This is a genomic window from Aerococcus agrisoli, from assembly GCF_003797145.1.
Classification (GTDB): domain Bacteria; phylum Bacillota; class Bacilli; order Lactobacillales; family Aerococcaceae; genus Aerococcus; species Aerococcus agrisoli.
Map to the genome: position 1 here is coordinate 1 of NZ_RKMG01000003.1, position 57,671 is coordinate 57,671.

48 protein-coding genes (1 of these 48 running past the window's edge) are annotated in these 57,671 nt (G+C 40.7%); 40 read left to right on the top strand and 8 right to left on the bottom strand.

From position 1 onward, the window contains the following. Positions 1-263: 263 nt before the first annotated feature. Together EF384_RS01415 and EF384_RS01420 are read right to left on the bottom strand one after the other, a co-directional pair. Positions 264-1,160 carry a sensor histidine kinase gene (locus tag EF384_RS01415; RefSeq protein ID WP_123779209.1) on the bottom strand — a complete coding sequence of 299 codons (897 nt, stop codon included), beginning with the start codon at positions 1,158-1,160 and terminating at the stop codon, positions 264-266. A 16-nt stretch (positions 1,161-1,176) separates the two neighbouring features. Beyond that, positions 1,177-1,881, bottom strand: a complete 705-nt coding sequence (locus EF384_RS01420; protein ID WP_305000406.1) for a response regulator transcription factor — start codon at positions 1,879-1,881, stop codon at positions 1,177-1,179. A 248-nt stretch (positions 1,882-2,129) separates the two neighbouring features. Between EF384_RS01420 and EF384_RS01425 the strand changes: the two genes are divergently transcribed. The 3 genes from EF384_RS01425 to clpB all read left to right on the top strand — a co-directional run bounded on the left by EF384_RS01425 (position 2,130) and on the right by clpB (position 6,733). Then, on the top strand, positions 2,130-3,491 hold the full coding sequence (locus EF384_RS01425; RefSeq protein WP_123779210.1) for a Y-family DNA polymerase: 1,362 nt from the start codon (positions 2,130-2,132) through the stop codon (positions 3,489-3,491). Beyond that, on the top strand, positions 3,484-3,963 hold the full coding sequence (locus EF384_RS01430; protein WP_123779211.1) for a hypothetical protein: 480 nt from the start codon (positions 3,484-3,486) through the stop codon (positions 3,961-3,963). The genes EF384_RS01425 and EF384_RS01430 overlap by 8 nt, the downstream gene beginning before the upstream one ends. A 148-nt stretch (positions 3,964-4,111) precedes the next feature. Next, complete coding sequence (gene clpB, locus EF384_RS01435) at positions 4,112-6,733, top strand: ATP-dependent chaperone ClpB (RefSeq protein ID WP_123779212.1); 2,622 nt, start codon at positions 4,112-4,114, stop codon at positions 6,731-6,733. Between the two features lie 75 nt (positions 6,734-6,808). Here clpB and EF384_RS01440 read toward each other — a convergent pair whose 3' ends face one another. Further along, positions 6,809-7,138 (bottom strand): hypothetical protein, encoded by a 330-nt coding sequence (locus EF384_RS01440; protein ID WP_123779213.1) that lies wholly within the window; start codon positions 7,136-7,138, stop codon positions 6,809-6,811. Positions 7,139-7,344: 206 nt separating this feature from the next. Here EF384_RS01440 and EF384_RS01445 point away from each other — a divergent pair, with 206 nt between their 5' ends. The 12 genes from EF384_RS01445 (at position 7,345) to EF384_RS01500 (ending at position 20,127) form a co-directional block, all read left to right on the top strand. Continuing rightward, positions 7,345-8,796: a glycoside hydrolase family 1 protein gene (locus EF384_RS01445; protein ID WP_123779214.1), complete on the top strand. Its 1,452-nt coding sequence runs from the start codon at positions 7,345-7,347 to the stop codon at positions 8,794-8,796. Between the two features lie 689 nt (positions 8,797-9,485). Further along, on the top strand, positions 9,486-10,100 hold the full coding sequence (locus EF384_RS01450) for an NfeD family protein (RefSeq protein WP_123779215.1): 615 nt from the start codon (positions 9,486-9,488) through the stop codon (positions 10,098-10,100). Next, a complete protein-coding gene (gene floA / locus EF384_RS01455; RefSeq protein ID WP_123779216.1) occupies positions 10,090-11,088 on the top strand; it encodes a flotillin-like protein FloA in 999 nt (332 codons plus the stop codon). Before EF384_RS01450 ends, floA begins: the two co-directional genes overlap by 11 nt. Then, positions 11,088-11,819: a hypothetical protein gene (locus EF384_RS01460; RefSeq protein WP_123779217.1), complete on the top strand. Its 732-nt coding sequence runs from the start codon at positions 11,088-11,090 to the stop codon at positions 11,817-11,819. Before floA ends, EF384_RS01460 begins: the two co-directional genes overlap by 1 nt. A gap of 108 nt (positions 11,820-11,927) precedes the next feature. Continuing rightward, positions 11,928-12,683 carry a sugar phosphate isomerase/epimerase family protein gene (locus EF384_RS01465; protein WP_123779218.1) on the top strand — a complete coding sequence of 252 codons (756 nt, stop codon included), beginning with the start codon at positions 11,928-11,930 and terminating at the stop codon, positions 12,681-12,683. Between the two features lie 242 nt (positions 12,684-12,925). After that, positions 12,926-14,068 carry a tRNA guanosine(34) transglycosylase Tgt gene (gene tgt / locus EF384_RS01470; protein ID WP_123779219.1) on the top strand — a complete coding sequence of 381 codons (1,143 nt, stop codon included), beginning with the start codon at positions 12,926-12,928 and terminating at the stop codon, positions 14,066-14,068. Positions 14,069-14,240: 172 nt separating this feature from the next. Further along, positions 14,241-14,627, top strand: coding sequence for a preprotein translocase subunit YajC (gene yajC, locus EF384_RS01475; protein WP_123779220.1), 387 nt, complete (start codon positions 14,241-14,243; stop codon positions 14,625-14,627). 60 nt (positions 14,628-14,687) lie between these two features. Beyond that, positions 14,688-14,966: a post-transcriptional regulator gene (locus EF384_RS01480; RefSeq protein ID WP_233570000.1), complete on the top strand. Its 279-nt coding sequence runs from the start codon at positions 14,688-14,690 to the stop codon at positions 14,964-14,966. An 883-nt stretch (positions 14,967-15,849) separates the two neighbouring features. Next, the gene (locus EF384_RS01485) at positions 15,850-16,497 is read left to right on the top strand and encodes a metal-dependent transcriptional regulator (protein WP_123779222.1); all 648 of its coding nucleotides are present in this window, start codon (positions 15,850-15,852) and stop codon (positions 16,495-16,497) included. Positions 16,498-16,541: 44 nt separating this feature from the next. Then, complete coding sequence (gene dinB / locus EF384_RS01490) at positions 16,542-17,756, top strand: DNA polymerase IV (RefSeq protein ID WP_123779223.1); 1,215 nt, start codon at positions 16,542-16,544, stop codon at positions 17,754-17,756. A gap of 36 nt (positions 17,757-17,792) precedes the next feature. Further along, positions 17,793-19,112, top strand: coding sequence for a DRTGG domain-containing protein (locus tag EF384_RS01495; protein WP_123779224.1), 1,320 nt, complete (start codon positions 17,793-17,795; stop codon positions 19,110-19,112). A gap of 52 nt (positions 19,113-19,164) precedes the next feature. Beyond that, positions 19,165-20,127, top strand: a complete 963-nt coding sequence (locus EF384_RS01500; protein WP_123779225.1) for a DHH family phosphoesterase — start codon at positions 19,165-19,167, stop codon at positions 20,125-20,127. 149 nt (positions 20,128-20,276) lie between these two features. On the opposite strand, the gene zwf is transcribed toward EF384_RS01500, so the two are convergent. Further along, positions 20,277-21,743 (bottom strand): glucose-6-phosphate dehydrogenase, encoded by a 1,467-nt coding sequence (gene zwf / locus EF384_RS01505; RefSeq protein ID WP_233570001.1) that lies wholly within the window; start codon positions 21,741-21,743, stop codon positions 20,277-20,279. Positions 21,744-21,938: 195 nt separating this feature from the next. On the opposite strand from zwf, the gene EF384_RS01510 reads away from it, so the two are divergent. Continuing rightward, entirely contained in the window at positions 21,939-23,291 is a 1,353-nt protein-coding gene (locus EF384_RS01510; RefSeq protein ID WP_123779226.1) for a DEAD/DEAH box helicase, read from the top strand. A 150-nt stretch (positions 23,292-23,441) separates the two neighbouring features. On the opposite strand, the gene EF384_RS01515 is transcribed toward EF384_RS01510, so the two are convergent. Next, the gene (locus tag EF384_RS01515; protein ID WP_123779227.1) at positions 23,442-24,227 is read right to left on the bottom strand and encodes a DUF1189 family protein; all 786 of its coding nucleotides are present in this window, start codon (positions 24,225-24,227) and stop codon (positions 23,442-23,444) included. 230 nt (positions 24,228-24,457) lie between these two features. On the opposite strand from EF384_RS01515, the gene EF384_RS01520 reads away from it, so the two are divergent. Continuing rightward, positions 24,458-25,063 carry a superoxide dismutase gene (locus EF384_RS01520; RefSeq protein ID WP_123779228.1) on the top strand — a complete coding sequence of 202 codons (606 nt, stop codon included), beginning with the start codon at positions 24,458-24,460 and terminating at the stop codon, positions 25,061-25,063. 365 nt (positions 25,064-25,428) lie between these two features. Here the strand turns inward: EF384_RS01520 and EF384_RS01525 are convergent, their stop codons facing one another. Next, entirely contained in the window at positions 25,429-28,209 is a 2,781-nt protein-coding gene (locus tag EF384_RS01525) for a YfhO family protein (RefSeq protein ID WP_123779229.1), read from the bottom strand. A gap of 193 nt (positions 28,210-28,402) precedes the next feature. Here EF384_RS01525 and EF384_RS01530 point away from each other — a divergent pair, with 193 nt between their 5' ends. The 12 genes from EF384_RS01530 (at position 28,403) to cspD (ending at position 42,343) form a co-directional block, all read left to right on the top strand. Then, the gene (locus tag EF384_RS01530) at positions 28,403-30,559 is read left to right on the top strand and encodes a peptidoglycan D,D-transpeptidase FtsI family protein (RefSeq protein WP_233570002.1); all 2,157 of its coding nucleotides are present in this window, start codon (positions 28,403-28,405) and stop codon (positions 30,557-30,559) included. Between the two features lie 191 nt (positions 30,560-30,750). Continuing rightward, the gene (gene rpmG, locus EF384_RS01535; protein ID WP_123779230.1) at positions 30,751-30,903 is read left to right on the top strand and encodes a 50S ribosomal protein L33; all 153 of its coding nucleotides are present in this window, start codon (positions 30,751-30,753) and stop codon (positions 30,901-30,903) included. Between the two features lie 328 nt (positions 30,904-31,231). Then, positions 31,232-31,900 (top strand): rhomboid family intramembrane serine protease, encoded by a 669-nt coding sequence (locus tag EF384_RS01540; RefSeq protein WP_123779231.1) that lies wholly within the window; start codon positions 31,232-31,234, stop codon positions 31,898-31,900. Positions 31,901-31,916: 16 nt separating this feature from the next. Then, a complete protein-coding gene (locus EF384_RS01545) occupies positions 31,917-32,486 on the top strand; it encodes a 5-formyltetrahydrofolate cyclo-ligase (protein WP_123779232.1) in 570 nt (189 codons plus the stop codon). Between the two features lie 103 nt (positions 32,487-32,589). Further along, positions 32,590-33,558 (top strand): ROK family glucokinase, encoded by a 969-nt coding sequence (locus tag EF384_RS01550; RefSeq protein WP_123779233.1) that lies wholly within the window; start codon positions 32,590-32,592, stop codon positions 33,556-33,558. A 36-nt stretch (positions 33,559-33,594) separates the two neighbouring features. Then, on the top strand, positions 33,595-33,993 hold the full coding sequence (locus EF384_RS01555) for a rhodanese-like domain-containing protein (protein ID WP_123779234.1): 399 nt from the start codon (positions 33,595-33,597) through the stop codon (positions 33,991-33,993). A gap of 500 nt (positions 33,994-34,493) precedes the next feature. Further along, positions 34,494-37,133 carry a valine--tRNA ligase gene (locus tag EF384_RS01560; protein WP_123779235.1) on the top strand — a complete coding sequence of 880 codons (2,640 nt, stop codon included), beginning with the start codon at positions 34,494-34,496 and terminating at the stop codon, positions 37,131-37,133. 242 nt (positions 37,134-37,375) lie between these two features. Beyond that, a complete protein-coding gene (locus EF384_RS01565; protein WP_123779236.1) occupies positions 37,376-38,614 on the top strand; it encodes a bifunctional folylpolyglutamate synthase/dihydrofolate synthase in 1,239 nt (412 codons plus the stop codon). Next, positions 38,592-39,236: an HAD family hydrolase gene (locus EF384_RS01570; RefSeq protein WP_123779237.1), complete on the top strand. Its 645-nt coding sequence runs from the start codon at positions 38,592-38,594 to the stop codon at positions 39,234-39,236. The genes EF384_RS01565 and EF384_RS01570 overlap by 23 nt, the downstream gene beginning before the upstream one ends. 226 nt (positions 39,237-39,462) lie before the next feature. Beyond that, positions 39,463-41,139 carry a formate--tetrahydrofolate ligase gene (locus EF384_RS01575; RefSeq protein ID WP_123779238.1) on the top strand — a complete coding sequence of 559 codons (1,677 nt, stop codon included), beginning with the start codon at positions 39,463-39,465 and terminating at the stop codon, positions 41,137-41,139. A gap of 111 nt (positions 41,140-41,250) precedes the next feature. After that, complete coding sequence (gene radC, locus EF384_RS01580; RefSeq protein ID WP_123779239.1) at positions 41,251-41,952, top strand: RadC family protein; 702 nt, start codon at positions 41,251-41,253, stop codon at positions 41,950-41,952. Between the two features lie 190 nt (positions 41,953-42,142). Then, positions 42,143-42,343, top strand: a complete 201-nt coding sequence (cspD, locus tag EF384_RS01585; RefSeq protein ID WP_094517569.1) for a cold-shock protein CspD — start codon at positions 42,143-42,145, stop codon at positions 42,341-42,343. Between the two features lie 298 nt (positions 42,344-42,641). Here cspD and EF384_RS01590 read toward each other — a convergent pair whose 3' ends face one another. Together EF384_RS01590 and mnmM are read right to left on the bottom strand one after the other, a co-directional pair. Next, a complete protein-coding gene (locus EF384_RS01590; RefSeq protein ID WP_123779240.1) occupies positions 42,642-43,370 on the bottom strand; it encodes a hypothetical protein in 729 nt (242 codons plus the stop codon). A 2-nt stretch (positions 43,371-43,372) separates the two neighbouring features. Next, positions 43,373-43,936 (bottom strand): tRNA 5-(aminomethyl)-2-thiouridylate-methyltransferase MnmM, encoded by a 564-nt coding sequence (gene mnmM, locus EF384_RS01595; RefSeq protein WP_123779241.1) that lies wholly within the window; start codon positions 43,934-43,936, stop codon positions 43,373-43,375. Positions 43,937-44,129: 193 nt separating this feature from the next. On the opposite strand from mnmM, the gene EF384_RS01600 reads away from it, so the two are divergent. The 11 genes from EF384_RS01600 to aroB form a co-directional block, all read left to right on the top strand. Then, complete coding sequence (locus tag EF384_RS01600) at positions 44,130-46,547, top strand: muramidase family protein (protein ID WP_123779242.1); 2,418 nt, start codon at positions 44,130-44,132, stop codon at positions 46,545-46,547. Positions 46,548-47,429: 882 nt separating this feature from the next. Beyond that, on the top strand, positions 47,430-48,938 hold the full coding sequence (gene purF, locus EF384_RS01605) for an amidophosphoribosyltransferase (protein ID WP_233570003.1): 1,509 nt from the start codon (positions 47,430-47,432) through the stop codon (positions 48,936-48,938). Next, positions 48,931-49,971, top strand: coding sequence for a phosphoribosylformylglycinamidine cyclo-ligase (purM, locus tag EF384_RS01610; RefSeq protein ID WP_123779243.1), 1,041 nt, complete (start codon positions 48,931-48,933; stop codon positions 49,969-49,971). The genes purF and purM overlap by 8 nt, the downstream gene beginning before the upstream one ends. Further along, positions 49,971-50,540 (top strand): phosphoribosylglycinamide formyltransferase, encoded by a 570-nt coding sequence (gene purN / locus EF384_RS01615; protein ID WP_123779244.1) that lies wholly within the window; start codon positions 49,971-49,973, stop codon positions 50,538-50,540. Before purM ends, purN begins: the two co-directional genes overlap by 1 nt. A 19-nt stretch (positions 50,541-50,559) precedes the next feature. Beyond that, positions 50,560-52,146: a bifunctional phosphoribosylaminoimidazolecarboxamide formyltransferase/IMP cyclohydrolase gene (gene purH, locus EF384_RS01620; protein WP_123779245.1), complete on the top strand. Its 1,587-nt coding sequence runs from the start codon at positions 50,560-50,562 to the stop codon at positions 52,144-52,146. Positions 52,147-52,168: 22 nt separating this feature from the next. Then, positions 52,169-53,452: a phosphoribosylamine--glycine ligase gene (gene purD / locus EF384_RS01625; RefSeq protein ID WP_123779246.1), complete on the top strand. Its 1,284-nt coding sequence runs from the start codon at positions 52,169-52,171 to the stop codon at positions 53,450-53,452. Next, entirely contained in the window at positions 53,452-53,940 is a 489-nt protein-coding gene (gene purE, locus EF384_RS01630; protein ID WP_123779300.1) for a 5-(carboxyamino)imidazole ribonucleotide mutase, read from the top strand. The genes purD and purE overlap by 1 nt, the downstream gene beginning before the upstream one ends. Continuing rightward, on the top strand, positions 53,933-55,075 hold the full coding sequence (purK, locus tag EF384_RS01635) for a 5-(carboxyamino)imidazole ribonucleotide synthase (protein WP_123779247.1): 1,143 nt from the start codon (positions 53,933-53,935) through the stop codon (positions 55,073-55,075). The genes purE and purK overlap by 8 nt, the downstream gene beginning before the upstream one ends. Before the next feature lie 18 nt (positions 55,076-55,093). Next, complete coding sequence (locus EF384_RS01640) at positions 55,094-55,786, top strand: phosphoribosylaminoimidazolesuccinocarboxamide synthase (RefSeq protein WP_123779248.1); 693 nt, start codon at positions 55,094-55,096, stop codon at positions 55,784-55,786. 339 nt (positions 55,787-56,125) lie between these two features. Next, positions 56,126-57,073: a 3-deoxy-7-phosphoheptulonate synthase gene (gene aroF / locus EF384_RS01645; protein WP_123779249.1), complete on the top strand. Its 948-nt coding sequence runs from the start codon at positions 56,126-56,128 to the stop codon at positions 57,071-57,073. Positions 57,074-57,128: 55 nt separating this feature from the next. Beyond that, positions 57,129-57,671, top strand: partial view of a 3-dehydroquinate synthase gene (aroB, locus tag EF384_RS01650; RefSeq protein WP_123779250.1) — the start only. Its footprint extends 594 nt past the window's final position; only the first 543 of its 1,137 coding nucleotides appear in the window; its start codon is at positions 57,129-57,131; its stop codon lies off the right edge, out of view.

The window sequence follows — 57,671 nt, forward strand, 5'->3', positions numbered from 1 at the left end:
AAAAGTATGAATTGTTCAGGTATTTATCTCTTCCAGTGCTAGCTGCCCTGAACGCCCGCCGCGCTCACATCCTATAGTCGAGTTCGAACCTCCAGAAAGCCCTGCGCTTCAGACTATATTGCGCCACACTGTGTGTCACTGCTATAGTCTTCCACCGGTGGCTTTCTGAGCGTCGGTTCTCTCATCCTTATTTTATACAAAAATGTCGTAAATCCGTCACGTCGTGTTAGGATCTACGGCATTTTTTGTCGTACGCGTATGATTTATTTATCCTGTTGATGGAAATGGATGTCGAACTGGCTACCTTGGCCCACGGTTGATGCCACGGTCACGGGTTGTTGCAGGCGTTGGCTCGCCAATTGGACCAAATACAAACCTAAGCCGGATGATTTTTCATTCAATTGACCATTGAAACCGGCATAGCCCTTGTCGAAAATCTTCGGCAAGTCGCTGGCTTGGATGCCTTTGCCAGTATCCTTAATCGACAAGATTTGCTTGTCAGCATCAAAGCTAATCCAAATTTCCCCATTTACAGTATATTTCAGGGCATTATTTAAAATCTGTTCAATCATCAGGCTAGTCAAATTGGCTTCAGTCACCACTTGGACATGCAAGAGCTCGTAATGCAAAGTGACTTGTTGATGGATAAATTGCGTGCGATATTTCTTGATGAGGGGCCGAATCATTTCATCCAAGGCGACTTGACTAAAGGTCATGTCCCGGTCAGGATTGGTTAGCTTGAGATAATTTAGGGCCATGTTGGTGTAGTTTTCAATGGCAACCATTTCCTGTTTTAAGGCAGGAATCGCCTCACCGTCCGTGTTGTCGAGCAGGAGTTTGCTGGCGGTAATGGGCGTTTTCATTTGATGTACCCACATGATAAAGTACTCTTCCATATTACGACGCTGATTCACCGCAGTATTGTGCTCGGTCAGGCGTTGCGCTTTTAACAAATCATTCTCATGCTTTAGATCCAACTGGCGGTGACTGTAAATTGCCTTGGCTGCCAAATAGATGACAGATAGGATAAATAGGAGCCAGAAAATGATGCTATAGATGGCCATGGGTAGGTCAAATAATTGGAAAATGAGGGCAATCAGGATGAAAACCACAGCCATATAGACAATGGTAAAACCCTCTTTTTTGATGAAATTGCGCATGCTTGTCCTCCTTTAGCTAAGGATTATCCGCCGTCGCTTGCGGGTCCACAAGCCGGTAACCCATATTCTTCTTCGTTTCAATCAAGTCATCCAGACCGATAGACCGTAATTTTTTCCGGATGCGACTCATATTCACCGCCAAGGTATTGTCGTCGATAAATTGATCGTTTTGCCAACAAAAATCAAGGATACTGTGGCGCGTAACGACTTGCCCTGCATCACGAAAGAGGCTAATCAGAATCTGCAACTCCGTAAAAGTCAGATCAATCGTTTGCCCCTGATAGGTCAGCGCAGATTGCGTTGGCTGCAAGCGCACACCCGCAAAGGCAAACTGTTGGTCGGCAGATTGGTCCGCAAAATCATAAGTTCGTCGCAGCAAAGCTTGAATCTTGCTGATCGTCAGCTGCATATCAATCGGTTTGGTAATATAATCGTCCGCCCCCATCTGCATGGCCATAATCATATCCATGGGCTCCGAAACCGACGAAATGAAGATAATTGGCACCTTCGACTGACGCCGGATGCGGTCTGTCCAGTAAAAACCATTATAGGCCGGCAAATTCAAATCCATGAGAATCAGATGGGGCGCTTCCCGAACAACATCAGCCTCCACCTGGTCAAAGTCTGACACAATATAGGTTTGATACTGCCATTTTTCCAAATTCGCGGCTAATTCCCGCGCAATCACCATATCATCTTCCACCAGCATGACCTTCATCATTGTGCCACCATCCTTTCAATTTCATATCGTTTAGTATATATAAAATTAGTGTAGCATATCCCAGTCCGACTTTTAACGCTAAAAAAATAAACTTCATCAAGGGCGATAATACTCGCTTTTGCCGGCACTAGCAAAATTCTCATAAAAAAGGGCTTGAATTTACCGAACACACGTTCTATTATTATATAGAACATACGTTCGGTTTTTCGAACGCGTTTTGCAATCGGCCAAGAGAAGGAGGGCTAACGATGTTTGCAAATAATTTGTCATTCGACTACTCAAAAGAACCAAGTAGAGATATTTTATGTATCGACTGTAAGTCATTTTATGCGTCAGTGGAGGCTGTCGAACGTGGGTTAGATCCCTTAACGACCAAGCTAGTGGTCATGTCCTATTACGACGAAACAGGTGGTCAAAGCAGGGGTTCTGGGCTGATATTAGCCAGTTCCCCCGCTGCCAAAAAAGCCTATCACATATCCAACGTTACCCGTGCCCGCGATCTACCTTATCCTTACCCGAAAGATTTGGTAATCGCCCAACCCCGCATGCGCCTGTACATGGAAAAAAACCAGGAAATCAATAAAATCTACAAACGCTATGTCGACGAAGCCAACCATCACGTCTATAGCGTCGATGAAAGCTTTCTGGATATCACCGATTCCATGAAATTATTTAAAGCGTCGAGTGCCTACGAAATGGCCCAAAAAATTCAGCAAGAAGTCTACGAGGAAACCGGCATTTACACGACCATCGGCATTGGCGATAATCCTTTTCTAGCTAAGGTAGCGTTAGATGTTGGGGCGAAAAAGACGAGCGATATGATTGCCGAGTGGCGTTATGAAGATATACCCGACACTTTATGGCAGATTCCCGATATCACCGAGGTCTGGGGCATCGGTCACCGTACAGCCCGCCGTTTAAAAGGGATGGGCATTAATACCGTCTACGACCTTGCCCACACGTCCTATCCTGTTTTAAAAGATAAATTAGGGGTCATTGGTGGCCAATTATATGCCCACGCTTGGGGGATAGACCGGTCTTTTCTCGGAACCCCTTATGCCAGCAAAGACAAGTCCATCGGCAACAGCCAAGTCTTGCCCAGAGACTACACCAACCGTGACGAAATCGAAATCGTCGTCAAGGAAATGGCCGACCAAATTGGGACCAGACTCAGACGAGCTGGGGCACAAGCCCAAGTAATTGGTTTAGGCATTGGTTATTCGATGGATTATGTCGATGGTAATGGCAAAAGGGGTGTCCACAAGCAAATGAAAGTCACCGCAACCAATCAAAGTAAAGTCATCGCGCAAGTAGCCTTATATTTATTATCCTTGTTATATGACCATCAAGTAGTCCGCCATATCTCCTTATATAGTGGCAACTTGGTTTATCATCAAGCAGTTCAACTAGATTTATTCCAATCTTCAAATGAACAAGTGGAAAAAATCAAGGTGGACCATATTGTGGACCGTATCCGCAAAAAATACGGCTTTAAAAGTGTTGTCTATGCGTCCTCCTTACAAACAGGTGGTCGTGCCATTGAACGGTCTAGTTTAGTGGGTGGTCACGCAGGGGGTATGGCCGGAATTGAAGGTGAGGGTCATGGCTAAAAAATTTAATCGCATTGAACCTTGGGAAGTCCCCGCTGTCAAAGAACATCAACATATCTCGGTCTTGAAGCGCAGTCGGCATCCACGCACGCGTAAACATTTTGTGCCTTACAACGAATACGAGGACCGTCCTTTTGGCTTAAAATGGGCGACAGCCTATGCCATGGATGAATTGGTGAAAGGGATTCACGCTAATCATAAGGATGCAGCCAAAGTGTCGGTACCTTTACCTGAGATGACAAGGAATCAAATTGATGCTGTTTTACAAGAGGCGTGGTTGAAGCATTATCCAGTGTCGATTCAGTTATCTTTGAAGGATGATTTAGGTAGATATCTAGATCAAATCGACGGTTGGTTTCACGGCGAGGCAAATTATTTCTACTTTATGTTGGGGAGTAGGAAGGTTTTATGGGAGGATGTACGTCATATCCAATTGGTCAAAGAAAGCAAATGGTCAAACATTGACTTCTAATTTTTTACTTTTGACAAAAGTTGGCGTAAGCTTGATATGGCAAGATTTACGCTGTGAAAAAATATAAGTTAAAAGTAAAAAATATTGTTTGACCAATCCTGACCAAACTGTTATAATATATACATAAAGCAAAAAGGAGAGATGTGTTATGGCAAATATGGAAATGACTACAACCTTACAAGAGGCCATCGCAAATGCACAACAAATTGCAATTACCCGTAAACATCAAGAAATTGGGATTCCCCATATGTTTACAGCGCTAGTGCAACCTGGTAACTTTGCTTATGACTTTTATGAAGACTTAAACGTTCCAATGGCAGATTTAACAACAGAATTAAATAAAGAATTAGACGCAATTCCAGTCGTAGAAGGTGGCAATGTTCAATATGGACAAGGCGTATCGCGTGGTTTTGGTGAATTAATTCAAAAAGCACAAAAACGTGCAGAAAAAAATGGCGATGAATTTTTAGCAACAGAAATGGTTTTAGCCGCAATCTTTGACCTTTCTTATACAGAATTAGCGAAATGGTTCAAAGCCCACAATATTAAAGAAAAAGATGTCGTCGACAAAATCGCTGACTTGAGAAAAGGTGATCGTGTGACTTCTAAACAAGCAGAAGAAAATTATGAAGCCCTAGAAAAATATGGGGTGGACTTGGTTGAACAAGTTCGTGCAGGTAAAATGGATCCGATTATCGGACGTGACGAAGAAATTCGTGATGTCATTCGTATTTTATCTCGTAAATCAAAAAATAACCCAGTCTTAATTGGTGAACCAGGTGTTGGTAAAACCGCAATTGTTGAAGGTTTAGCGCAACGTATCGTCCGCAAAGACGTACCTGATAACTTACAAGATAAAACCATCTATTCATTAGATATGGGTTCTTTAATTTCCGGTGCTAAATATCGTGGTGAATTCGAAGAACGTTTGAAATCAGTATTGAATGAAGTGAAAAAGGCTGACGGCCGTATTATCCTCTTCATCGATGAAATCCACAATATCGTGGGTGCTGGTAAAACAGAAGGTTCTATGGATGCCGGTAACTTGTTGAAACCAATGTTGGCACGTGGTGAATTGCATTTAATCGGTGCAACAACCTTAGATGAATATCGTCAATATATGGAAAAAGACAAAGCACTAGAACGTCGTTTCCAACGTGTATTGGTGAAAGAACCAACTGTAGACGACACGATTTCTATCCTACGTGGCTTAAAAGAACGTTATGAATTGCACCATCAAGTAACCATTCATGACCAAGCCCTAGTAGCTGCGGCTGAATTGTCTGACCGTTATATCACAGACCGCTTCTTACCAGATAAAGCCTTAGACTTAATCGATGAAGCTAGTGCCGAAATTCGTGTACAAATGAACTCATTGCCAACTGAATTAGACCAAGAACGTCGTCGTTTGATCCAATTGGAAATTGAAGAAAAAGCCTTATCTGAAGAAACAGACGAAGCAAGTAAACGTCGTTTGGCTGAACTTCAAGAAGAATTAGCTGAAGTCCGTGAAAAAACCAACCAATTGACCATGCAATGGCAAGTGGAAAAAGGTGGCATGTCTGATATTAACGAAAAACGTCAAGCCATTGACGATGCAAAACATGCCTTAGAAGTAGCGGAAAATGACTACAATCTAGAAGAAGCTGCTAAGTTACAACATGCGGTCATTCCACAATTGGAACATGAATTAGCTGAAATGGAAAAAGCCTACCATGAACATGCAGACAATGCATCACAACGCTTGGTAGAAGAATCCGTTACAGAAGATTCAATCGCAGCCGTTGTATCACGTGTAACTGGTATTCCAGTAACCAAATTAGTGGAAACTGAACGTGAAAAATTACTTCACCTAGATGATACCTTACATATGCGTGTCGTTGGTCAAGATGAAGCCGTAGAAAGTGTTACAAATGCTGTATTACGTTCACGTGCGGGTATCCAAGACCCTAACCGTCCATTAGGTTCATTCCTATTCTTAGGACCTACTGGTGTTGGTAAGACTGAATTAGCAAAAGCCTTAGCTGAAGCTATGTTCGACTCTGAAAACAACATGGTTCGTTTAGACATGAGTGAATACATGGATAAAATCAACGTAACGCGTTTAATCGGTGCAGCCCCTGGTTACATTGGTTACGAAGAAGGCGGTCAATTGACTGAAGCCGTACGTCGTAATCCATACACAGTTGTCTTATTAGACGAAGTGGAAAAAGCCCATCCAGATGTATTCAATATCTTGTTACAAATCTTAGATGATGGTCGTTTAACTGACTCTCAAGGTCGTATTGTAGACTTCAAGAATACTATCATCATCATGACAAGTAACTTGGGTTCAGATGCCTTGTTAGACGGTACAGATGAAAATGGTCAAATCGATGACGAAGCACGCGAAGCTGTTCAAAATGCATTAAGAATGCACTTCAGACCAGAATTCTTGAACCGTATCGATGACACCATCCTATTCAGACCATTATCACAAGCTGATATGGGCGGTATCGTTCGCAAGATGTTAGCTCAATTGGGTGACCGTTTAGCTAGCCAAGAAATTGAAGTAACATTCAGCGATGAATTAGTTCAATGGATTGGTGATACAGCCTACGATCCACAATTTGGTGCACGTCCATTACGTCGTTTCATCACTAACCGTGTAGAAACCCCAGTAGCACGTGCCATCATTGCAGGCAAAATCAACAAACAACAACATGTGAATATCACGCTTGATGACAATCATGAAATCAAATTTGATGTCACTGACATGGTAGAAGCATAATAAGCAAAGGATAAAACCTTAAATAGAATAGACAAGCGAGTAATTCCTAAAAACAGGACTTGCTCGCTTTTTTTGTTATTTCCTCTTTTTATGAATGAACCAATCAATTATAGAATTGGCGATGAAACAGATAGCTAAGGTTGAGCCTAGAAATCCTAAGGAATATACCACGGCCGTGCGGGTATCAGTGGACCACATTTTTTCTTTAAAAAGGAAAAAGCATAAGGTAGCAGTAATGATAAATACGACTGCTTTTAAAAGAAAACCTTTGATGCTAAAAGTAAGGTTATCTTCATCAAGTTCATCATAATTATTCCCCAGTAAACCACTTAGCTCAATCTTATATACATTACGAAAAGAATGATCATCCTGAGTACCCTTATGGTTAATGTCCTTTTTGTTCATAAGCTTCGCCTCCTAAAAATGCGTTTATTATCTATTTTATCATATAAAATTAAGCTTTAGTTTGATGAAACTAAGTGAGAAGCTAGGGTGCTAATAAGTGAAAGTATTTTTTGTTGAAGTCATTCTTATAAAAGATTAGGATATATTTATGATAACGTTTACAAAATGGTAGCTATTTTTACATCAGATCAGGGGGTTCACGAAGAATGAGTAGAAAATTTCCAGATAATTTCATGTGGGGCGGCGCAATTGCAGCGAATCAAGTTGAAGGTGCGTGGAATGTTGATGGTAAGGGTTTGTCGGTAGCGGATATGGCTACCTATAAGCCTAATGTTGATAATCAGGACTATGCCAAGCATGTGAATATTACGAGCGAATTTATCGATAAAGCGAGAAAAGACACGAGTGACAAGGATTATCCAAAACGTAGGGGGATTGATTTTTACCATCACTACAAGGAGGATTTAGCCTTGTTTGCTGAGATGGGCTTTAAAACGTTGCGTTTGTCTATTGCTTGGAGCCGTATTTTTCCCACGGGAGAAGAAAGTGAACCCAATGAGTTAGGCTTACAATTCTACGAGAATGTTTTTAAAGAGATGAAACGCTTGAATATTGAACCGATTGTAACTTTGTCGCATTACGAAATGCCATTGACCTTAAGCAATAAATATAATGGATGGGTATCACGTACTGTTATTGATGATTTTGTGCGTTTTTCGACGGCTTGCTTTAATAGATATAAGGACTATGTGAAGTATTGGCTGACATTTAATGAAATCGACAGTATTCATCGCCATCCCTTTACGACAGCGGGTATTGTGAATGATAAATTAACGCCAGGAAAAGAAAAACAAGAGATTTACCAAGCTTTGCACCATCAGTTTGTAGCTTCAGCGATAGTGACGAAATTATGTCATGAAATTATTCAAGGTAGCCAAGTAGGTTGTATGATTACAAAATTAACCACGTATCCTTTGACGCCAAAACCGGAAGATGTTGAAGCAACGTTGAAGAAAAATTTGGAAAATTATTTCTACTCAGATGTTCAAGTTTTTGGTGAGTATCCAAAATTGATTTTGAGTCAACTTGAACGTCAAGGGATTCATATTCAAATGACTGAGGAAGAGTTGAAAGTATTGAAAGAACATACGGTGGACTTCATTTCCTTTAGTTACTATATGTCTATGACGGAATCGGTTGATCCGGATGCTGACCGGACACCTGGAAATACCATCGTTGGGGTGAAGAATCCATATTTACCAGCTACTGAATGGGGTTGGCAAATTGACCCTAAAGGCTTGAAAATTTCATTAATTGAGCTATACGACCGCTATAAGAAACCATTGATGATTGTGGAAAATGGTATGGGTGCCAAGGATGTTGTGGAAGATGGGCAAATTCACGACCCATACCGTATCAAATATTTCCAAGAGCATTTTGAACAAATGTGGGAAGCAATTGAGGAAGGTGTCGATTTATTCGGTTATACCTCTTGGGGTCCAATTGATTTGGTGAGTGCAAGTACATCACAAATGTCAAAAAGATATGGCTTCATCTATGTTGATCAAGATGATGAAGGCAATGGTAGTCTAGAAAGAATGCGTAAAGATTCCTTCTATTGGTATAAGGGTGTCATTGAAAATAATGCCATTGATTAATTGAAGGAATAATAAGGATAAACCCCTGTCGCGCAGCCGGCAGGGGTTTTTTCATACTTAAAATCTTTTATAAGTAAGATTGTATATATCCCAATATAAATAAACGCTATTTGGCTACTTGGAGGTGCTGTAGTTTCAAAAATGAGAAAAAATGGTTCACACAGAAGCTTTTGTGATTTCATTATTTGAAGTTGGTTCTTTCGAAGCATTTTAAGAATCATTTTTTCTCATAAAAAGTCACACAAGGCATTGAAAGAACCAAATAGCGTATTTTTTGAAGCGTATATATACATTGTTGGGGGTTAGGAAGATTATTCTTCAAATGACACGTCTATATCTTCCACTGGTGGCTTTCTGACCGTCGGCTCTCACATCCTATAAAGTTGAGCTCCAATTAGCATACCCAACTCCACTTCAGACTATATTGCGCCACACTGCGTGCGTCACTGCTATAGTCTTCCAGTGTTTGGGTCTAAGCGCTAATTGTCACATCCTATAAAGTTGAGCTCCAATTAGCATACCCAACTCCACTTCAGACTATATTGCGCCACACTGTGTGCGTCACTGCTATAGTCTTCCAGTGTTTGGGTCTAAGCGCTAATTGTCACATCCTATAAATAAACTCGTTTCGTAGTGTAAGCATTTTCTTGGTGTGTTAAAATAGTGTTAGAGAAACGGAGGTGGCATCGTTGGAAACGGTCATTTTTTCAATCGGTATTCTAGCACTTATTGCTGGGTTGATGACACGTCACTATATGATCGGTGGTATTGTGAGTGTGGCAGCCTTCTTGGGTTATTTTTCACTTTCAGAAACGGGGTCATGGTTATCCTTAATCATGTTTGCGGTGGGGACGATTTTGGTAATCGCGGAAATTTTCCTGCCGACTTATGGGATATTGGGTGTTTTAGGGCTTCTTTTTGGTGCAGGTGGCATGGTTGGTCAAAATGGTAGTTTTGCGGCCGGCTTGATTGATATTGTCATTGGTGCCTTGGTTGGTATCGTTACATTCTATATCTTGGTCAAGCTAGGTTATAAGATGCCCTTCAATGAGAAAATCGTGTTGCACAATGCCCTCAATAAAGAACGTGGTTTTCAGTCGCAGACAGTGGATATGCAAGCTTACATGGGACAAGCTGCGGTGACGATTACGCCGTTACGGCCCACCGGAAAAGCTACTTTTCCCAATGGTCAAATTTTAGAAGTTGTCAGCGACAATGAAATTATTGGTGCTGATGAATCGGTTACGGTTGTTACTATTCGCAATAATCAACTTTTCGTAAGGAGGAGTACACATGGACACTAACATTTCAGGACTCATCGGGCTTTTACTCTTGGCCTTTGTAATCATCATTTTATTGGTGCTATTCTTTACATTTGTGCCAGTTGGACTATGGGTTACGGCTTATTTCTCTGGTGTGCAGGTCGGCATCGGCGATTTAGTCGGAATGCGCCTACGTCGGGTAAATCCAATTCATATCGTCAAACCGTTAATTAAGGCGACGAAAGCTGGATTAACCATCAATTTAAATGATTTAGAAGCCCATTACCTAGCGGGTGGGGATATCAATATGGTGGTGGATGCATTGATTGCAGCCCAACGTGCCAATATTGATTTGGAATTTGAACAAGCAGCTGCCATCGACTTAGCTGGTCGTGATGTGTTTGAAGCTGTAAAAATGTCTGTAAACCCTAAGGTAATCGAAACGCCGATTGTCGCAGCCGTGGCTATGAACGGGATCGAGGTTCGCGCTAAGGCTAAGGTTACCGTGAGAGCGAACATTGAACGCCTTGTCGGGGGTGCTGGTGAATCAACCATCATCGCGCGTGTAGGTGAGGGGATTGTTACAACTGTAGGGTCTTCAGCGACCCACTCTATCGTCCTTGAAAATCCAGATGCGATCTCACAAACGATTTTACGTAAGGGGCTAGATTCAGGTACGGCCTTTGAAATTCTATCCATTGATATTGCGGACGTGGATGTTGGCCGTAACATCGGTGCTAAACTACAAGCGGAACAAGCAGAGGCGGACAAACGAATTGCCCAAGCCAAAGCCGAAGAACGTCGTGCCATGGCGGTTGCCCAAGAGCAAGAAAATATTGCCAAGACGCAAGAGATGCGCGCTAAAGTAGTGGAAGCGCAATCCTTAATTCCACAAGCTATTGCGGAAGCCTTTAGAACAGGTAAAATTGGGGTAATGGACTACTACAATATGCAAAATATTCAAGCTGATACGAAAATGCGTGAAAGTTTATCTGAAGGAGAATCTGATACAAAGACAGGTGAGCAATAATGGATATAACGCTCGTCTTTTTAATCATTGGGATCATTTGGGCCTTCATTGGCGACGGGAATAAAAAGCGTGCTGAAAAACGTGTGAAAGAATCAACACAGGTGAATCCAAATCGTAGTGAGTCGCCAGTACAAACGCGAACATCGAATCGTAAACGCTCGACCAATCCTTTTAATCAACTAGTTGATGAGTGGAAAGCACTTGTTGAAGAAGAGGTGGCCAAAGGGCGTGCGACCGGTAAGGTAAATAGACCTATGGATCTGAGTGAACCTAGAAATGCGGCTAAGACCAATCGTCCAGAACGCATAAGTAAGGCGACGAACACAAAAGTCGCGGATACCGCCCAAGTAACAGCTTTTGGTGAGGGCGAATCCTATGAAGACAGTATTGCTTCTCTGGAAGGCGAGTCACTTGAAGGTATGCCACTTGAAATCGGTATGAGTGACGAGGGTTACTTTGACCGTGAAATGGACAGAGTCGATCGCGATTTATCAAGTGCTTTGGAACAAATGGATGCCACATTTGAACAGGAATCCCAACAATTAAACAAGGAATTGGACAAATTGTTTGCCCACATGGACGAAGGCGGTCAGGCATTTGAATTGACCGCATCAACCAATACTAAGGCCAAATCAACGGCCGCCAAATTGGGCTTAACCAACAAAAGTGAAATCAAACGCGGTATATTATTGAAAGAAATATTAGACAAACCCTTGGCAAAACGCGGTTAACGTAAGCACCGCAACAAGAAAATAGCAAGCGCCTACGATTGGAGCCTAGGAACAACACCCTTGGGCTCCTTTTTTCGCAATCAACATACAGATAGGATGAGTGTATAAATGAACTGGGTATTAAACACAATTGCATATGGTGATTTGGTAAAAAATGATAATTTTGGTCAATTAGACATGCTGCAATCAATTCACGAAACTGGTTTTCAAACAGTTGAGCTTCGTAGCGAGTACTTTGATGGCAGTGAAGAAGAATTACGCGACCTCAAAACCACTAGCCGCGACCTGGGCTTGAAGGTATTTTTATCCATACCGGCACCTTTATTTGAAGCGGGTAAATTAAACGCCAAGCTAGATGAGTTCCTAGCTTTAGCACAAGCAGTGGGTGCTGTACAATTGAAAATCAATTTGGGTCGATATGACCCTGCAACTGTTGCCGATGACATGGTTGTTGTCAACGACAAGATTGCGACAACAGGTGTGGTTATCGTGTTGGAAAACGACAATACACCGGAAATGGGGTCTAGTGATTATTTCAAAGGCTTCCTTGAAACGTATGGCAATGACCAAGTTGGTATGTGCTTTGATGTAGGGAACTTCTTATTTTTCCAAGAAGATCCGGTTGAAGCTGTCAAAAACGTTTTGCCATATATTCACTATATGCATTTAAAACAAGTGGAAGAAGCAACACAAGCGTCATTAGCGGGATTATCAGTGGGGGATGTAGATATTACCAGCATTCTAAAATTGGTTGATCCAGCCATTCCGGTAGCCGTAGAGTGCCAATACTTAGCGAGTGATGTGGATGAAGTAGCCGAACAAGTCAAAACGGATTTAAGTAACACTGAAGCTAGTTTAGACTAATGCCTATCAGGTGGTAGGGTGCAATTCCTTTTGCTTTCCCACTTGCTTGCACGTTTGAAGCGTGGTAACATTGTTGAGTTGTCAATATTTATTTATACAATGAAGCAAGTTACGGAAGCTGAGGCATTCAGTTTCGGATATTCACGTATGGCGATAGCCATCGCCTACATCAAAATACGCGTGCAAAAGGTCAATGTGATCTTTTTGTAGGTGGTAATTATCACTAGAAGGAAGGTTCTGCAATGACGAGTAGTGCATTAAATTTTACGTTACACAAGAAAGAAAAGCATACTGGGGCACGTCTAGGTACAGTTGAAACCCCACATGGTTCAATTGAAACACCTGTGTTTATGCCTGTAGGTACGCTAGCAACGGTTAAGTCTGTCTCTCCAGAAGAGTTAACTGATATGAACGCACAAATCATTTTATCCAATACCTATCATCTATGGTTACGTCCAGGGGATGATTTGGTCAAAGAAGCCGGTGGTTTGCATAAGTTTATGAACTGGGACAAGCCAATTTTAACGGATTCAGGTGGATTCCAAGTTTTCTCATTGGCGGATACGCGTAAGATTGAAGAGGAAGGGGTAACTTTTAAATCTCATTTAGATGGGAAGAAGTTGTTCTTGTCTCCTGAAAAGGCGATTCAAATTGAGAATAATTTAGGTGCGGATATCATCATGTCTTTTGATGAGTGTCCAGATTTCAACCATGATTATGATTATGTGAAAAATTCAATCAACCGTACAACACACTGGGCTGAACGTGGTTTGAAGGCGCATGAACGTTCGAATGACCAAGCTTTATTCGGTATTTTACAGGGTGCTGGATACAAGGATTTACGTTTACAACATGCTAAAGACATGATTTCATTGGATTTCCCTGGTTACTCTATTGGTGGGTTATCTGTGGGTGAATCTAAGGAAGATATGTATGAAGTGTTGGATTATTTAACACCTGTAATGCCGGAAAATAAACCGCGTTACTTGATGGGTGTGGGTAGTCCGGATGCCTTGATTGAGGGTGTTATCCGTGGTGTCGACATGTTTGACTGTGTATTACCAACACGTATTGCGCGTAATGGTACTACAATGACTAGCCAAGGTCGTGTTGTCATTAAGAATGCACAATATGCACGTGACTTTACACCACTTGATCCAGAGTGCGATTGCTACACTTGTCGTAACTATTCAAGAGCATATATTCGTCATTTAATTAAAACAAACGAGACTTTTGGTATTCGTTTGACGTCTATTCATAACTTGCATTTCTTGATCAACTTGATGGAACAAATCAAGGAAGCTATCCGTGAAGACCGCCTGTTAGACTTTAGAGATGAATTCTTCTTACGTTATTACGGTGAAGTCAAAAAGTCTAATTTCTAGGCGAGAGGCCGTCCTTTTCACAAAAGATTTGAGCGGATGTGAAAGTGGCTACAATTTTCCATATTTCCAACCCGTATTTTATGCACAAATGGTCGGTTTTATGGTAGGATAGTGCTACAATTAAAAAGTTATGAAAATTACAAATTAGAGAATTTCAGGAGGTTTTTATTCAATGGGTACAGTATTATATATTATCGTTTTAGTTGGGTTGATGTATTTCATGTTAATCCGTCCACAACAAAAACGTCAAAAAGCAACTCAAGACATGATGGCTAGTATGGCTGTAGGTGATACTGCGGTTACTATTGGTGGTTTACATGGTGTGATTGCTGAAATCGACGAAGTGAAAAATACCATTACCTTAAACTGTGAAGGTGTTTTCTTGATCTTTGACCGTCGTGCGATTGCGCGTACGAGCAAAGCTGACCCAATGGATACTGCTGCAGTGAATGATATCATTAGCGATGCTGCTGAAGAGCAAGCACATGCTGAAGCTTCTTTAGTAGAAGATACTGATACTACTCATACAGGTGACCAAGCAGAGGACGATCAAAAATAATTGTCGGTCGGTTTTTGACTAGACATCAAAATGATTGAACCTTTCGTTACGGAGGCCAATATGAAAGTTTCGAACTTCGAGTTCCTCTGTCTTCGACCATGGTTCCTATCAAAATCTCACAGTCTCAAGAAGCAAGGGTATAATGGGATCGAATGGCAGGACATTGAGGAATATTATAGAGAGTTTGCATGGAAACGGGAAGCGCCGAAGAAGTTTTCTGACCGCATCAAGCGTGTGCAACAGCTGCATGCAAATGATTACTTTGACTATGCAAAGTTACAAGCAACGGTTTATGATGTTCCGCCTTTAGAGGAAATGAATATCAAAGATTTATTATAATCATGTTGTTGATTGCCTGGGATCTTGTGTCCTGGGCTTTTTGTTTTGGGAAAATGGGGGTTGCTATCCTTCGGATGAATATTGGTGTGTCTTTGACTGTGTATAATTGATGGGGGTCTTGAGCCTTCGGCTTGTCGTGTATAGTCCTTTAAAAGCCGTAGGACCGACTGGAGCCGAGGTCTCCGGTCTTGAAATCGAGCCACGGTCTCGATTTCATCCTTTTTCACGGCTAAAGGACATACACTTCCGCCTGCGGGTTTATATTGCGTATCTGTTGGTTTTTGAGGAGTAGGTTAATTAAATAAATGTATATTTGTTGTCGTTATGCAATGCCCCTCATAAAATTGATAGGTTAGTAAAAGGGCAATCAGCTGGAGTGCAATGGCGTTGTCTAAATGCAATTATGCTAAGGAAGTAATCGAAATGTAGGAGGGCGTGAAGCCCTCTACCTTTTGATAAGATCTATTTGATTTTGTTTAAAACGGGTGATTCACAAATAAAATGGTCATTTGTGACAAAAGGTGTAAATTTATCATTTATGAAATCTCATATGATACGAAAGCTCGCTAAAATTCATATATAAGAGTCCATAAATGATGCTTTTGCTGTGCTTATCATTTATGGACTTTTATTTGTGATAATTAGGCTGATTATTCATAAATGAATATCTATAAGTGACAAAAAGGGTAAAAATTTCATATATGGGGTGGTCATATGTGATATAGGCACTAATCTTCCACTGGTTGAGGGCTGAACGCTTTTCTCTCATCCTATCTAAAAATTTTTTTTAGGTATAACTATAAAAAAAGCGTGCCTTTTTCCTTTTTAGCCTAAATTTAAGGTATAATAATGTTAGTAAATAGAGAGTGGAAAGGTGATAGTCATGTCTAAAAGTAGAGAAGATTACATGAAAGTTATTTTTGAGTTTGGTGGTCAAGCTGAACGTGTTGGGAACAAGGCGATTAGTGAGGCATTGAATATTTCAGCGGCATCCGTTACTGAAATGATCAGCAAGTTACAAGATGAGGGATGGGTTACTTACATTCCCTATCAAGGTGTACAATTAACTGAAGAAGGTACCAAAATGGGTGCATCATTAGTGAGACGTCACCGTATTTGGGAAATGTTCTTGTATGAAAAACTTGGCTATAACTGGGATCAAGTCCACGAAGAGGCTGAACAGTTGGAACATGCTGGTTCAGAATTATTTGTTGATAGCCTAGATGCATTTTTAGGTAATCCAACATATTGTCCACATGGCGGTGCGATTCCGAATAAAGACGGAGAAGCTGCACCAGAAGCAACAACGCCTTTGGCAGATTTAGCTGTGGGTGATAAATTCAAGATTAAACGTGTAACGGATGACCGTGACCTTTTAACATACTTAGATAAATTAGAAATTAAATTAGATAAGAAATATACTGTCGAAGAAATTGAAAACTTTGACAATTCATACACGATTGCACGTAAAGGGGAAACCGTTGTGTTAAACCCTAAAGCAACCGTGAATGTCTTTGTTGAGAAGGACTAATTTTTTCACCTTCGCCCGGGTAATTTTTTGAAGGAGGGGAGCGCGTGCGTACAATTGGAATATTGTCTTTTGATGATCCAGTAATCGATGGGTCGCGGAAAATATTACATGTGGATATGGACGCCTTCTTCGCCTCAATCGAGCAACGGGATAACCCAGAATATCGTGGGAAACCAGTGATTATTGCCCGCCACCCCAAGGAGAATTCAGGGAAGGGTGTCGTATCGACGGCATCATATGAAGCCAGAAAATTTGGTGTTCATTCGGCTATGTCGGCGGCGGAAGCATATCGTTTGTGTCCGCAAGGAATCTTCGTTTCCGGTAACTACGAAAAATATCGCGAGGTATCGCAACAGGTCCGCGCGATTTTTAAACGTTATACCGACATCATCGAGCCGCTATCCATCGATGAGGCCATCCTAGATGTGACGGAAAATAAAATGGGTTTACCCTATGCCATGGATGTCGCAAAGGAAATTCAAACTGCCATCTACAAGGAGCTAAATTTAACCTGCTCCATCGGCGTGTCTTACAATAAATTCATTGCCAAATTGGCCTCCGACTACCAAAAACCATTTGGAATGACCATCATTACCCCCAAACGCGCCATTCCTTTCTTGGAGCAACTGCCCATCGAGGATTATTATGGTGTAGGGACGAGGTCGGCGGAAAAAATGCATGATCTGGGCATCTACACGGGTGCAGACCTGAAGAAATTATCCCAAGATGAGTGCATCCAATATTTCGGCAAGGCCGGCTTAGCTTTGTATGAACGTGTGCGCGGGGTTGATAACCGTCCTGTAAAAGTGTCAAGGGTACGGAAATCGATTGGTAAGGAACGTACTTTTTACCCATTTCTCTACCACGAAGGTGAAGTCGAAGAAATTCTCCGCAAGCTAGCGGCTAGTGTCAGCAAGGCCTTGAAAGATAAGGGCATGCATGGAAAAGTGGTGACCGTGAAGTTCCGTGATGCGGATTTCAATACGGTCACGCGGCAGCGGTCCTTGGTGGATCCCATTGAGGATTCGGCGGATATTTATTTTTACGCGGCGGATTTGTGGCAAGAATACGGGGACGTGGCCAAAGGGGTGCGTCTGCTAGGGATTACCGTGTCCGATTTAACTGAAATTACCTTTGAAAATATCCGCTTGAATCTATATGAGGACCAAAAAATGAAGGATTCACCGGTTACGACTGATGATCAGTCGGATGACCAAGAGCCAAATCAAGACAATCAAACTGAGCCAGAAGCTTTTTAGTTTGGTTGACTGACAATAAACTGAGGAGCGAAGCAAATGGCTACCAAACATGAGCAAATTATTCAATATATTAAAAATTTACCGATTGATGCCAGAATTTCGGTGCGGAGTATTGCCCGTAATTTAAAGGTTTCTGAGGGTACTGCCTATCGTGCCATTAAAGCGGCTGAAAATCTTCATCTGGTGGCAACGAAGGAGCGTGTTGGTACTGTGCGAGTCGAAGAAAATGAAAACCGCCGCATGCAACATTTGACCATCGAAGAAATTATTAAGGTAACTGACTGCCAGGTACTAGGTGGGGCCGCTGGACTTGACCATGAAGTCCGCAAATTCATCATTGGGGCCATGGAAGCAGACGGGATGCGCCGTTATATCGAACCCAATGCCTTGATGATCGTTGGTAACCGTGAGGAAATCCAACGTATCGCCTTGGAAAATGACATCGCCGTGCTGATTTCCGGTGGTTTCAAACCAAGTAACGAAATCGTGGACCTTGCCAACGAGCGTGAAGTGCCGCTATTGAGTGTTACTTTCGATACTTACGCGACGGCCACTTTAATCAATAAGGCCATGATTGAGCGTTCGATGCAAAAAGATATTCTACTCGTCGAAGATATTTATATCCCGTTAAATCAAACGCAATTCCTATATACCACGGATACGATTACCGCTTACCGCCAGTTATCTGAAGACTCTGGTCATACGCGCTTTCCGGTATGTGAACCTGATGGGAAACTTGCGGGGATTATTACCGCCAAAGATATTTTGGACTTTGACCCAGAAACGCATTTATCCAAAGCCATGACGGCTACGCCTATTTCTGCGAAAAAACCAATGTCTGTGGCCAGCATTACCCACATGATGATTTGGGACGGGCTAGAAATTCTACCCGTCGTTGATGAAGATGAATACCTACAAGGGATTTTATCGCGTCAAGATGTACTTCGGACATTACAATACACCCAACAAACTGAGCAAAGTGAAAACCGCATCGAGATGTTGTTGGCAGACAAGTTAAAATTTGTCGACGCACAAGATGACTTTAGCAAGGCGCGTTACCGTTTCTTGAGCGACGTTTCTTTAACTAATGACTTTGGTGCGATGTCCAATGCTTTACAAAGTGCCATTGTTCAACTTGCCATCAAGCAATTTGTGAAGAAAACCAAAGATAAAGCCATTGTCGTGGACAAAGTAACGGTATATAATTTGAAATTAGTACCACTACAAAGTACCATCGACATTGTACTAGAATTCTTAGATGTATCACGCCGGTCAATGGAAATTGATGTGACCATTTACCACGGTAAACAAGTCATGACCAAAGCACTTGCCAGCGTGAAATCACTAACCAATTAATTACAAAATTAAAAATACCAATGATATTTTTAGGACTTAGAAAGAGGTCAATATGTTAGATAAAATATTAGCTGCAATCGATGAACATGATGTCATTATTATCCACCGTCACGTTCGCCCAGATCCCGATGCCTTGGGTTCACAAATGGGCTTAAAGGCTGTACTGGAAGAAACATACCCAGGTAAGGAAATCTATGCTGTCGGTTTGGATGATGATTCCCTTGCTGAATTTGGGGATATGGATGTCATCAACGATGATAAATATAAAAATGCTTTAGTTATCGTGAATGATTCAGCTAACCGCCCACGTATCGATGATCAACGCTACAAAAAGGGTGCAACTTTAGTTAAAATTGACCACCATCCAAATGAAGATCCTTACGGGGATTACATGATTGTGAAACCTGAAATTTCATCTACATCTGAATTATGGGCTTCTATCGTTTTAGACGAAGATAATGCCCTAAAAATGAATGATGAAGCAGCCAAATGTTTCTTCTTAGGGATTGTTGGGGATACTGGTCGTTTCTTATACGACAATACAACGCCAACAACCATGGCGATTGCAGGTCAATTGTTAAGCTATGATTTCCCAGCATCTGACTTGATGCAAGAATCAAATACACAAACAATTTCCCAAGCCCGTCTACAAGCTTATGTGTTACAAAACATGAAATTATCTGCCCAAGGTACAGTGAACTCTGTCTACATTTCACAAGACTTGCTACAATCCTTAGATTTAACAGCGAATGAAACTTATCAAGTAGTGCAAATTCCAGGGACAATCGAAGGTGTGATCACTTGGGTAAACTTTATTGAGCAACCAGATGGAAAAATTCGTGCCCGTATCCGTTCTAAAGGGCCAGCAATTAACCACATTGCTGCGCAACACGATGGTGGTGGCCACGAAAAAGCTTCCGGTGCTAATGTGTACTCTGAAGCTGAAAAAGATGAATTACTAGCGCAATTAGGCGAAGTAGCCATCGCTTACCGTCGCGAACACTTTTACGACTAATATTGAATTGATGTGAAAAAAATAAGCCTGTGCATTGGCTAGGAAACTAGCTAGTGTACAGGCTTTTTTGTATGATGTTATAGCGTTTGAAGTATCAAGCCAAAACAAAAAGGCGATGCAGAGGCACCGTCATTTTGTTTGTAATTGTATTATTGAACCCAGCAATGGCCGTTTTGGCGTAATAGCTCGTCGGCTTCTTTAGGGCCACGTGATTTACCTTCGTAAGTTGGTAAACTTGTGATGCCGTCGTCTTTCCAGTTTTCGATAATTGAATCAACGATACGCCATTGTTCAGCAAGCTCATTCCAAGTTGAGAAGTTGGTTTGGTCACCGATTAAGGCATCATAAATTAATTTTTCGTATGCATCTGGTACATAGGCAGCAATTAATTCGTCCACATCTGAATTTACAGTTACTAGGTTTGGCGCTAGGGCTTCACCTGGTAATTTTTGATTCAAATGGAAGGCAATGCCGGTTTCAGGTTGAATACTGAAAGTAATGCGTGTTTGATCTGGATTGCATGGTTTTGCAATATCAGCTTCATTTACTTTTTCATTCAAGATGATTTCAACAGTGGTGTGTTTAACAGCCAAAGCTTTACCCGTTTTGAAGTAGAACGGCACATTACCCCAACGGTCATTATTGACTTGGAAGTAACCAGCAAGGTAGGTTTCAGTAACTGAATCCTTGGCCACTTCATTTTCATCTAAGTAGTTGATGAATTCACCATCAGAACTTGCAGTGTATTGTGCACGCACCATTTGTTTATCGGTTTGTTCTGGTGTGAAAGAAGCAATCTCTTTCATGAAGGCTAGTTTACTTGCATGTACAGCATCTTGATCCAAGTTTTCAGGCAATTCCATACCTAACAATGTTGCTACTTGTAAAATGTGGTTTTGGAACATGTCACGAATGGCACCAGATTTGTCATAATAACCACCACGAGTACCAACTGGCATATCTTCAGCTAGGGTAATTTGGATGTTTGAGACATATTGGCTATTTAACATGGCTTCAACTACAGGGTTGAAGTAACGCGTTGTAAGGATGTTTTGTACCATTTCTTTACCAAGATAGTGGTCAATTCGGTAAATATCTTTTTCATCGAAAGATATTTCTAAGGCCTTGTTTAATTCACCAGCTGATGCTAAGTCAGTACCAAATGGTTTTTCAAGGATTACACGGTGGGTACCACCATCGGTTACGATGCCAGCATCTTTTAGACCTTTGGTAATATCAGGGAAGATGGATGGGGCAGTTGAAAGGTAATAAAGATTCTTGCCACCAGTATTGAATTCTTCAGCTAATTTATCCATTGAAGTCTTTAAGTTATCATAATCTTCGGCTTTGGTTGCATCATGTGATACGTAGAAGAAATGTTGAATAAAATTATTTACAGTGGTTTCGTCAGCTTTTTGATCACTAATCGAATCTAAAACAATCTCGCGGAAATAGTCGTCAGACCATTCACGACGTGAGTTACCTAATAGGGCAAAGTTTTCAGATAGTAATTGGCGTTGATATAAGCGGAATAAAGATGGGTAAAGTTTACGACGCGCTAAGTCTCCAGCAGCGCCAAACATAACGATAAGCCCACCAACTTGTTTATTAGTCATTATGCTACATCCTTTCATAGTTCTCATTTATTATATACGAATGTTCGATGCTTTCACAAGGATATGTGCTTGATTTTCTTAGGAATTTTTAATACAGCTATTATTATAGATTTCACAAGAAAAATGGTATACTAGTTAGGATGAGCAAAAAGAACAATTCTTGCGTTGATGCGCAAGCGAGAAAGGTGGGAGACGATGTCTTTTACACAATATGATTTTAAACCCTTTATTTATGAGGCTCTTGCAGATTTAAACTTTACAGAGCCGTCACCTATTCAAGCCAGTGTTATTCCTAAAATTCAAGCAGGGCGTGACGTGATTGCCCAAAGCCAAACAGGTTCTGGTAAATCACATGCATTCCTATTACCATTATTGAACAAAATTACGCCAGAGCACCACACACAATTGGTGATTACAGCGCCAAGTCGTGAATTGGCTGAGCAATTGTACCAAGCTGCCCGTCAAATTATTTCATTCTCACCGGATGAAATCCATATTGAACGTGCTTTTGGTGGTACGGATACGCAAAAACAAGCGAGCCGTTTAGAATCTAACGTACCGCAAATTGTTGTGGGTACGCCAGGTCGTCTATTAGACTTAGTCGACAACAACAAAATTTCTGTACATCAAGTGCGCGATTTCGTTGTTGATGAAGCTGATATGACACTAGACTTAGGTTTCCTAAACGTGGTAGACCAAATTGCAGGTCGTATGCCGAAAAACTTGAAAATGTATGTTTTCTCAGCAACGTTACCACCAAAATTGAAACCATTCTTGATGAAATATATGTCTAATCCAGACTGGTCTACAATTGAAGCGAAAAACAAAATTTCAGATACCATTGAAAACTTATTAGTGCCTGTTAAAGGGCGTGATCGTAAAGCCTTGTTATTCGATACCTTAACAATCGGTCAACCATATTTAGCTTTAATCTTTGCCAATACAAAAGAGACAGTTGAAGAAATCTACAAATACTTGAAATCTCAAGGATTGAATGTTGGTCATATTCATGGTGATTTACCTGCGCGTGAACGTCGCCGTGTCATGAAACAAGTACAAAACTTAGATTTCCAATATGTAGTTGCGACTGACTTAGCTGCCCGTGGTATTGATATTGATGGCGTGTCTCATGTTATCAACTATGAAGTACCAAATGAGTTGGAATTCTTTATTCACCGTGTTGGTCGTACTGGCCGTCAAGGTAAACCAGGTACAGCCATTACTTTCTATATTCCAGAAGAATTGAAAGATATTGAATGGTTGGAAAATAAAGGGATTAAATTCCAATTTAAAGACATCAAAAATCACGAATTAATTGAAGGTAAAGATCATGATGCGCGTTCTGCACGTCAAAAAGCACCTGAAGTTGATAACGCAGTTGCTGGTATGATTGAACGTACTAAACGTTCAAAAGTAAAACCAGGCTACAAAAAGAAATTAAGCCGTCAAATTGCGAAACACAACAAAGATACACGTATGAAAGATCAACGTATCAAACGTCGTGACCAACGTAAACGAAACAAAGAAGAAAACAAAGTTGATTATTAATATCAGAGTTCGCCAAAAAGCGTAAATAATATCGATATGAAAAGAGTTGATGCCCGCCGTCAACTCTTTTTCATCATGCATATATCACAATAGCTATATTTGACGAAACAAAAACACCTCTAGCGCTCGGCTAGAGGTGTTTTTCGTTTGTTATTTTGGAATTTTGATGACGGTGACTTTTTTGATTAAAAGCCAGATGCGCACTAGGGCGAATAGGTACATCAATTCTAGTTGGTAAATGGCGTATAGACCAAATAGGTTGCATATGGTAATCACGAGTAGTGGCATGGTGATGGATACTATGGCCAAGTGTAGGCGCATTTTGAATTTCAAACGTAGGCGAATGGCATCTGGTAGTAAACCAATGACTAGGGCAATCATAACTGCGGCTAGTAAGATATTAAATAGATTACCAATGGCGACCATGATGAATACTAATGGATAGTAAGCGAGGTTCAGTGTGGACATCGCGGTCACGACTGTTTTTAATCCTTCGCTTGTACCGGAGCTGGCTAGTTGGTCATATGTAAAAACCATTGCTTGTCCCATTATGGTTAATGTGACGTTATCGGTATTGTTTTCTAAGGTTATTAGGGTGCCGTTTCCTGTTGTGACTTCATCAGTCGTTATTGAGTTATCAGGATCATAGGCGTAGGTCATTAAATCGGTTTTGTAAATGAACCCGTCTGTGCCGGATGCTGTCATTTTCCCATCAGTTACCTCATAGGCTGGAATTTGATTCGCAATGGATTGCCCGTTGGTTGCCATTAGTTCGAATACTTTTAGGGTATCGAGGAAGTTCGGGATGGATGCTAGGACGACCAGGACAAGTGTGTAGGCGAACATGCGCTTATATGAGTAGGCGATGACGCGGATTGTTTTTGGATAATTTACGATGGCATCATATAAGATGACGAGTAGTTTGGTTTCTTTCATACATTCGCTCTTTTCTGTAAACTCGAAGGAGTCGTTTTGTGGAGAACTTGATTTCTCATACTAGATTCTATTATAACAAAGATTGGGGCAAAAATAAGCCTAGGTGTTCAAGCAATATGCGAATGATTAAAAAATGAGAATTTAATAAGCTAAATTTTTGATATTTTGCAAAAGGATTGCTATGATGAACTTACAACAAAAAAACTTTAATTTCTTAGGAGGAATTTTTAATGGCTTTTGAATTACCAGAATTACCATACGCTTATGATGCTCTAGAACCTTACTTTGATGAAGAAACAATGCACTTACATCATGACAAACATCATAACACTTACGTGACTAATGCTAACGCTGCATTAGAAGGTACTGACTTAGCTGACAAATCTGCTGAAGAAATCTTAGCTAACTTCGATTCAGTTCCAGAAGACAAAAAAACTGCTGTTCGTAACAATGTTGGTGGACACGCTAACCATACATTATTCTGGGAACAATTCGCTGCTAATGCAGGTGGAGAACCTACAGGCGCATTAAAAGAAGCTATCGATGCTAAATTCGGTTCATTCGCTGAATTCCAAGAAGCATTCAAAACTGCTGCTACTGGTCGTTTTGGTTCAGGTTGGGCTTGGCTAGTTGCTGACAACGGTGAAGTTGCAATCACTTCAACTCCAAACCAAGATTCTCCATTAATGGATGGTCAAACACCATTATTAGGTATCGATGTTTGGGAACATGCATACTACTTGAAATACAAAAACGTACGTCCAGACTACATCGCTGCATTCTGGAACATCGTTAACTGGGATGTTGTAGCAGAACGTTTTGACGCTGCTAAATAATTCTCATTAAATGTGATCTGAAGAAAGGTGGGCTTGAGACCCACCTTTTTTTTTTTGTAAATTTTGGTGTTGGAAGGTATCGTGAGTGGGAGATTATGGAATGAGGCGCCATTCCATACAAAATCGTGAAGTCGTATTGAATGATTGTTCGTTCCATACAAAAACCGCCAAACTCAATTGAATGGCAGTTGATTCCATAAAGCTCAGAAGAATCGTATTGAATGGGCCGCCATTCCATACAAAAACCACCAAACTGTATCGAATGAGATTTCATCCCATAACCTAACCATAGAACCGCCATCAAGCGATTGCCTGCAGTAATGCGCATAATCAAAAAAGCCCGAGACGACTAGTCCCGGGCTTTCCTAATTTAAGTAATCATCATTCTTAGATGTGCGTTTTCTCTTTTTACCATATACATAAATCCCGGTTAAGACACCTGCCGTGGCGACGGTGATGATGCAACCAAGGATCAGACCTTCTGGTACATAGTAGAAGGAAATGTCGTAGGTACCAGCTTTAGGGAATTGGATACCCATAAAGCCACCGTTGAGTAGTTCGATGGTATCAACGGCCTCACCATTGACGCTTGCGTGCCAACCTTTGGCATAAGGAATGGTCAACATCAAGTATTCACTTGGATCATCGACCGTTACCGTACCTGAGAAACTAGCATTGTCAAAGGTATCAAGCTGTAAATTGCCCGCTGACAGGTCTTCAGACATGGTTTCAATGATTGTTGGGTCAAGCGTATATAGGTTGACGTCAGATAAAGTTGTTTCGTCTTCTAATAGTTGGATGGTAAATACTTTCTCCGTATTTTGGTCATCACTGGCGATATTGAAAACTTGGATGGATTGATATGAAGAATCATAATCCAACTCCTCGCCATCTAAATAGTATTTGACCTCTTCGTCATCCAAATAAGACGGGACTGTGATGTAATACGACTGGTTTGTTTTCACATTAATATGAATATCGATGAAAGAATCTTCCCCAGTATCATCACGTGTGTATGCCGTATTGACCACGGATTCATCTTGTGATGAGACGTGGAAAAGGTCGATACTCGCGAAGTTGGCAATCTCAAACTGATCAAGCGATACGCCATCAGTCGGACCTTGCCCCAATAGGACGTTGAGTAATTCATCTTGTAAATAAATTGGATTCACATCGGACGCGTCCACATCAGTAATTTCCTGGTTGACCATATAACCAAGCGACAAGGCATTTGGATTTTCGTGCACCAACATTTGGTCGGTTACCTCAGTCACATCATACAAACCAAGGTCAGCACGAGTTGACGTCGCACGGTCGGAAAGACTTCCTTGATCAGAAGCAAATGGTGTTAGGGAAAAGTAGTATTTTACCCCAAACAAGGCATCTGTCAGCAAGGTTCCCGTCGTATAGTTGGTGAAACCATCACTCATAGGAAAACCAAGTTGCTTGAACAACTGTGTGGTGTTTCGTTCCAAGGTCGAGTTGAAATGATTCAAGTCATAATAACCTAATTGCATGGCATCATTTTTGGTACGTTGGAAGGTCTTGGTCATGCGGTAAAATTCATCTTCACCGGGTGCATATTCCGACACCAGAGGTTTGGTTTCGCTAATATAAGCGGCAAAATCATCCTCTTTTAAATAGGAAATGCTGGCAATGGTAATAACCGAATTGGCAAAGACTTCACTGGCTGTAATAACCAGCAGTAATCCATAAATCAATTTGTTGAAATCAGCGGCCATAATCAACAAGGCGGCAATCCCTACAAATAGGATGAAAGTGATAATGACAGTGGTTGCTGAAATGTAATCAAATTCATCGATGCGGTATAAGAGATAACCGCAACCCATTGCAAAAACTACTAGTAGCGATAAAGCAGCTTTCATAGATAGACTTGGTTTCAAACGATAGACTTGGTAGCCGATATACAATAGGAAAAACGAGAATACAAATGAAAAACGATATGGATACCAAATTGGATATTGCAAACCGTGCCAAACCAAATTAAAAGCTGAAATATTCATGGACAAGAGTAAAATCACCGTAACAGCCAAGGCCGCTAAGCGTTCACTCAAGGCAATTTTCTTACTGAAGAAGAATAGAATAGCCATGATTAATGGCAAGCTACCGATGAATATATTCGGTAACCCGTCTGGCATTTGATCGAAATTAAAAGGTCCAAGAATAAATTTAGACACAATATCATAAATCGGGTAATCCGCTTTTAATTCGAGTGGCGGCGATGACTGCGCCCCTTTTGACGTCGTTAAGGCGTAAAAAGTCGGGATTAATAGGAAAGCAGCTAGCCCACCACCGGCTAGGGACCAACCAGCAAATTTAGCCGTAGTCTTTGTGAGATAGCCTTTTATATTGGAAAAGTAGTTTGCTTGATACTTGCTAGCAGCCGCCAGCTGACCATTCAAGTGAGCTTCATTTTCGGTTGCATGCAAAGTTGGACTACTATGGGCAACGAACCGATAGGCGAAGAATAATACGGTAAACAGACAAATCATGTAGCCGATGTAGTAGTTCGATATTAAAATCGCCGCCAACCAAAATGCATAGGTCCAACCGGCTTGACCGCGCATGATTTTTTCCAAGCCCCAAATCAAGAAGGGTAGAAAAATGACCCCATCGAGCCACATGACGTTCAATTGGTTTGCGGATAGGTAGCCGATGAAGGCATAGGCAAAGGAAAAGGTTAGCGATTGCCAGGTTACTTCATTATATAGCCGACCCAACATGAACTGGAAGGCTGCGGCCCCGGTGGCTAGTTTTAAGACCACGATGAGGGCTACGGCGAAGGATAGCCAGGATTGGGGGAAGACCAGTAGTAATAGTAGATAGGGCGACATGAGGTAATAGGACCAGGTGCCGACCATTTCTCCTCCGGTTGCTTTGGTGAAGGAATAGAATAGTTGGTCCCAATTACCGTAAAAGACATCGCGGTAATATTGGTAAAAATCAACATATTGCTGGCCCAAATCGACGGTTAGTATGGTGCCGTTGCCAAAGGGCGCAATTTGTAGACCCACGGCAAAGAAGGCGCCCATGAGGACAAATACGGCTAGAAATAAGCCGACCATTGCCGATTTGAGTGGGTGTTTTTGACATATTTTTTGTATTGCTTGATATAGTTGCGTCATGACACGTACTCCTTTTTTGAATTGTAACTAGCATATCATATTTCCAATTATTGGCGGTTAGCCAATGCACAAATTTACAAAAACTAAATGTATGTATCTATTTTCAAAATAATCTTAATAATTTCAGTGCATGTATACATGGGTTTTTGTGTATAATATAATAGATTACATTGTCCAAAAGTTTTGGGAATTTTTGGCAACAGTAAGTGTTTTATTGAAAGTAGGTGACAAGTTGGGTCAACATGATCAAAACAAACGAAAACTTCACAAAAAAAATGAAGAAAAGATAGAAAAGTCGGGGTATGACGATAATCAACCAAAAAGACGCGCACCCATTTGGGGTCCCTTTTTAAGCCGATTAAATGTGATGATGATTGCCATCTTTGTCTTATTTGCGGTATTAATTTTACGATTGGGTTATTTGCAATTGGTCCAAGGGGATATGTTCTCTGATTTGGTCAATGCGACAGAGACTACAATTGTTGAGGAATCTGTACCACGTGGGCTGATTATTGATGCCAATGGGGTTGTCATGGTGGATAATGAACCACTTCAAGCAATTTCTTATACTCGTGGCCAACAAGTGTCTGGGGAAGATATGGTCGCAACAGCTAATGCCTTAGCTGGTTATATTGCCGTATCGATTGAAGATGTGTCTGAACGTGATTTACAAGATTACTTCGTGGCAGCCAATACGGATCTTATTAACGACCGATTGACTGAAGAAGAATTGGCCGCTTCAGATGATGAGATATATAGTATTCAGTTGTCCAAAGTAACGGATGAGGATATCAGTGGCTTAAACAATCAACAAAAAGAAGCTGCAGTAATTTTTTCAAAAATGAATGCAGCATCTGCCTTATCGACAGTCTTCATTAAAAACGAAGAGGTTACGACTGAGGAAACTGCTGTCGTTGCGGAACACGCCCAAGAATTACCTGGCGTAAACGTGACAATGGACTGGCAACGAACCTATCCATTAGATTCATTACTACGCTCATTATTAGGTGGCGTGACAAGTACTGAAGAGGGTATTCCAAGTGATTTACAATCTTACTACTTGGCCAAAGGCTACGCTTTGAATGACCGTGTAGGGACTTCATATTTGGAATTAGAATACGAAGACTTATTACGTGGTTCGAAAACGACTTATGAAACTGAAGTCAGCCAAGATGGTGACATCCTTCGAACTGAACAAACTTATGAAGGGGAAATGGGTAACACCATTCAATTATCCATTGATTCTGAATATCAAGCTGAGTTAGAGCAATATGCGACCCAATATCTTGAGGCTGCAACCGATGAAGCAAATAATCAAATCTATATTGTTGCGTCTGACCCACAAACGGGTGAAGTATATGCCTTAGTAGGGAAACGGAAAACTGACGATGGAGAAATTATTGATGATGCCCTTGGTACCATTAACTCTTCATTTATTTCAGGGTCTGTTGTCAAAGGGGCAACGATTGCAACTGGTTATGCGACTGGCTTACTAGAAGTTGGTTCTGATAATGTGAAAACCGATGAACCGCTATACTTCTCAGGAACTCCAGTAAAAGGTTCTTGGTGGTTTACATCAAACAATGATTCGGCACCAAGAGAGTTAACAGATAAACAAGCCTTGGCCTTATCATCAAATATCTATATGATTAAGATTGCCATGGCATTGGGTGGTATTAATTACTACGAACCAAACATGGACTTAGCTGGACTTGATACGGATGCAATTTACCAACAAATCCGTTCGCATTTTGCGGAATTCGGATTAGGTGTTTCTACAGGTATTGATTTGGAAAACGAGTCTACTGGTATTAACGGTGGGAAAACAGATCAACCTGGTAACGCACTTGACTTAGCATTCGGTCAATTTGATACCTATACACCAATTCAATTGAACCAATACATTTCTACCATGGCTAATGGTGGTACGCGTTATGCGATGCACGTATTGGACAAAGTATTAGCACCAGCTGAAGATACAACTGAAGGTGCTGTGGTTTATGAATATGAACCTACCGTATTGAACCATGTGTCATTGACAGATGAAGAATTACAAGAAGTACGTGAAGGTATCTGGTCAGTTGTCAACACGAGCGAAGGTTTGGGTTACAGTATTTTCAGTGGTTTCCCAATTGAAGTAGCTGGTAAATCAGGTACTGCGACAATTGATGATGTGTATGAAAACTCTACATGGGCAGGTTGGGCGCCTTATGACGATCCAGAAATTGCCGTTTCAATTGTTATTCCAAATACCAAAGCCGGTGTTGCAACATCCGCACAAGCAATTGCACCAGCTGTATTAGGTTTGTACTATAATATTGATGAATACCAACAAGCCTTGGAAGATTAGTGATTATAGTTGAATCATTAAGCTTTTACGGATGAATGATAAGAGGCTAGGTTTTCGGACCTAGCTTTTTATCAATTGTATTTACGAGTGGGGTAAAAAATACTTGGCATAAGGATATAGATTATGATACAATACTCAAGTATGGTTACTGTATATCAGTTAATAATTTTATTGTATTGGAGGGGTATCGCATGCGTGTGAATATTATTTTAGAAAACACTGAACTAAAAGGTGAACGTGTTTACTTAACAGAAAAAAATAAACGTAACAATCCAGACCGTTTAGAAGTGAAAAAATATAGTCCAAAATTACGTAAAGTTTGCTTGTTCCGTGAAGTTAAATAATTAACTTTAGTTAGGCAACTGACTCGGTAACGACACAAATAATAAATACGTATTTACTATTGGAGACCTGCATCTTGTGCAAACAAGGTGTGGGTCTTTTTCATTTTCAAAATATGAGGATCGATACATTGAAAACTGTCCGCTACAAATTGAGGAAAAATGTACCAAATCATTCGATGTGTTCACTCAAACTCCCAACCCTAGCAAACACTAACCACCAGTAGTTGGCGAGCACGATGGTCGTGACTGTTAATTGGCGGTGACTAGGGTATAATGTAAGATATGATTTTACGCAATTGCAATTTTCATACAACTAAAGGAGTTTACGATGGCGAATAAGAAACCGTATGTTACGTATGTTTTGATTGCGATTCAGGTGGTGCTTTTCCTTGCGATGCAAGTGATGGGCGGGTCTGAGTCGGCTTTGACCTTGATTTTATTCGGGGCGAAATTTAATCCACTAATTGCTGCAGGGGAGTACTGGCGCTTGATTACGCCGATTTTCTTGCATATTGGCTGGATGCATTTATTGATCAACACGATTACTTTGTATTATCTAGGTTCGATGGTTGAAGAAATTATCGGACGTTGGAAGTATTTGGCGATTTACCTAGCTTCTGGGATTATGGGGAATCTTTTCTCATATCAATTCTCAGATAACGTTTCGGCGGGTGCATCGACGGCATTATTTGGTCTCTTCGCAGTCTTTTTGGCGCTAAGAAACCTGTATCCGTCTAACCGTTATATCCAAAACCTTGGTTCGCAATACATGATGTTGATTGGGATGAACTTGGTCTTTGGCTTCCTGGGCTCTGGTATCGACATTTGGGGCCACATCGGCGGGATTGTCGGTGGTTTCCTAATCACCATGACCCTGATGAAGGGCGAAGGCCACGACGACCGCAAAACGCAACGAATTGGGTCACTTGCCGTGTACCTGATCATCGCCATTTTCATCCTCTTAAATCAAGGAACCGTCAACGCGATTATGCCATAGGAGGCGTTTATTTTTAATGGAAAAAGTACCAACAACCCTAAGCAAGCAAGCCATTCGCGACCAAGTATTCGCCTATTGGCAAGCATTACCCCAATCTGACCGAATCCCGATGCAAGCTGATTTATATGCGCAATTATTCAACCACCCAGCCTTTGAATCTGCCCGGACGATTGCTGTTACCATGTCTCATCCTGGAGAAATCGACACCAAGCCAATTATCGATTATGCCATTACAGTAGGTAAGCAAGTCGTGGTCCCCAAAACTTTACCCAAACGTCAAATGACTTTTGGTGTGTTTGAAGGGGTAGACCGATTGGCGCGCACCAAATTTGGTATTCTTGAACCTAAAGATGATGCGACGTTTGTTGACAAAAAAGACATTGATTTGATGATTGTCCCTGGCTTATTCTTCACTAAAGATGGCTACCGTATTGGGCATGGTGGAGGCTATTATGATATCTACCTAGCGGATTATAAGGGGCAAACAATTTCATTGGCCTTACCAGGCATGATGGACGAAGCCATTCGCTTTGAACGGGATGACTTTGATATCCCAGTCAACCATGTTTTGCTTGCTGAAGCATAGTCTAGATGCAACCGGTACCATTTTTTTCAAAAGGGACTAATCTTTTTTGCAAAAGTCTGATAAAATAAGAATAAAGATGCAATTTAAAAAGGGAGTTAGTATAATGACAAAGAAAATTTTTGGTATCGACTTAGGTGGTACTTCAATTAAATTATCAGTAGTCTCAACTGAAGGCGACATTATCGATCAATGGTCAGTGCCGACAGATAACAAAGACGAAGGCCAACACATTATTCATGACTTGAACCAAGCAATCGACGCGAAGATGAAAGAAAATAACTGGACCAATGACGATATTTTAGGTATCGGTATGGGGTCTCCAGGTGTTGTAAACCGTGAAAAAGGTACTGTTACGGGTGCTTACAATCTTAACTGGGTTGACGAGCAACCTGTTGCGGACGATATTCGTAGCTACTTTAACGCAGATTGGCCTATTTTTATCGAAAATGATGCCAATGTTGCGGCTTTAGGCGAGCAATGGAAGGGTGCCGGCGACCACGCGAGCGACGTCGTGTTAGTGACATTAGGTACTGGTGTTGGTGGTGGTGTCATCGTCAATAATCAACTAGTGGTTGGTCAAGGTGCTGCAGGTGAAATTGGCCATATGTTCTCTAAAGAAGATGGTCGTAAATGTACATGCGGGAAACATGGTTGTTTAGAAACAGTCGCATCTGCTTCTGGTATTGTGTGGACTGCTGGTGAACTTGCTTATGCGATGGATGATACTGGTTCAGCCATTCAAGGACGCATTTTTAACGGTGAAAAAGTAACATCTGAAGATATCTTCAAAGCAGCAGAAGCTGGCGATATTTTCGCAGAAGCTGTTGTGGACGAAACAATGAGTCATTTAGGTCGTGCTTTAGGCCAAATTGCTGCCGTAACAAACCCTAAATACATCTTAATCGGTGGTGGGGTTGCGAATGCAGGTCAATACTTATTAGATAAAGTAACGCAACATTTCAATGAATCAGTTTACCCAGGTGTCGGTGCAACTACCCACATCAAATTAGCAACACTAGGTAACGATGCTGGTGTGTATGGTGCAGCTTCATTGGTAATGGCAAATATTTAATTTTTTGTAGTTTGGAATAGAAGGGAAAAATAGTAAATGATTAATTTTGGTATGGTTTCATGGATTATCTTGATCGTCGTGTTATTAGTATGGGGAGGCTTCTGGTTATACAGCTACTTATTACGTAAAAATAACGCGACAATGATTTCGCAAGAAGATTTCCAACAAACAATGCATTCAGCACAAGTTGTGGATATCCGTGAAGCAAATGAATTCAACTCAGCACATATTCTTGGTGCACGTAACGTGCCTTACTCAACTTTGCAACAAGGTGTGCCAGGTTTCAACAAAACACAACCAATCTACCTATACGCAGATATGCATAACTTAACTGGCCGCGTAGCGAAAAAATTGCGCGAAGCTGGTTATGAAGATATTTATATCTTAGAGGGCGGCATGAGTGATTGGAAAGGTAAAGTAAAACGCGCTAACTAATCGTGATTTTAAATATGATATGAAGGGGGTGGGACTTTTTGTCCTGCCCCCTTTTCATATCGGTTATGATTACAGAATGAGCATCCATTCGGGACAAATCAGTGAAATCATACAGAATAGCATCCTAAATAAGCAAGCAAATCATATGCAAACTTGATTTAAATCAGCGGACGTGCTATGATATTTGGTGCAAATAATATAAGTAAAGTGATGAGTTTTGTTGTGGCGTTTTGAAGAGAGCTTGCGGTGCTGGGAGCAAGTAAACAAACCAATAAATGTTGCATCACAGGCAGAAGCCAATTTACGTCGGTCGACACCGTTATCATGTCCAATAGGTTGCCAGATGGATGAAAAGTCTACTTTTGGTATGCCTTAAGTAAAAATGTAGGTGGTACCGAGCATGTAAATTTGCGCCCTATACTATAGATGATCTCATTGAGATGCCTGTAGTATAGGGCTTTTCTTATGCCAAAAATTTCAATCAGAAAGTAGGAAGCTTCATGAAAGAGACAAATATGTCTACCAAATACCAACCAAACGCGGTTGAAGCCGGTCGTTATGACAAATGGCTAGAAGCTGGCGTTTTCGAACCAAACGGCGATAAAACCGTTGAACCTTATTCAATCGTTATTCCGCCACCAAACGTAACAGGTAAATTACACTTGGGTCACGCTTGGGATGTAACTTTACAAGATATGGCTATCCGCCAAAAACGTATGCAAGGCTACGATACTTTATGGTTACCAGGGATGGACCACGCAGGTATTGCAACACAAGCAAAAGTAGAAGCAAAATTAGCTGAAGAAGGCGTTTCTCGTTACGACTTAGGCCGTGAGAAATTCATCGACCAAGTGTGGGACTGGAAAGAAGAATACGCTGAAACAATCCGTGCACAATGGGCGAAAATGGGTATTTCTGTTGACTATTCTCGCGAACGTTTCACTTTGGACGAAGGGCTAAACAAGGCTGTTCGTAAAGTCTTCGTTGACCTATACAACAAAGGTTTAATCTACCGCGGTGAATATATCATCAACTGGGATCCAAAAGCACAAACTGCCTTATCAGATATGGAAGTTATCTATTCTGATGACCAAGGTGCATTCTACCACCTATCATACCCATTAACTGATGGTTCTGGTTCAGTGGAAATTGCCACAACTCGTCCTGAAACAATGCTTGGGGATACTGCTATTGCGGTTCACCCGAAAGATGACCGTTACGCACACTTAGTTGGTAAGACTGTTACATTACCAATCGTAGGTCGCGAAATTCCAATTATTGCGGACGACTATGTTGAACGTGAATTCGGTACAGGTATTGTGAAAATTACACCTGCTCATGATCCTAACGACTTCGCCGTAGGTAACCGTCATGACTTACCACGCATTAACGTCATGAATGCCGACGCAACAATGAACGAAAATGCTGGTCGCTTCGAAGGTATGACACGTGAAGAAGCCCGCAAAGCTGTTGTGGAAGAATTAGACAAATTAGGTAACTTAATCCGCGTTGAAGAAATGGTCCACTCTGTTGGTCACTCTGAACGTACAGGTGTGGTTGTTGAACCTCGTTTATCTACACAATGGTTCGTTAAAATGCGTCCATTAGCTGAAAAATCATTGGATAACCAAGACACTGAAGACCGTGTTGATTTCTACCCACCACGTTTTGAAAATACCTTCAAAACATGGATGGAAAATGCCCATGACTGGGTTATCTCACGTCAATTATGGTGGGGTCACCAAATCCCAGCTTGGTACCACAAAGAAACTGGCGAAATGTATGTTGGTTTAGAAGCACCGGAAGATGCTGAAAACTGGACACAAGATCCAGACGTATTGGATACTTGGTTCTCTAGTGCTTTATGGCCATTTTCAACGATGGGTTGGCCAGATACTGAATCTGAAGACTTCAAACGTTACTACCCAACATCTACCTTAGTAACAGGTTATGACATCATCTTCTTCTGGGTTGCACGTATGATCTTCCAAGGTTTGGAATTTACTGGTCGTCGTCCATTTAAGAATGTCTTAATCCACGGTTTAATCCGTGATAGCCAAGGCCGTAAGATGTCTAAATCATTAGGTAACGGTGTTGACCCTATGGATGTTGTGGAACAATACGGTGCCGATGCTTTACGTTGGTTCTTAGCAACAGGTTCTACACCTGGTCAAGATATTCGTTACAACGAAGAAAAACTTGAAGCTGCTTGGAACTTCATCAACAAGATTTGGAATGCATCTCGTTATGCCATCATGAACCTTGATGATTTAACTTACGATGAAATCGATCTTTCAAATGTGACTGAAATCAAAGATCAATGGATTTTAACACGCTTGAATGAAACCATCGCATCAGTAACCACTAACTTCGACAACTTCGAATTTGGTGAAGCTGGTCGTGCTTTATACCACTTCATCTGGGATGAATTCTGTAACTGGTATATCGAAATGGCTAAGGAAACCTTACAATCTGAAGATGAGACTGCGAAAAAGACAACGCGTTCTGTTTTAGCATATACCTTAAACAACATCTTACGTTTGATGCACCCAATTATGCCATTTGTAACTGAAGAAATTTGGGCACACATTCCGCATAAAGAAGCTTCAATCGTAACATCTGCTTATCCAACAGTGGACGAAAGTCTATCAAATGAAAAAGCAGCTAGCGACATGAACTACGTGATTTCATTGGTTAAAGCTATCCGTAACGCACGTAACAAACAAAACGTTGCCTTGTCTAAACCAATTGATATTATCGTGAAACCTCGTACCCAAGAAATTGGTCAAGCTGTTTCAGATAACGTTGCTTTCATCAACCGCTTCACAAACCCTGAAACATTAACAGTGGATACAGAAGCTGTTGCACCTGATCAAGCAGTTACTTTATTCTTTGACGGTGGAGATATTTACTTGCCATTAGCAGGTTTCATTGACATCGAAGAAGAGATTGCTCGTCTTGAAAAAGAATTACAAAAATGGCAATCAGAAGTTGACCGTGTTGAGAAGAAATTATCAAATGAACGTTTCGTAAACAACGCACCAGCTGCCGTTGTAGATGAAGAACGTCAAAAAGGCTTGGACTACCAAGACAAATTGGCTTCTACCAAAGAACGTATTGCCGAATTACGCGGTGAATAATCATTTAAATAGTTCGTCAAAAAGGAGGATTCTGACCAAGAATCCTCCTTTTTTCATGTAAATTGTAAATTTTTGGTAAATTTTGTCTAAATGCATTTACAAAAATAATATAGTCAAGAAAGCATTTCCATGCTAGAATAGCTTCTGGTAAGATGTTTTCTTGCACAAAGAGGCGTACTACTCAACGTTGTAAATTTGTTAAGTAGTAGGCTTTTTTATTTTGAATTTGGAGGGCATTTAGCATGCAAGTATTAATGCAAAACATGGAACAAATTGAGCAATGGATGAACGTTTACACCGAGGGTGCTCCCAAAGATATACAACGTTTGAAAGATATTTTAACTGACCTTGGTCATCCTGAATTAAAAGCACCAGCCATTCATGTAACAGGTACGAATGGTAAGGGCTCAACTTGTCGTTATATTGAAAAAATTGCACGTGATCACGGTTATTCAACTTTATTATTTACCTCTCCTCATTTAGTGAATTTAAGTGAACGTATTCGCTACAACCAAGAAGACGTCAATGAACGCGACTTCATCGATTTAATGAATGAAGTGCGTCAACACATTGAAGATTTACATATTCCAGCCATGACTTATTTTGAAGTCTTAACGCTTGCTTATTTTGTTTACGCGAGCAAAGTCGATGTCGACGTGATGATTGTTGAAGTAGGTATTGGTGGCAGAACAGATTATACTAACGTATTACCATCAGCTGTTCGTGTCATCACTTCCATTGGCCGTGACCATATTCCTGGTCTTGGTAAAAATGAAGCAGCCATTACCCGTCAAAAAGCTGGTATTATTCATCAGGGTGACCGTACTGTCATTGGTGAAATGGATCAAGCATATATCGACATTATTCAAAAGGCTGTTGATGAAAATGAAGGTCAATTAATTTCATATAAATCTGAAGCTGCAGTTCAAGTGCCACAATTAGGTTTCTACCAAGTATGGAATGCACAAACAGCTTTAGCTGCTTTCCGCAATTTTACTGAAGTGAATCATTTACACTTTGATGAAGACACTGCCATTGAAGCGATTCATGAAACAGAGATTCCTGGCCGTTTAGAACGTGTGATTGACATGCCTGAAACTTATATCGATGGTGCCCACAATATTTCAGCAATTCAAGTATTGGTACCAGAAATTCAAAAATCCTTTGCAGGACGCGAAGTCATCATGATGTTTGCAGCTTTAACACGTAAAGATATCAAGGAATCATTGGACTATGTGGCTACTTTCCCTGCGATTGATTTACATGTAACGAGCTTTGATTATTACGATGCCCGTAGTCGTGAAGATTATTTAGCAGATACAGATGCGCATTTTGTAGAAAATTGGTATGATTACTATATGGATATCGCACATAATAAACCTGAAGCCGTAATCATTTTCTGCGGATCATTCTATTTTATTAGCGAAGTTCGAGAAAAACTACAAAGCGGGGATATTTATGAAAACATCAGTAATTTTTGATATGGATGGCTTAATGCTAGACACTGAGAAAGTTTACGCGCAAGTAAATAAAGAAGGGTTTAATTCTTTAGGAATTGAATTCGAAATGAAAGACTACCTAAAATATGTAGGTGTCGGCGAAAAAGAAACCTTAGCAATGTATGCGGAAATGATTGGCGACATGGACAAGGCAAAAGAATTGCTTGCTCGTGAAGACCAACGTTATTTAGAAGTCATCAAGGACCAAGTGCCTGATATGAAAGATGACTTATTGAAAGTCCTAGATACACTAGAAGCTAGAGGGGTAGATTGCTATGTTGCCTCATCTACAAATTTAGCTACTGTAGAATATCTATTGGAAGCAACTGGCATTCGTAGATACTTTAAAGGGATTGTTGCTGGTGACCAAGTGACCAATGCAAAACCAGATCCCGAAATTTACTTGAAAGTTGTTGCGGACTATAATTTAAACAAAGAAGAAACCATCGTTTTAGAAGATTCGATCCATGGGGTAAATGCAGCTTACAAAGCTGGCCTAGATGTTATTATGGTGCCGGATTTGGTTGCACCGGATGAGTTGACTTACGAACGAGTGCTTGCAGTAGTTGGTCGTTTAGGCGACGCGCTACCATTTTTAGATTAAGAATGTATTGAGAACGTGTTTGCTGATTGGGGTGGACACGTTCTTTTTATATATACGAACATTAAACGTGTAAAAGGTCGATAATGCCCTTTAAAAACAGACGTTTATTTATTATTTTTTCGAAAAATAGAAAAAATATTCGCAAAATGTACTTTAAGCGTCAAAAAATATGTTAGAATGACTGTATTCAGAATTGCTAAATAGATAAAAAAGAGAGGGTTTTGTCATGTTAACAGATATTCAAATTGCCCAACAAAATGAACAATTACCAATCGTTGAGATTGCGAAACGCATTGGTATCGACGCGGATGATATCGATTTATACGGTAAATATAAAGCGAAAATCCCTGCTAAAACCTTACAAGCTTTGGAAAGTAATGAAGATGGTAAATTAATTTTAGTTACAGCGATCAACCCAACGCCTGCTGGTGAAGGGAAATCAACGACAACAGTTGGTTTAGGTGACGCCTTAACTTTACGCGGTAAAAAAACGGTGATTGCTTTACGTGAACCATCTCTTGGCCCAACAATGGGTGTTAAGGGTGGTGCAGCTGGTGGTGGTTACGCGCAAGTTGTACCTATGGAAGACATCAACCTACATTTCACAGGTGACATGCATGCCATTACAACTGCCAACAACACATTATCAGCGATTATCGACAACCACATTCATCAAGGAAATGAATTAGATATCGATGTACGTCGTGTGACTTGGAAACGTGCAGTGGACTTGAATGACCGTGCCTTACGTCAAGTCATCGTTGGTTTAGGTGGCGTAGCCAATGGTTACCCACGTGAAGATGGTTTTGATATTACCGTTGCATCTGAAATCATGGCGATTTTATGTTTATCAACTGACCTAGAAGACATGCGTGCACGTTTTGCGCGTATCGTGATTGGTGAAAATACTAAACGTGAACCAGTAACAGTTGCTGATTTAGGGGTTGAAGGTGCTTTAACTTTAATCATGAAAGATGCCATTGCACCTAACTTGGTACAAACTTTGGAACACACACCAGCATTTGTGCATGGTGGTCCATTTGCCAATATTGCCCATGGTTGTAACTCAGTAGTAGCAACACATGCAGCCCTTAAATTAGGTGACTACGTGGTAACTGAAGCTGGTTTCGGCGCCGACTTAGGTGCTGAAAAATTCATGGATATCAAAGTGCCTGTTTTAGGGAAAGCACCGGATGCCGTTGTCGTTGTTGCAACTATCCGTTCATTGAAAATGCATGGTGGCGTTGCTGTGAAAGATTTAAACAATGGTTCAAACCCAGATGCTGTAGCCAAAGGTTTTGCAAACCTACAAAAACATATTGAAACTATGCAAGCTTTCCAAGTGCCTGTAGTCGTTGCAGTTAACGAATTTGTGACTGACTCTGCTGAAGAAGAGCAAGTTGTCTTTGATAAATGTGCTGAATTAGGCGTAACTTGCGTAAAATCTTCTGTATGGGAAAATGGTGGTCAAGGTGGTCTTGATCTAGCGGATGCAGTCGTAGCCGCAATCGACAGCAATGACCAAGTATTCCAAGCAACATACGACTATGAAAATACGTCACTTGAAGAAAAAGCGCGTGCTATCGTGCAAAAAGTGTACGGGGGAGACGATGTTGTTTTCTCTAAAAAAGCCCGCAATCAAATGCGCCGCTTCGAACGTAACGGATGGGGTAATTTGCCAATTTGTATGGCGAAAACGCAATACTCATTGTCAGACGATCCTAAGGCACTAGGACGCCCAGAAGGCTTCAAGGTATCTGTACGAGAATTGGTTCCTAAGATTGGTGCTGGCTTCATCGTTGCCCTTACAGGGGACGTATTGACTATGCCTGGCTTGCCAAAACATCCAGCTGCTTTGGATATGGACATTAAGGCAGACGGCGAAATCGTCGGCTTGTTCTAAAAATATACTTATATAGAAGACATGATCATTGTGGTCATGACTTTTTTCGTGAATTCGATTGGCGCGAATCATTCCTTTCTACGTATAAATTAAGTAGAGAGGTGTGAAATAATGACTGAAAACCAATTATTAGTGAAAACGACAATCCATGAGTTACCAGAAGAAATCAGGCCACGGGAGCGTTTAATCGCCCATGGTGCGCAATCTCTAACGTCCTACGAACTACTGGCTATTATCTTGCGGACAGGTAACCGCAACCTGAATGCCATTCAACTGGCCATGAAAATTTTGCAACAGTTTGGTACCCAGTACGATTTGCGGACGGCTTCTTTCCATGATTTAATCCAAGTTGCTGGTGTTGGACCGGCCAAGGCTGTAGAAATTCAAGCAGCCATCGAATTCGGCCGTCGCTTATATCAGACCAATCAAGAAAAGCAGGGTGTCATTATGTCCACCAAGGATGCAGGCGACTACTGTATTGAAAAATTAAAGGATTTACAGCAGGAAAATGTCTTTGCCATCTATTTGAATACCAAAAATCAGATTATTAAGGAAAAAATCATCTTTATTGGTACCCTAAACTCATCGGTCGCACACCCGAGAGAGATCTTTAAAGAGGGTGTTCGGTGCTCTGCAGCCCGAATTATCGTCGCACACAACCATCCTTCAGGAAATCCTTCGCCGTCGCAAGCAGATATCGAATTTACAAAACGCTTGGCTGAAAGCGGTGACCTGATAGGGATTGAGGTACTAGATCATATCATTGTTGGTGATGATAATTTCTTGAGTCTACAAGAGTTAGGCATATTTTAGCTATATAAAAAAAATAATAATGAATAAACATTGCTTTAAAAATTTAACCGTGCTATAATAAGTTTAAGGATTTTTGGATAGGTAAAAAGTTATACAATTTTTAAACGTGCTTAGCACATAAAAGTTTTACTCGAGCCATGCAAGAATTACTAAAGAAACAAGTGCATGTGCACGAGGAGGATTTTCAATTATGGAAACAGGTAAAGTTAAATGGTTTAACGCAGAAAAAGGTTTTGGATTTATCGAACGCGACGGTGCTGACGATGTATTCGTACATTTCACAGCTATCCAAGGCGACGGTTTCAAATCTTTAGAAGAAGGCCAAGAAGTATCATTCGAAATCGAAGATGGTAACCGTGGTCCTCAAGCAGCAAACGTTGTTAAAGCATAATTTAAATTATACTAACAATTAGGGTTAAAAGCCCGAAAGGCCAGTTAAGTGCAAACTTAGCTGGTCTTTTTGCATGGTCTAGATTTAAGGTAAAATAAAACAATATTGCCACAATAACGTTATATTTGCTATTCGGTCCTTAACCAAAAAAATGAAAAGATTTTTTGACGTAAAATCGGTTTAAAACCGAGTGATCTAAATTTTTTGCCTTAATATTTTAATCAAATATTAAGGCAAAAAGAAACCGCCCCAACAAATCTGATAATTCAGACTTGCTGAGGCGGTTTTTAAATTCGAATTATGCTTGACGTTTTAAGTATAGACCGTAAATACATAGCACTAAACTAGAAACTGTAAGAGCGATTGCTCGGCTAAAAATCACAGCATCAGTGATAAAGCTAAGGGCGATGGCGATAATTAAAATTACCACAGCGACTAAACGTAAAATACTTAATACTTTTTGCGTCGAAGATTTTTTACCAGCGATTTCAATACCAATTGAATGACGATCCATGAATAGACTTGCTAACCATGAGAAAGTTCCCAGATAGAATAAAAATGGTACAAAACCTAAACCAGTTAATAGGACATTGGCATTTGCCATTTCCATAATATTTTGCATGATGACTAATTCCATGGCTATAAATAGCGGTGGTAAGATTGGTAATAGATTTTGCGTACCGATTACGAGATGAATTAAGATCCATTGTAAAAATAGCAAACCTTTAACCAAAATGGTAAATGGACTAAATAGCATGATCAAAATCATTGCTACTTCGAAAATACCAAGCACCACGATATTTTTCACCAAACTTAATTTCTTTTGTTTGGAGAATAAAAAGTAGACATGGGTCAGCAAGAATTGGAACAATGTCAAAAGCAAGAATGCTGGCCATTTAATTGTTTGCACCGACTGTAAATTCAAATAGGCCGGTAGTGCAAGTAAACATAGTAAGATTACTTGAAAGAGTATTTGAGGTAGAAAATGATTGTTTTTAGTGGCGTGTATAGATTTAATAGCTTGCATCATTATCTCCTTTCAATAATGAATAACCGCGGTGGATTATTTTTTTGGTTCAAAAATTGAAACATACCTACATTATATCGTTTTTGATCCAAACTTTCGACCAAAAGCTGAACCTTAAGAAATTCTTCCATTCCACCAGGGTGTCCTATATAGGAAGCAATAGCTAAAACGCCATCTTTTTTCAAGCGGGGCAGAATAGCCTCAATCGCCATAGTTGTAGTTTCCGCCTTAGTGATAATTTCCTTATCACCTGATGGTAAATAGCCCAAATTAAAGATGGCAAATTGAAGTTCTAAATCTGCAGGTAGATATTTATCCAACTGACTGTGATCAGCTTGGAACAACTTGGTATTTTTATAGTTCGATTCCGTATTTAATCGTTTTTGAGTTATTCCAATCGCTTCTGCTTGTAAATCGAAGCCATAGACGGAACCTTCGTCTTCTACTAATTGTGAAAGTAGTAGCGTATCATTGCCTTTTCCTACTGTAGCGTCCAATACATGGTCACCTTTGTGTACTTTTTCCTTAATTATGTGATGACTTAAGGAAACTATATTTTGAAACATTTACTCACATCCTTCACTTATTTAATCATAAAGTACAGTAGCGTTTAAGTAAATATCTTTACAATTATGTTACAAATATTAAAAGATAAAATCATTATAAATTAAACCTTTCTTAATATATAAATTTTAGATAAACTTTAGATTGTGAAAGTTCGACTTTTTTCATGACTATCTATCTTAAGGGGGAGTAACATTGGTAATTGAGGAAAATAAACAAAAATTGCGAAAACACTTCGCTTCAATTTCCAAACATTCAGTAAAAATCGGGGCCGTAGTATTAGGTTCTGCATTTGCTGTTTCTAGCTACAGTGCGCAAGCAGACATTCCAACAGTGAGTGCGAGCGAGCAAAAAACTGTATCATTTGCATCAACAAATAATGCATTTTTAGATGCCATTATTCCAGATGCCTATGAATTGGCTAATGATAACGACTTGTATGCTTCCGTTATGATTGCACAAGCAATCTTAGAATCTGGGTGGGGTGCCTCAGGTTTAGCGTCAGCTCCAAACTACAACTTGTTTGGTATTAAAGGGGATTACGAAGGCGAATCAGTCAATGTATACACACTTGAAGACGACGGAAGTGGTAATTACTATCAAATCACTGCTGAATTCCGTAAATATCCTTCATACCGTGAATCATTAACTGATTATGTAGACAAAATGGTTAATGGTTTGACTTGGGATTCTGAATTCTATAGCCCAACTTGGAAATCTAATACCACAAGTTATACGGATGCAACGAGCTACCTAACAGGTACTTACGCTACGGATACACGTTATGGTACGAAATTGAATAGCTTGATTACCAACTACAACTTAACGCAATATGATACAGCTGCAGGTTCATCTACATCTGTAGAAGCTGGTATCGGTGGTTCTACAACAGACGAAACAATCGTTGAAGATGGTTCAGCTACTACTGCGAAAAAATCATACACTGTAAAAGCAGGCGATGGTTTATACACAGTAGCTCGTGAGTTAGGTATTACACTTGCTGAATTAAAAGCACAATACAATTTAACTTCTAACCTAATCTTCCCTGGTCAAGTGTTTTCTGTAACAGTTGCTAGCGATGAAGCGGCTGAAGAAGTGATTGAAGACATCGTTGAAGATGTAAAAGAAGAAAATGCTGATCAAGCAGAAACTTCTAAAACTACGAAATCTTATACTGTTAAAGCTGGAGACGGTTTATATGCAGTAGCACGTGCCTTAGGTATCTCTGTATCAGAAGCACGCGCTCAAAACGGTGGATCTGACTTAATCTTCGCAGGTGACGTGTTCACAGCTGAAACTGCTACTGAAACAACAACACCAGCAGAAACAGAAGAAACTGAAACCGCAACACCAACTGCTTCAACTAAATCATACACAGTTAAAGCCGGAGACGGTTTATATACTGTAGCCCGTGCTCTAGGTATCTCTGTATCTGAAGCTCGTGCACAAAACGGTGGTTCAGACCTAATCTTTGCAGGTGACGTGTTCACAGCTAAGGGTACAAGTACTTCAACAAGTACACCAGCTACAACAACGCCAGCTACAAGTAACAATGCAACTACAACTACGAAATCATACACAGTTAAAGCTGGCGATGGTTTATACACAGTAGCACGCGCATTAGGCGTATCAGTAGCAACAGTTCGTGCGCAAAATAGTGGTTCAGACTTAATCTTTGCAGGTGATGTATTTACTGCTGAAGGCACAAGCGCTTCAACAAGTACATCAACAAGCAAACCAGCGACTACTACACCAGCTACAAGTACGTCCACAGCTACAACTGGCACAAGCTACACAGTGAAAGCCGGCGATGGTCTATACACAGTAGCACGCGCACTAGGCGTATCAGTAGCAACAGTTCGTGCGCAAAATGGTGGTTCTGACTTGATCTTTGCAGGTGACGTGTTCACAGCAACAGGTTCATCAGCATCAACAAGCACATCTTCTACTACCAAAACGACTACTTCAAGTGCATCAACAAGTACGTCAACAGCTAAAACTGGTTCAAGCTACACAGTTAAAGCAGGCGACGGTCTATACACAGTAGCACGCGCATTAGGCGTATCAGTTGCAACAGTTCGTGCACAAAACGGTGGTTCAGATGTCATCTTCCCAGGTGACGTATTCACTGCGACAGGTTCAACTACATCAACAAGTACATCATCTGCAGCTACTACAACAACTACGACTACAGCTACAAGCAGCAATGCCGCAACATCAGCATCTAAATCATCTTACACAGTTAAAGCAGGCGATGGTTTATACGCGGTAGCCCGTGCATTAGGCATCTCAGTAGCAGACGTCCGCGCGCAAAATGGTGGCTCTGACGCAATCTTTGTTGGCGATGTTTTCACTGCAAAAACTGCAGCCGCAAGCAACAGCCAAGCATCTACGAATGCATCAAGCACTGCTACAACGAAAACAACTACAAGCACATCAACTACAAGCACATCAACTACTAGTGCATCATCAGCGAATACTTACACCGTTGCATCTGGAGATACTTTATACCGTATCGCTAAAAACAATGGTCTAAGCCTTGACGCATTGATGAAATTAAACGGTTTATCAAACTACAACTTGTACATCGGACAAGTCTTAAAATTAAAATAAAGCATTCAACAGATAGATCATGAATAAATAAACAATACGCATCGTTGAAAGAGCTCCCCCTCTTTCGACGATGCGTATTTTTTTGCGCAAAATTTCAAGCTAGCGCCAGTAACATTGCTGTCTACTCACAAATGATCATGCTATTTATGAATAATTATCCGTATTTTCATATATGAAATCTCATATGTGACAGATTTTTAGACAGCATCATTTATGAAGAGTCGTATATGAAAAAAACGCTATTTTCTAACATATCAATTCCCATAAATGACAAAATTTTAAATTTTATCACATACGGATATCTATTTAAGAATAATTTCATAAATATTCATTTATGAAATTTTATTTGTGAATACTAAAAAAAATCGCATTAGCCAAATAAATTTGAATTCAATTCAATAAAATAACTTGCCTGTAATTTTCTAGCCGTAGGCGGAAGTGTATGTCCTTTAGTCGTGAACAAGGATGAAATCGAGACCTTGGCTCGATTTCAAGTCTGGAGACCTTGGCTCCAGACGGTCCCACGGCTTTTAAAGGACAATACACGACAAGCCGAAGGCTCAACATAACTACGTCTCTGAAACAAACTCAAAAAGATTTTAAATTTACAGCCAAAGGCTGACAAAAACTTTTCACCAACAAAAAATACAAAACTGAACCAATTTTATTTGTAAACGAAACCAAGAATAAATAAAATTTACACTAATTCGTAAATGAACACGTAAATTGCAAATATCAAGCCCATTAAATCAATGTTTTAATTTTAAAAGCGAACATTCGTAAATAGAAATTTAAAATTATTCGGAAAAAGACTTGATTTAACTTTCAGAGTGGTGTATTTTTATTACCATGATATACAAATATTAAGGAGTGAAGAAAAAAGTGGACGTTTTTACAGAAAATGCAGCTCAAGCAAGCAAATCAAATGTTGGTATCAATAGTGTAGTAGAATCAGGAGGTTTATTTGGTGTATGGGGTCACCCATTAGCAAACCAAGTAACATACTTCGGATTACATGCATTACAACATCGTGGACAAACATCAGCAGGTATTGTGACGAGCGAAGCAAATGTCTTCAAAGGTCATCTAGGTAATGGTTTAATCAACTATGTATTCGACCAACCAGAAACTTTGGCAAAATTAACTGGTAGCAACGCAGTTGGTCAAGTTCGTTCAGCAACAAGTGACGATTTAGCAGATGACTCTAACATTCAACCACTTTTATTCCACTTTAACGATCGCTCAATTGCAATCGCTCATACAGGGAACTTCACAGAAGGCGTAACATTACGTCAAAAACTTGAAGAACAAGGTGCAGTATTCTCATCTAACTCAGCAGCAGAAATCTTAATTCACTTAATCCGTCGTAACAAATCAGACAACTTCCAAGAAGCTTTAGAAGATGGTTTGAAAACATTAAAAGGTGGTTACAACTTCGTCTTACTAACTGACGACGCATTATACGGTGCCGTTGACCGTCATGCTTTCAGACCATTAGTAATCGGACAATTCGAAAACGGTGCTTACACATTAGCAAGTGAAACATGTGCATTACAATCAATCGGCGCTAAATTCGTTCAAGAATTATCAGCAGGTCAATACGTAATCATCAATGATGAAGGTTTTGAAATCGTTCAATACTTAGAAGATTGCCACGTAGCAATTGAACCAATGGAATTCATTTACTTCTCACGTCCAGATTCAGACATCGCTGGTGTAAACGTTCATAAAGCACGTAAAGATACTGGTCGTCGTTTAGCTGAAGAACATCCAGCACCAAACGCTGAAATGGTTATCGGTGTGCCAAACTCCTCATTATCTGCGGCATCTGGTTATGCAGAAGGCCACAACTTACCATACGAAATCGGCTTGATCAAACACCAATACACTGGTCGTACTTTTATCGAACCAACTCAAGAATTACGTGAAGCTGGCGTTAGAGCAAAATTATCAGTTGTTGAAAGCATCATCAAAGGTAAATCAATCGTTCTTGTTGATGACTCAATCGTTCGTGGTACAACAATTCGCCACCTAATCACGATCTTACGTGAAGCCGGCGCGCGTGAAATCCATGTACGTATTGCAAGCCCAGCTATCCGCTTCCCTAACTACTACGGTATCAACACAATGCATACGTCAGAATTAGTAGCAGCAAACCACACAATCGCTGAATTACAAGAAATGTTCGATGCTGATTCATTAGGTTTCATTTCAGTTGATGGATTACTAGAAGCAACCAACTTACCATACGACACAGAAAACCGTGGTCTTTCATTAGACGCTTACACTGGCCGTTACTTAGATGATATCGGTGGCTTCAGAGCTGAATTTGATGCCACATTAACACCAATTCAACAAGCAATTTTAGAAGGGACTTTTGTAGATGAGTAATGCATACCAGGCATCTGGTGTAGATATTGAAAAAGGATATGAAGCAGTAGAGCGCATGAAAAAACATGTGGCGCGTACGCAACGTCCTGAAGTTTTGAACCAATTAGGTAGCTTCGGTGCCTTGTTCAAACTAGATATGACCAAATATACAAATCCCGTTTTAGTATCTGGTACTGACGGGGTGGGTACGAAAATCCTTCTTGCCCAAGAAGCAAATAAATACGACACAATCGGTATTGACTGTGTCGCTATGTGTGCCAATGACATCTTAGCCCAAGGTGCACAACCCTTATTCTTCTTAGACTACCTAGCTGTTGGTCAAAATGAACCAGCTACAATCGAACAAATCGTTGCTGGTGTAGCAGAAGGATGCGTTCAAGCTGGTGCAGCTTTAGTCGGTGGCGAAACGGCAGAAATGCCTGATCTATACCACAATGAAGAATTCGACTTAGCAGGTTTCTGTGTCGGCGTAGCTGACCAAGATAAATTGCTAGACGGTTCTCGCGTCAAAGCAGGCGATGTATTAATCGGATTACCATCATCTGGTATCCATTCAAACGGTTATTCATTAGTCCGTAAAGTCTTTTTCAAAGACAATTCAGTACCATTCAACACCGTGTTACGCGATGGTAAAACTTTGATTGATCACTTATTAACACCAACAAAGATTTATGTTCAAGATGTGATGCCTTTTGTTGAAGAAGGTATCATCAATGGAATTGCACACATCACAGGTGGCGGTTTCTACGAAAACGTACCACGTATGTATGGCGAAAACCTAGCTGCTCAAATCGACCTAGACGCATGGCAAGTTCCTTGTATCTTTAACGAAATCAAAGAACTTGGCAAACTAGACGAAATGGACCTATACAATGTCTTCAATATGGGGATTGGTATGGTGCTTGCAGTTGATGCGAAAAATGCAGACGCAATTTTAGCAGGTATTGACGGTGCAGTAGTCATCGGTCAAATGACTGAGCGCCAAGCAGCCGACGATCAAAACATCCAACTGATTAGAAAGTCAGGTGTGTAATGAAATTAGGATTGATGGCATCAGGCAATGGTACCAACGTACAAGCCATCATCGATGCCGTTAGCAAACAAGAAATTTCAGGACAAATCTCCTGTATCGTAACCGACAATCCCAAAGCATATGTTATCGAGCGTGCGAAAAAAGCAGGTATCCCTTACTTGCTTGCTCAACCCAAAGCTTACGACAATCGCCAAGCATGGGAAGAAGCCATCGTAACCTATCTACGCCAACAAGGTGTTGATTTGGTTGTACTCGCCGGTTTCATGAGAATTGTCGGCCAACCACTACTGGACGCCTTTCCCAACAGTATTATCAACATCCATCCTGCCTTGTTGCCGGCCTTTCCGGGTCGCGACGGGATTGGGGATGCCTACAAAGCAAAGGTTAGCCAAACAGGCGTGACTGTGCATTATGTTGATGAAGGCATCGATACCGGTGAAATTATCGCCCAAGAATCGCTGACAATTGAAGCGGACTGGACACTGGATGACTTAGCAGCACATATTCATGACATTGAACATGATTTATACCCCAAAGTGATTGAACAATTAATACAAAACCAAAAGTAAAGAAAGGACCATCGTAAACATGACTTACGCATTACTATCAGTATCTGACAAAACAAATATTCTAACTGTTGCCAGCAAATTAGTTGAAAAGGGTGTACAACTACTATCAACAGGTGGCACATACAAAGCAATTCAAGAAGCGGGTATCCCAGTTCAAACAGTTGATTCATACACAGGCTTCCCAGAAATGTTAGACGGCCGTGTAAAAACGTTACATCCAAAAATTCACGGTGGTTTACTTGGCTTACGTGATTCTGAAGAACACCAAGCAACAATGAAAGAGCATGACATTGCAGCAATCGATTACGTAATCGTGAACTTATACCCATTTAAAGAAACCATTTCTCAAAATGATGTAACCTTACAAGATGCGATTGAAAATATCGATATCGGTGGTCCATCAATGTTACGTTCAGCAGCGAAAAACTACCAATCAGTAACAGTTGTCACTGACCCTGCTGACTACGATACATTGATTAACCAATTAGACCAAGACGGCCAAACGACATTTGCTTTCCGTCAATATCTAGCTGGTAAAGTTTTCCAATTAACTAGCCACTACGACACATTAATCGCTGATTACTTGAAAAACTTCAACGCAGGCGAACAAGATTTCCCAGTCAATGAATGGGATCACAAAACGATGACCTTTATCGACAAGGAAAGCTTACGTTATGGTGAAAATGGCCATCAAAAAGCTGCTTTCTACAAAACATTAAATCCAGCAGCAAATTCAATTGCTGCAGCAAAACAATTACATGGTAAACAACTTTCTTACAACAACCTAAAAGACGCCGATGCAGCCTTGAAGATTGCCCAAGAATTTGATGAACCAGTTGCTGTTGCTGTGAAACACATGAACCCATGTGGTGTTGCAGTCGGATCAACAATCGAAGAAGCCTTTGACAGATGTTTCCAAGCGGACAACGTATCTATCTACGGTGGTATTGTCGTTGTGAACCGTCCTGTTACTTTAGCTTTAGCAAATGAATTAGCAAAAATCTTCTTAGAAATCATTATTGCACCAGCTTTCGAAGATGATGCCTTAGCACGTTTAGAAAAGAAAAAGAACCTACGTTTACTAACTGTTTCATTTGATGAAAAAGTAGCACCTTACCAAGAATTTATTTCGATTACTGGTGGTTTACTTGTTCAAGATGCTGACCTTTCTGACGAATTACCTCGCCAAGAAATTACAGCTTTACCAGAACAATGGACAGTAGCAACAAAACGTCAACCAGATCAAGCACAATTAGACGCTATGAACTTTGGTATGAAAGTTGTGAAACACGTGAAATCAAATGCCATCATCATCAACAACGAATACATGACATTAGGTATTGGTGCTGGTCAAATGAACCGTGTTGGATCTGCACGCATCGCGATTAAACAAGCTGAAGAAAAAGATGCAGCCCTAAAAGGTGCATACGTAATGTCTTCAGATGCCTTCTTACCAATGGATGATACAGCTACTTTAGCGCATGAACATGGCATTCAAGCAATTGTGCAACCTGGTGGCTCAATCCACGATGAAGACTCAGTAGTCGTATGTGACGCTAACGATATGACTATGGTAATGACAGGTAACCGTCACTTCAGACACTAATCTAAGGAAAGGATCACAGACAATGAAACAGATTTTAATCATTGGGTCAGGTGGTCGTGAACATGCCCTAGCACGTGCCTTTGCACAAAGTCCGGCCGTAAGCCAGGTCTACGTAGCACCTGGTAACCCTGGTATGTTAGCGGATAATCAAACATTAACCCTACATGCGCCAATTGAAACGGTCGATATTACCGTAGATGACATTCAAACCTTAGTATCCTTTGCCTTAGATAAGGCGATTGATATTAGCTTTGTTGGTCCAGAAGTACCCCTTGAAATGGGTATTGTCGACCAATTCAAACGACACAACTTGGCCATTGTTGGTCCAAGCAAAGTAGCGGCACAATTAGAAAATTCAAAACAATTTGCCAAAGATGTGATGGCGCAAGCTGGTGTTCAAACCGCTGCCCATCAATTCTTTGACAGTCATGATTTCGTTCAAGCCCTAGACTATGCTAAACAATTGCAATTACCATTTGTCATTAAGGCTGATGGCCTGATGTCAGGTAAGGGTGTGGTCATTCCAAAGACGATGACAGAAGCTGAAGATGTCCTAGAAGATTTCATGGTGAAAAAAGGCTTACCTCTTCTAATAGAAGAATTCCTTGTTGGTAATGAATTCTCACATTTCTCATTAATTAATGAAGACCAAGTCATCACACTAGGCACGGCTTGTGATTACAAGCCTGTCGGTGATGGTGATCAGGGTGCCAACACTGGTGGTATGGGGTCATTTGCACCGGTTCAATGGATGACACCATCGATCAATCAACAAATAATTGATGAAATCGTCCAACCTGTCGCTGATCAAATGGTCAAAAATGGCACGCCATTTACTGGTGTACTATATACCGGCCTTATCTGGACTGCCAAAGGACCTAAAGTCATCGAATTTAATACCCGTTTAGGTGATCCCGAAACACAAGTCGTTTTACCACTGCTTGAAACGGATTTCTTAGATATTGTGGAAGCCTACTTAAACAAAACACCAATTGATATTCAAAACAAAACTGGTGTCCAATTAGGTGTTGTCCTAGCGGCAGCGGGCTATCCCAAAGATTACATTAAAGGGATGAAGCTAGACTTAAACAGCATTGATGCCAATCGCGTGTTATATGCTGGCGTTACCCAAGATGCGCAAAACCAATTGCTAGCTAATGGTGGCCGTATCTTGATGGTGACAGGTCACGGCGAGGATATCGAAAGTGCTAGAACTGATGTCTACGGACAGATGCATGCCTTAGATATTGCGGATACTTTTTACCGTAATGATATCGGCTATTTAAGAGAAAGGAGCGATGTATGATGACAGATGTTGCGGTAGTGATGGGATCGATTTCGGATTGGTCACAAATGCAAGCAGCCTGTAATCTATTGGAACAACTAGGGATTTCTTATGATAAACATGTCGTGTCAGCGCACCGGATGCCAACAGAAATGTTGACTTTCGCGCAAAATGCGGCGGGTGATGGTTACCAAATCATTATTGCCGGTGCAGGTGGGGCAGCCCACTTGCCAGGTATGATTGCGGCGGCAACCACCTTACCCGTGATTGGCGTGCCCATGAAATCTTCAGCTTTGTCTGGTATGGATTCGCTCCTATCGATTGTCCAAATGCCCGCTGGTGTGCCAGTTGCGACAATGGCTATCGGTGAAGCAGGTGCGAAAAATGCAGCCCTCATGGCAGGACGTATCTTAGCCTTACATGATGCAGACATTCGCCAAAACTTAAAAACTTTTACAGATCAACAACATTCGGCAGCAGTAGAGAGCGATGTGACACTCAATGGTTAACACTTTATATCCCGGTGCCAAAATTGGGATCATCGGTGCCGGACAACTCGGTAAGATGCTGGCCCAATCAGCACAAAAAATGGGTTATCAAGTTTACTTTTATGATCCAAACCCAACTTCATGTGGTTTCGATGTTGCCCAAGGTCATACAGTTGGCAACTTCGATGACCGCGAAAAATTACTTGATTTCGTTCAAACAGTGGACGTAGTTACGTATGAATTTGAAAATATCGATGGCGACCTACTTCAAGAAATTGAGGCCCAAGCGTACTTACCGCAGGGGACGACATTATTATTGAATGGTCAAGAACGCATCAAAGAAAAAACTTGGCTAAATGAACAAGGTATACCAACCACTCAATACAAGGAAATCACTGTCATCGATGATATCGATGTAGACATGGGTTATCCTTTTATCCTTAAAACGACGCGTTTTGGTTACGATGGTAAGGGGCAAATTAAGGTCGATTCAGATCACGATTTGGCCATGAAATCGGAAGCTATCCAAAACCTACTGGCTGAGCAACCCTTGATTCAAGAAGCCTATTGCGATTTTGCCTACGAAGCGTCCATTATGGTGGCACGTGACTTACAAGGCAACATCAAATATTTCCCCATTTCAATCAATCAACATGAACACGGTGTCCTATTTTCATCTCTAGTTGGTCAAACATTTGACCCAGAGATGACCGCAACGATTGAAGCTATCGCGGGTAAAATAGCGGCTGCTGGCGAATTAGTCGGCGTCTGTGGGATTGAATTTTTCGTCAGTCGAGCTGGCGATATCTTGGTCAACGAAATTGCACCACGTCCGCACAATTCAGGGCATTACACCATTGAAGCCTGCAACGTATCGCAATTTGATCAGCATATTTTAGCCATTACCGGACATCCTTTAATCGATGTTCGCTTGATGGAACCAGCACTTATGATTAACATTTTAGGCCAACATTTACCGCGTTTATCTGAGGGTATGGCAGAATTTCCAAATGCCATTTTCCACATCTACAACAAGGGTGAGGCCAAGACGCAACGGAAGATGGGGCATTTCACCATTACTAATCCTAATTTTACAGATTTAGCTGATTTATTAGCTATCTCACAAACACTTAAAACTTGGAAACGTATGTATTAAAAAATGGAGGTATTTTCAATGAGCGAAGTAATCTACAGCGGTAAAACAAAAGACATTTATCAAGGTGCAGAAGAAAACCAATTAGTGTTGAAATTTAAAGATGATGTAACAGGTGTTGACGGTGTCTTCGATCCAGGTGCTAACCAAGTTGGTTTATCAATCGAAGGTGTAGGTCAAGTTGGCTTACGTTTAACAAAATACTTCTACAGCAAATTAAACGAAGCTGGTTACCCAACTCATTTCGTTGATGCTGATATCGAAAACAACACAATGACTGTTCGCAAAGCCCAAGTATTTGGTAAAGGTCTAGAAGTAATCACTCGTTTTAAAGCAACAGGTTCATTCGTTCGTCGTTACGGTGACTACGTTACAGAAGGTACACCATTAAACGCTTATGTTGAAGTAACATTAAAAGATGACGACCGTGAAGATCCATACATCACAAAAGATGCCTTAGCACTTTTAGACATCATGAACGGTGACCAATACGAAGAATTAGTTGCAACAACTAAAGAAATCGCATCATTCGTACGTGACGACATCGCTGCTCACGGCTTAGAAGTATTCGATATCAAATTAGAATTCGGTTTCGATGCCGTTACTGGTAAAGTAATCTTAATCGACGAAATCTCTGGTGGTAACATGCGTGTATTCGACAACGGTGAATACGTATTACCATTAAACTTAATCAACTACTTCCCAGAAGCATAAATTGTATTTACAACCCATTAAAAATAAATGAGAAATTTCTTGACTTTAATAAGAGACATTGTTAAAGTTGAACTATCAAATAGCGAGAGGAGGACTAAGATCATGCAAGCAATGACTACAACAAAATTCTATTTCTTTTTTAATTTTTACTTTTACTTTTTCGGTTCAAGTAAAGGTGATTTTGTTGTAGCTTCATAAGGATATGATTTTAGTTCTTTAGTCACTAGCGCGTCTAGTGACCCAAGAAAGTCCTTTACAACAATGATCACTTCGGTGGTGTTGTTGTAGAGGGCTTTTTTTCTTGCTAAAAATACATGCACCATCTAAATCAGTCGTCTTATTACTTTACAAGTCAAGCCAATTAAAGGAGCAAACAAAATGACAACACAAACAATCCAAGAAACAGAAACGAACGCCACTAACAATGAAGAAGCTATCTTAGCCAAAATTAGTGAACCCTACAAACGTGCAAGCCTATCTTACAAAGCAACACCAACTGTCGTTGAAGTAGGTAACATTAAAATTGGGGCAGGAAACTTCGCCATGATTGGTGGTCCTTGTTCAATTGAAGGCTTAGACAAACTAGACGAAGTTGCAGCAGCTGTCAAAGATGCCGGTGCGAATATGCTTCGCGGTGGTGCTTACAAACCAAGAACGTCACCATACGCATTCCAAGGTTTAGGGGAAGAGGGCTTAGAAATCTTAGAACGCGTGGGTGCCAAATATGACTTACCAGTCGTTACTGAGGTCATGGCTGTAGACCAAGTCGACCTTTTCGATGGCATTGATATGTACCAAATTGGTGCGCGTAATATGCAAAACTTCGATTTATTAAAAGTGGTTGGTAAGACCAACAAACCTGTTTTATTGAAACGTGGGATGGCTGCTAGCATCGAAGATATGTTGATGGCGGCAGAATACATTTTAGCCCAAGGTAATCCAAATGTGGTTTTATGTGAACGTGGTATCCGTACATACGAAACAGCGACGCGTAATACCCTTGATTTATCGGCGATTCCAGTGCTTCGTAGTAAGACGCATTTGCCAATTGTGATTGACCCGAGTCATGCGGTCGGTAAACGTGAATGGGTTGAATCAATGGCCATGGCGGCGGTAGCAGCTGGTTGTGATGGTTTGATTATCGAGATTCACCAAAATCCGGATGAAGCATGGTCAGATGGTCGTCAATCATTAACTTTAGATGCTTACAAGAAATTAACCGCGAAAGTACAAGCTTTACATACTTTCTTAAAAGATTTGAATGCAAGTGACGACGATTTAGCTTAAAATAAGATTAGAAAATAAAATCGCTGTTAAGCAGATGACGAATTGAGGGAATAAATTGGAAAAAGTAACAGTAGCTGTTGAAACACCATACGACGTGCTAATTGACCACGATCTATTGAAACATGCGGCCGCACATTTAGAAGATTTGATTCAAGGTAAGAAAGTCTTGATTGTAACGGATGAAAATGTGGCCTCATTCGGTTACCTTGGTAATCTGCAAGAAGCCATTGTGGGGATTACGAGTGGGGTAGACACCTATGTCTTGCCAGCGGGTGAAGCACAAAAATCTGCCGAAAATTATGTCGCCTTACAAGGTCACTTGGCAACTCTGAACTATTCACGTTCGGATGTCATTATTGCCCTTGGTGGTGGCGTGATTGGCGACCTAGTTGGTTTTACCGCTGCCACGTACTTGCGCGGGATTGACTATATTCAAATCCCAACCACTTTACTATCTGCCATCGATTCATCTGTAGGTGGGAAAACGGCCATTGATTTACCACAAGGCAAAAACTTGGTCGGTGCTTTTTACCAACCACGTCGCGTCCTTTGTGATTTAGATACTTTTCAAACCTTAGGGGAGACCATTTTTGAAGAT

Coding starts and splice junctions, on each gene's coding strand:
- EF384_RS01560 (WP_123779235.1), top strand. CDS start 34,494: ATGAAAGAGACAAATATGTCTACCAAATACCAACCAAACGCGGTTGAA.
- EF384_RS01415 (WP_123779209.1), bottom strand. CDS start 1,160: ATGCGCAATTTCATCAAAAAAGAGGGTTTTACCATTGTCTATATGGCT.
- purK (WP_123779247.1), top strand. CDS start 53,933: ATGGTTAACACTTTATATCCCGGTGCCAAAATTGGGATCATCGGTGCC.
- EF384_RS01500 (WP_123779225.1), top strand. CDS start 19,165: ATGTTAGATAAAATATTAGCTGCAATCGATGAACATGATGTCATTATT.
- cspD (WP_094517569.1), top strand. CDS start 42,143: ATGGAAACAGGTAAAGTTAAATGGTTTAACGCAGAAAAAGGTTTTGGA.
- EF384_RS01520 (WP_123779228.1), top strand. CDS start 24,458: ATGGCTTTTGAATTACCAGAATTACCATACGCTTATGATGCTCTAGAA.
- EF384_RS01515 (WP_123779227.1), bottom strand. CDS start 24,227: ATGAAAGAAACCAAACTACTCGTCATCTTATATGATGCCATCGTAAAT.
- EF384_RS01570 (WP_123779237.1), top strand. CDS start 38,592: ATGAAAACATCAGTAATTTTTGATATGGATGGCTTAATGCTAGACACT.
- EF384_RS01640 (WP_123779248.1), top strand. CDS start 55,094: ATGAGCGAAGTAATCTACAGCGGTAAAACAAAAGACATTTATCAAGGT.
- EF384_RS01440 (WP_123779213.1), bottom strand. CDS start 7,138: ATGAACAAAAAGGACATTAACCATAAGGGTACTCAGGATGATCATTCT.
- tgt (WP_123779219.1), top strand. CDS start 12,926: ATGACGAGTAGTGCATTAAATTTTACGTTACACAAGAAAGAAAAGCAT.
- EF384_RS01495 (WP_123779224.1), top strand. CDS start 17,793: ATGGCTACCAAACATGAGCAAATTATTCAATATATTAAAAATTTACCG.
- purH (WP_123779245.1), top strand. CDS start 50,560: ATGACTTACGCATTACTATCAGTATCTGACAAAACAAATATTCTAACT.
- EF384_RS01425 (WP_123779210.1), top strand. CDS start 2,130: ATGTTTGCAAATAATTTGTCATTCGACTACTCAAAAGAACCAAGTAGA.
- floA (WP_123779216.1), top strand. CDS start 10,090: ATGGACACTAACATTTCAGGACTCATCGGGCTTTTACTCTTGGCCTTT.
- purM (WP_123779243.1), top strand. CDS start 48,931: ATGAGTAATGCATACCAGGCATCTGGTGTAGATATTGAAAAAGGATAT.
- EF384_RS01575 (WP_123779238.1), top strand. CDS start 39,463: ATGTTAACAGATATTCAAATTGCCCAACAAAATGAACAATTACCAATC.
- EF384_RS01510 (WP_123779226.1), top strand. CDS start 21,939: ATGTCTTTTACACAATATGATTTTAAACCCTTTATTTATGAGGCTCTT.
- radC (WP_123779239.1), top strand. CDS start 41,251: ATGACTGAAAACCAATTATTAGTGAAAACGACAATCCATGAGTTACCA.
- EF384_RS01485 (WP_123779222.1), top strand. CDS start 15,850: ATGTCTAAAAGTAGAGAAGATTACATGAAAGTTATTTTTGAGTTTGGT.
- EF384_RS01430 (WP_123779211.1), top strand. CDS start 3,484: ATGGCTAAAAAATTTAATCGCATTGAACCTTGGGAAGTCCCCGCTGTC.
- EF384_RS01540 (WP_123779231.1), top strand. CDS start 31,232: ATGGCGAATAAGAAACCGTATGTTACGTATGTTTTGATTGCGATTCAG.
- EF384_RS01420 (WP_305000406.1), bottom strand. CDS start 1,881: ATGATGAAGGTCATGCTGGTGGAAGATGATATGGTGATTGCGCGGGAA.
- EF384_RS01465 (WP_123779218.1), top strand. CDS start 11,928: ATGAACTGGGTATTAAACACAATTGCATATGGTGATTTGGTAAAAAAT.
- EF384_RS01555 (WP_123779234.1), top strand. CDS start 33,595: ATGATTAATTTTGGTATGGTTTCATGGATTATCTTGATCGTCGTGTTA.
- EF384_RS01545 (WP_123779232.1), top strand. CDS start 31,917: ATGGAAAAAGTACCAACAACCCTAAGCAAGCAAGCCATTCGCGACCAA.
- zwf (WP_233570001.1), bottom strand. CDS start 21,743: ATGACTAATAAACAAGTTGGTGGGCTTATCGTTATGTTTGGCGCTGCT.
- purN (WP_123779244.1), top strand. CDS start 49,971: ATGAAATTAGGATTGATGGCATCAGGCAATGGTACCAACGTACAAGCC.
- EF384_RS01445 (WP_123779214.1), top strand. CDS start 7,345: ATGAGTAGAAAATTTCCAGATAATTTCATGTGGGGCGGCGCAATTGCA.
- rpmG (WP_123779230.1), top strand. CDS start 30,751: ATGCGTGTGAATATTATTTTAGAAAACACTGAACTAAAAGGTGAACGT.
- yajC (WP_123779220.1), top strand. CDS start 14,241: ATGGGTACAGTATTATATATTATCGTTTTAGTTGGGTTGATGTATTTC.
- EF384_RS01550 (WP_123779233.1), top strand. CDS start 32,590: ATGACAAAGAAAATTTTTGGTATCGACTTAGGTGGTACTTCAATTAAA.
- purD (WP_123779246.1), top strand. CDS start 52,169: ATGAAACAGATTTTAATCATTGGGTCAGGTGGTCGTGAACATGCCCTA.
- EF384_RS01565 (WP_123779236.1), top strand. CDS start 37,376: ATGCAAGTATTAATGCAAAACATGGAACAAATTGAGCAATGGATGAAC.
- EF384_RS01525 (WP_123779229.1), bottom strand. CDS start 28,209: ATGACGCAACTATATCAAGCAATACAAAAAATATGTCAAAAACACCCA.
- EF384_RS01480 (WP_233570000.1), top strand. CDS start 14,688: ATGAAAGTTTCGAACTTCGAGTTCCTCTGTCTTCGACCATGGTTCCTA.
- mnmM (WP_123779241.1), bottom strand. CDS start 43,936: ATGTTTCAAAATATAGTTTCCTTAAGTCATCACATAATTAAGGAAAAA.
- clpB (WP_123779212.1), top strand. CDS start 4,112: ATGGCAAATATGGAAATGACTACAACCTTACAAGAGGCCATCGCAAAT.
- EF384_RS01590 (WP_123779240.1), bottom strand. CDS start 43,370: ATGCAAGCTATTAAATCTATACACGCCACTAAAAACAATCATTTTCTA.
- EF384_RS01460 (WP_123779217.1), top strand. CDS start 11,088: ATGGATATAACGCTCGTCTTTTTAATCATTGGGATCATTTGGGCCTTC.
- purE (WP_123779300.1), top strand. CDS start 53,452: ATGACAGATGTTGCGGTAGTGATGGGATCGATTTCGGATTGGTCACAA.